The sequence below is a fragment of the Halomonas heilongjiangensis genome, assembly GCF_002879645.1.
Classification (GTDB): Bacteria; Pseudomonadota; Gammaproteobacteria; order Pseudomonadales; family Halomonadaceae; genus Halomonas; species Halomonas heilongjiangensis.
On sequence record NZ_PNRE01000105.1, the window covers coordinates 1 to 55,860 of the forward strand.

Sequence of the window (55,860 nt, forward strand, 5' to 3'; positions counted from 1 at the left end):
CTGCAGGAGAAACCCGGCCAGGCCGGCCGGCGGGAGAAGGCGGGCTGGTTCGCCCGTATCCGCTCGGGGCTCGGCAAGACCCGCGCCAACCTCTCCGACGGCCTCGCCGGGCTCTTCCTCGGCAAGAAGCAGATCGACGACGAGCTGATGGAGGACCTCGAGACCCAGCTGCTGATGGCGGACGTGGGCATCGAGGCCACCACCGAGATCATCGACCGCCTCACCGAGCGGGTCTCGCGCAAGGAGCTCAAGGATCCCGAAGCGCTCTTCCGGGCGCTCCAGGACGAACTCGCGACCCTGCTCGAGGCGGTCGCCAGGCCCCTCGAGCTGCCGCCGAAGGGGGAAGGGCCCTTCGTCATCCTGGTGGTGGGCGTCAACGGCGTGGGCAAGACCACCACCATCGGCAAGCTGACCCAGCGCTTCCAGCGCGAGGGTCGCAGCGTGATGCTGGCCGCCGGCGACACCTTCCGCGCCGCCGCCGTGGAGCAGCTCAAGGTCTGGGGCGAGCGCAATGACGTGCCGGTGATCGCCCAGCACACCGGTGCCGACAGCGCCTCGGTGATCTATGACGCCGTGGCCGCGGCCACGGCGCGGGGCGTCGACGTGCTGATCGCCGATACCGCCGGCCGCCTGCACAACAAGTCACACCTGATGGAGGAGCTGAAGAAGGTCCATCGGGTGATGGGCAAGCTCGATGCCGCGGCGCCCCACGAGGTAATGCTGGTGCTCGACGCCGGCACCGGCCAGAACGCGCTGTCCCAGGCCAGCACCTTCAACGAGGCGGTGCCGATCACCGGCGTGACCCTGACCAAGCTCGACGGCACCGCCAAGGGCGGCATCATCTTCGCCCTGGCCAAGCAGCTCGGTACGCCGATCCGTTTCATCGGGGTCGGCGAGTCGCTCGATGACCTGCGCCCCTTCGTGGCGAGCGAGTTCGTCGATGCCCTCTTCGACCGGGACGCCGCCTCCGAATGATCGCCTTCGAGCATGTCGGCAAGCGCTACGGGGGGCGCTTCGAGGCGCTCGCCAACATCGACTTTCGCGTACGCCGCGGCGAGATGGTCTTCCTCACCGGCCACTCCGGGGCCGGCAAGAGCTCGCTGCTGCGCCTGATCATGCGGCTCGAGCGGCCAACCCGGGGGCGGGTGCTGGTCGCCGGCCACGACATCGATCGGCTGCATCACACCCAGGTGCCCTTCTACCGGCGCCAGATCGGCGTGGTCTTCCAGGACCACCAGTTGCTCTTCGATCGTTCCATCTACCACAACGTGGCCCTGCCGCTGGAGATCCAGGGCGTGGAGCCTCGTGAGGGCGCGCGGCGCGTGCGCGCGGCGCTGGACAAGGTGGGGCTGCTGCACCGCGAGAAGGCCTTGCCCATCGAGCTCTCCGGCGGCGAGCAGCAGCGCGTCGGCATCGCCCGGGCGGTGGTCAACAAGCCGGCACTGCTGCTCGCCGACGAGCCCACCGGTAACCTCGATCCCCAGCTCTCGGCCGATATCATGGCGCTGTTCGAGGACTTCAACCGCATCGGCACCACGGTGATGATCGCCAGTCACGACCTGGCGCTGATCGCCCGCCTGCGCCACCGGGTGCTGCGCCTGCGCGACGGCCGCCTGGTCGCCGACGAGGAGGCCGCATGAATCGCCGGCCGGCAGAGCCACCCCCCCGGGGGGCCCGCAGCCGTCGCACGCGCTCAGCGAGCCGCCTGCGTGGCTGGGCGCGCCACCACCGTGCCATGTGCCTGGACAGCGCCCGTCGCCTGATCCGCCGCCCCGTCGGCAGCCTGTTGACCATGCTGGCCATCGCCATCGCCCTGGTGCTGCCCGCCGCGCTCTGGCTGACCCTGGACAGCGCCCGGCTGCTCGATGCCGAGCTGGAGGAGAGTGCGACCCTGACCGTCTATCTCGAGCCCCGGGTGGAGGACGCCCAGGCGGCGCGCATCGACGAGGCCCTGGCCGCCCACGAGGGCGTGACGCGCACCCGGCTGATCACCGCCGCCGAGGGCATGGCCGAGTTCCAGCAGGCGCTGGGGCTCGCCGATGCCCTGGGCCGGCTCGAGGAGAATCCCCTGCCGGCCAGTGTGGTGGTGACCCCCGTCGACCCGACCCCCGAGGCGGTGCGGGTACTGGCCGAACGGCTGGAGGCGGTTGCCGGTGTCGAGGAGGTGCGTCTCGACCTGGCCTGGATCGAGCGGCTGCGCCACCTGGCCGAGCTGGGGCGGCGCGTGGCCCTGGCGCTGGCGGTGCTGTTCGGCCTGGGGGTGCTGCTGGTGGTGGGCAATACCATTCGCCTCTCGGTGGAGAGCCGCCGCCAGGAGATCGAGGTGGTGACCCTGATCGGCGCCACCCATGCCTTCGTGCGTCGGCCCTTCATCTACAGCGGCGCCTGGTACGGCCTGGGGGGCGGGCTGCTCGCCTGGGGCTTGCTGACGCTTGGCAGCGGCTGGCTCGCCGCCCCGGTCTCGGCGCTCGCGGCCAGCTACGGCGCCAGCTTCAGCCTTCCCCGGCTGGGGGGCTCCGGCTCGGCAATGCTGCTCGTCTGTAGTACACTACTGGGCTGGTTGGGTGCCTGGATCGCGGTGAGCCGACATCTCGCGGAGGTGCGGCCGCGATAAAGGGCGGCGGTGCGGGCGCGAAGAGCGGAGGCTCGGCCGCAACGAGGCGCCGTCCCTCGTCCCGCGGAGGCGATACGGTTGCCGAGCCAGTCACCCAGTCGTATATTCGCTGGAGATCAGTCGAATCGGCGGAACATTCTCCGGCCTCTGCCATCAAAGGCAGCGATACCAGACATCATACTTGGGCCAAGACTCTGGCTTAGAGAAGGAGACAACCTGCACATGAGCACCAGTCTTCTGCCGGTGGGCCACCTCTCCCCGGGACATGACCTCAACGGCTATATCCAGGCGGTCAACGGCATTCCGATGCTGACCGCCGACGAGGAGCGTGAGCTGGCCTTCCGCCTGCACGACGAGGGCGACCTCGAGGCGGCGCGTCGCCTGGTGCTGTCGCACCTGCGCTTCGTGGTGCATATCGCCCGCAGCTATTCCGGCTACGGCCTGCCCCAGGCGGACCTGATCCAGGAGGGCAACGTCGGCCTGATGAAGGCGGTCAAGCGCTTCGACCCCAACCAGGGCGTACGGCTGGTCTCCTTCGCCGTGCACTGGATCAAGGCCGAGATTCACGAGTTCGTGCTGCGCAACTGGCGTATCGTCAAGATCGCCACCACCAAGGCCCAGCGCAAGCTGTTCTTCAACTTGCGCAGCGCCAAGAAGCGCCTGGCCTGGCTCAACAACGACGAGGTCGATGCCATCGCCCGCGATCTCGACGTCAAGCCCGAGGTGGTGCGCGAGATGGAGGGCCGCCTGTCGGCCCACGATGCCGGCTTCGATGCCTCGCCCGGCGACGACGATGAGTCCGCCTGGCAGGCCCCCGTGCACTTCCTCGACGATGCCGCCGCCGATCCGGCCACCCAGCTCGAGGACAGCGACTGGGAGGGCGATGCCACCCGTCGCCTGCGGCACGCCCTGGAGGAGCTCGACGAGCGCTCCCGGGACATCCTGCAGCGTCGCTGGCTCTCCGAGCACAAGGCCACGCTGCACGAGCTGGCCGACGTCTACGGCGTCTCCGCCGAGCGCATCCGCCAGCTCGAGAAGAACGCCATGAAGAAGATTCGCCTGCAGATCGGCGATACCCTGGCGGCCTGATCGCACGCCGCCACAAGGGTCCCCGCGAAGGAGCCCCGGCACTGCCGGGGCTCCTTGCGTTCGGGGATCAGGCGCCGGCCAGCTGGGGCGCCTCCCTGAGCAGTTGCGCCGAGAGCAGCGTCCACTGCTCGTCCCAGTGCTCGGTGGGGCGGCGGCGGAAGTCGCTGCGCACGTACTGGGAGATGCGCCCTTCGGCCTGGGCCAGCAGCAGGTTGGCCGTCGCCGAGACCGGCAGGGTGGGGCGCCGCCCCTCGCGCAGCTCGGCCTCGCGCAGGATCTGCTTGAGCTGGGTCTCGAGTCGCTCGAACAGCTGGTGGATGCGCAGCCGCAGGCGGGCGGTCTCGCCGGTCAGGGCGTCGCCGCCGAGCAGGCGGGAGAGCCCCGGGTTCTTCTCGGCGAAGCCCAGCAGCAGACCGAGGACCTGGCCGCAGCGCGGGACGGCGTGGGGCTCCTGGTCGAGGATGCGGCTGATGCGTTCGAACAGGGACGCCTCGATGAACTCGATGAGCCCCTCGAACATGCGCGCCTTGCTGGGGAAGTGGCGGTAGAGGGCGGCCTCCGAGACGCCGACCTGGCGGGCCAGGGCGGCCACGGTGATGCGCTTGCCGCTGTCTTCCTCCAGCATCAGCGCGAGCGCCTGGAGGATCTGCTCGCGGCGGCTGGGGGTGGGGGTTTCCTGCGTCATATCGGTCTTTTCTTTTATGTGGTCGCACCATCCTAATCCCGGGCCCGTCGCGGTGCAAAACCCGTGACGGGCCCCCGTTCCGGGATCAGGCGATGGTCTCCTCGCGCTCGGCATCGGTGATCAGGGTACCGACCCCGGCATTGGTGAAGATCTCCAGCAGGGTGGCGTGGGGCACCCGGCCGTCGATGATGTGGGCGCTGCGTACCCCGCCCTTCACCGCGTCCAGGGCGCAGCGGATCTTCGGCAGCATGCCGCCGTGGATGGTGCCGTCGGCGATCAGGGCGTCCACCTGGGCGGTGCTCAGGCCGGTGAGCACCTCGCCCTCGGCGTTCATCAGGCCGGCCACGTTGGTCAGCAGCATCAGCTTCTCGGCGCCGAGCGCCTCGGCCACCTTGCCGGCCACCAGGTCGGCGTTGATGTTGTAGCTGTGGCCCTCGGCATCGACGCCGATGGGCGCGATCACCGGGATGAAGTCGCGCTCGGCGAGCATCTCGATCAGGTCGGTGGAGATGTGTTCGACCTCGCCGACGTGGCCGATGTCGATGATCTCGGGCACGGTCATCTCCGGCGTCTGGTGCTCCACCTTGAGCTTCCGGGCACGGATCTGGGCGCCGTCCTTGCCGGTCAGGCCGATCGCCTTGCCGCCGCACTGGTTGATCAGGTTGACGATGCCCTTGTTGACCAGGCCGCCGAGCACCATCTCGACCACGTCCATGGTCTCGGCATCGGTGACGCGCATGCCGTTGACGAAGCGCGACTCGATATTGAGCTTCTTGAGCAGGTCGCCGATCTGCGGCCCGCCGCCGTGCACCACCACCGGATTGATGCCGACTTCCTTCATCAACACCATGTTGCGGGCGAAGGAGTCGATCAGGGTGTCCTCGGTCATGGCGTTGCCGCCGTACTTCACCACCACGGTCTTGCCGGAGAAGCGCTGGATGTAGGGCAGCGCCTCGGAGAGCACCTCCACCACCAGGCGCGGGTCACGGGTCTTGTCGGTCATGCGGGGTCCCTTCTCGTGTCTCGTGGAGTCGCGCCTCGCCGGCGCGTCCCCGTGGGTCGTGATGCTGCCTAGAGCGTTACCTCCAGCTCCGGGGCGACCTGGGCGAGGGCCTCGGCGAAGCGGGTGCGGATGCGGTCCAGCGCTGCCTCGCTCTTGCCCTCGAAGCGCAGCACCAGCACCGGCGTGGTGTTGGAGGCGCGGCACAGGCCCCAGCCGTCGGGGTAGTCGACGCGGATGCCGTCGAGGGTCGTCTTGACGCCCTCGTCGCCGAAGTCGCCCTCCCGGGCCAGGCGGGCCACCAGGTCGAACTTGGTCTCGTCGGTGACGGTGACGTTGATCTCCGGGGTGCTCAGGTCCTGGGGGAAGTGGTCGAAGAAGGTGTCGGCATCGCTGGCCTGCCGCGACAGGATCTCCAGCAGCCGGGCGGCGCCGTAGAGGCCGTCGTCGAAGCCGTACCAGCGCTCCTGGAAGAAGATGTGGCCGCTCATCTCGCCGGCCAGCAGGGCGCCGGTCTCCTTCATGCGGGCCTTGATCAGCGAGTGGCCGGTGCGCCACATCTCCGGGGTGCCGCCGGCCTCCTCGATCACCCGGGTCAGGTTGCCGGTGCACTTGACGTCGAAGATCACCCGGGCGCCGGCGTTGCGCGAGAGCATGTCCTCGGCGAAGGCCATCAGCAGGTGGTCGGGGTAGATCAGCTTGCCGCTCGGGGTGATCACGCCGAGGCGGTCGCCGTCGCCGTCGAAGGCCAGGCCGATGTCGGCGCCGGTCTCCCGCACGGTGCGGATCAGGTCCTGGAGGTTCTCGGGCTTGCCCGGGTCGGGATGGTGGTTGGGAAAGGTGCCGTCGATCTCGGCGAACAGCGGGATCGTCTCGGCGCCGAGCCTCTCGATCAACTGCGGACCCAGCTCGCCGGCCACGCCGTTGCCGCAGTCGACCACCGCCTTGAGCGGCCGCTCCAGCTTCACGTCGCCGAGGATGCGTTCCAGATAGGCGGCGCGCACGTCCTCCTGGCGCACGCTGCCGTCGCCCTCGCTCAGGTCGCCGGTCACGATCCGCTGGTAAAGAGCCGTGATGGCCTCGCCGGAGAGGGTCCCGCCGCCCAGCACGATCTTGAAGCCGTTGTAGTCCGGCGGGTTGTGGCTGCCGGTGACCATCACCCCCGAGGCGGTGCCCTCGAGCACGTGGGTGGCGAAGTAGAGGACCGGGGTGGGCACCATGCCGATGTCGATGACGTCGCGGCCGCTCGCGGTCAGGCCGCGGGTCAGGGCGGCCAGCAGGCGCGGCCCGGAGAGGCGCCCGTCGCGGGCGACGACCACGGTGGACTCGCCGCGGGCGGCGGCCTCGCTGCCGATCGCGCGGCCGATCAGCTCGACGCCTGCCTCGGTGAGGGTGTCATCGACGATGCCGCGAATGTCGTAGGCGCGGAAAATCGACGCGGGTACGGCCTGTCTGGTCTCTTGGGTCATCTGATCAATCCCTCGTTGGAGCCCGAACGGCTCAGTGTCTTCCCGAACTGCCGAAGCCGCCTTCGCCCCGGGCGCTGGCGGCGAAATCGTCGACGACCCGCAGTTCGGCCTGCACCACGGGAACAAGCACGTACTGTGCCAGTCGTTCGAAGGGCTCGAGCACGAAGGGGGCACTGCCGCGGTTCCACACCGAGACCATCAGCTCGCCCTGGTAGTCGGAGTCGATCAGCCCCACCAGGTTGCCGAGCACGATGCCGTGCTTGTGGCCGAGCCCCGAGCGGGGCAGGATCATGCCGGCCAGCCCCGGGTCGCCGATATGGATGGCGAGCCCGGTGCGCACCAGCTCGCACTGGCCCGGGGCCAGGGTCAGGGGCGTGTCGAGCAGGGCGCGCAGGTCCATGCCGGCGGAGCCCTCGGTGGCGTAATGGGGCAGGTAATCGCTCAGGCGCGGGTCGAGCAGCTTGACGGCCAGGCGAGGCTTGGCGGACGGGCGTTCGGCGGTGTCGGGCATCGGAAGTCCTTGCGGAATCGGGGGGTGTCAGGGGTGTCGAGGCGCCTGCAGGCAGGCCAGGGCGCGCTGGATCACGGCCATGGCGAGTTGTGACTTGGGCTGGGGGGCGAGGTCGTCACGGCCCAGGGTGTCGCCATCTCGCCACAGGATCAGGGCGGCATTGTCGTCGGCGCCGAAGCCGAGGCCCGCCCGGGAGACGTCGTTGGCGACGATCATGTCCAGTTTCTTGCGGGTCAGCTTGTCCCGGGCATAGGCCTCGAGGTCGCGGGTCTCGGCGGCGAAGCCGACCACCAGCGGGCGTGGCGCATTCGACGGGCGGCGGCTCGCCACCTCGGCGATGATGTCGGGGTTCTTGACCAGGGTGAGGGTCAGGCCGTCCTTGCCCTCGCGCTTCTTGATCTTGTGCTCGGCCGGCGCCTCGGCGCGATAGTCGGCCACGGCGGCACAGCCGATGAAGATGTCGCTGTCGGGGGCGAGCCGCTGGGCGGCATCGTGCATCTCGCGGGCCGTCTCCACATCGAGACGCTCGACCCCCTCGGGGGTGGGCAGGGTCACCGGGCCGCTGATCAGTCGTACCGTCGCGCCGAGGCGCGCCGCGGCGGCGGCCAGGGCGTAGCCCATCTTGCCCGAGCTGTGGTTGGAGAGGTAGCGCACCGGGTCGAGCGGCTCCCGGGTGGGGCCGGCGGTGATGGTGATGGTCAGGCCGTCGGCCTCGCCTGCGGTCGGTGCGGCATCGGGCGTCATGGCTGGCGCGGCTTCGGGCGCCATGGCCGGCGCGGCTTCGGGTGCCATGGACAGCAGCTCGTCGATGATCTCCTCGGGTTCCAGCATGCGCCCCGGGCCCACGTCGCCGCAGGCCTGGTCGCCGCTGGCCGGCCCCAGCAGGTGCCAGCCGTCTGCCTCGAGCCGGGCGGCATTGCGCCCCGTCGCCGGGTGGCGCCACATGGCCTGGTTCATGGCCGGGGCCATCACCTTCTCGGCCTCGCTGGCCAGGCAGAGGGTGGTCAGCAGGTCGTCCGCCATGCCAAGCGCCAGGCGTGCCATCAGGTCGGCGGTGGCCGGGGCGATGAGAATGAGCTCGGCCCAGCGGGCCAGCTCGATATGGCCCATGCCGGCCTCGGCCTCCGGGTCGAGCAGCGAGGTGCGCACCGGCTCGCCGGTCAGCGCCTGCAGGGTCAGCGGCGTGATGAAGGCCTGGGCGCCCTCGGTCATGACCACGCGCACCTCGCAGCCCGCCTGTTTCAGCAGGCGGGCGAGCTGGGCGCTCTTGTAGGCGGCGATGCCGGCGCTGATGCCGAGCAGGATGCGTCGGCCAGCGAGCTGGCGGCCGGTGATCCGGGGGCCTGACGGCGTTGACATGGACGAGATCCGGGCGGCTATCCAGTCGCCTACCTTACCACCGGCGCGGTGCCTTGCGTAGCCGCGGCGGCGTCGCCGAGCGGCTACACTGAACCGTGACGCAAGGGAGACAATGGCCTGCAGGGAGGCGAGAATGGCGATCCGTGACTGGCCGGAGGGCGAGCGCCCCCGGGAGAAACTGCTGGCGCTGGGGCCCGAGGCGCTGTCGGATGCCGAGTTGCTGGCGATCTTCCTCCGGGTCGGGGTGCGTGGGCGCTCGGCGGTGGACCTGGCCCGCGACCTGCTCGGCGCCTTCGGCGGGCTGCGGCCGCTGCTCGAGGCCGACCGCGAACGCTTCTGCGCCGAGCATGGCCTGGGCATGGCCAAGTTCGTGCAGCTGCAGGCGACCCTCGAGCTGTCGCGGCGGCACCTGGCCTGCCAGCTGGGCCGGGGCGACGCCCTGACCTCGCCGTCGCTGGTGCGGGCCTATCTCGCCGCGCAACTGCGCCACCTGGGCCACGAGGAGTTCGCCGCGCTCTTCCTCGACAGCCAGCACCGGGTGATCCGCTTCGAGTCGCTGTTTCGCGGCACCCTGGACAGCGCCTCGGTCTATCCCCGGGAGGTGGCCCGTCGGGCACTGGAGCTCGGCGCCGGCGCCATGATCTTCGCCCACAACCACCCGTCCGGTGTCGCCGAGCCCAGCGACGCCGACCGGCGCATCACCGAGCGGCTGCGCGAGGCGCTGGGGTTGTTCGAGATCCGCGTGCTGGACCATTTCGTCGTCGGCGACGGCGAGGTGGTGTCCTTCGCCGAGCGCGGCTGGATTTAACGCGCCTCCTCGCCGACCCTTGCCCCCGGAGAAGCCCGACAAGTTCACGAGAATTGCGCGAAGCGAGGCAAGGTTCTTGCTTGCGGGGGGGCATTCTGCTATAAAGTGCAGCCTTTGAATTCCCTTGGGTCAAATGAAACGGGGACGTCCCGGTTTGCCCGACAGGTTTTGAACACTCAGGTACTGACTACCTGGCCAAGCGGTTGGAGGCTCCCATGTCAAAAGTATGTCAGGTTACCGGCAAGCGCCCGGTGACTGGTAACAACGTTTCACACTCCCAGCGCAAGACCCGCCGTCGTTTCTTGCCGAACCTGCACAGCCACCGTTTCTGGGTGGAGTCCGAGAAGCGCTTCGTCAGGCTGCGCGTCTCCTCCAAGGGCATGCGCATCATCGACAAGAAGGGCATCGAGGCGGTGCTCAGCGACATCCGCAAGCGCGGCGAAGCCGTCTAAGCGATCCACCGAGGGAGCAAGCAGTCATGCGTGACAAGATCAAGCTGGTGTCCAGCGCCGGTACCGGCCACTACTACACCACCGACAAGAACAAGCGGAACACCCCGGACAAGCTCGAGTTCAAGAAGTACGATCCGGTGGTCCGCCAGCACGTGATGTACAAGGAAGCCAAGATCAAGTAAGCCTTGGTCGTCTTCCGCAGGTGTTCAAGCCTGTCCTTCTGAACCCGGCTGACTAAGCCGGGTTCAGGCGTTTGTGGAGGCCACCGGCGGCCGAGCGGAGCGAGAGACCCGATGCCCGAACTGCCCGAAGTCGAGACCACCCGCCGCGGTATCGCGCCCCATGTGGAAGGCCGCGAGATCACCGAGGTGATCGTGCGGCAGTCGCGCCTGCGCGTGCCGGTGCCGGCGGATCTCGTCGAGCGCCTGGTCGGGGCGCGCATCGGCGTGCTTTCCCGCCGCGCCAAGTACCTGCTGGTGCCGTTCTCGTCGCCCGGGCCGGACGGGATGGGGGCGACCCTGCTCTGGCACCTGGGCATGTCCGGCAGCCTGCGCATCGCCCGGCTCGGCGAGCTGCCGAAGAAGCACGACCATCTCGACCTGGTGCTCGACGACGGGGCCATCCTGCGTTACCACGACCCGCGCCGCTTCGGGTTCGTCGACTGGCTGGCCGGAACCGACGAGAGCGACCCGCGGCTGGCCCGCCTGGGGCCGGAGCCGCTCTCCGACGCCTTCGACGGCGAGCGGCTGTTCGCCCGCTCCCGTGGGCGGCGGCTGGCGGTGAAGCCCTTCCTGATGGACAACGCCGTGGTGGTGGGGGTCGGCAACATCTACGCCGCCGAGGCGCTGTTCCTGGCCGGCATCGACCCGCGCCGGGCCGCCGGCCGCATCTCCCGGGAGCGCTACGATGCACTTGCCGCGGCCGTGCGCGAGGTGCTGGCCGCCGCCATCACCCAGGGCGGCACCACCCTGCGCGACTTCGTCGGCGGCACCGGCGAGCCCGGCTACTTTGCCCAGCGCCTCAACGTCTATGGCCGCGACGGCCAGCCCTGTCGTCGCTGCGGCGCTGAGCTGCGCCTGGTGACCCTCGGCCAGCGGGCCAGCGTGTTCTGTGGCAGCTGCCAGACCTGATAGCACCGCGCGGTGAGATCACCGCCACTTCCTCTTCTCCATCTCTTCTCCACGAGACAAGTCCATGACCCTCACCCGAACCCTGCGCCTCAAGAAGCACGCCGACCGCCGCCTGAAGGCCGGTCACCTCTGGCTCTATTCCAACGAGATCGACACCGAGGCCACGCCGCTCAAGGATATCGAGGCCGGCGAGCAGGCGGTGGTGGAGGCCGCGAACGGCAAGGCCCTGGGCGTGGCCTATGTCAATCCGCATTCGCTGATCTGTGCGCGGATGGTCTCCCGTGACCCGAAGCAGGGGCTCGATCGCTCGTTGCTGGTGCACCGCCTCAATCAGGCGCTGTCGCTGCGTGAGCGGCTCTTCGCCAGGCCCTACTATCGCCTGGTGCACGGCGAGGGCGACCTGCTGCCGGGGCTGGTGATCGACCGCTACGACGAGGTCCTCGTCGTCCAGTTCAACACCGCGGGCATGCAGGCGGTGGCCGCCGAGTTGCTCGATGCGCTGGACAAGGTGCTGTCGCCGCGGGTGGTGGTGCTGCGCAACGATACCAGCGGTCGCCGCCAGGAGGGCCTCGAGCTCGGCGTCGAGGTGGTCAAGGGCGAACTGCCCGAACGGGTACTGCTGGAGGAGAATGGCGTGCGCTTCGCCGCCCCCGTGCTCGACGGCCAGAAGACCGGCTGGTTCTATGACCACCGGGTCAACCGCGCCTGGCTCAACGGCCTGGTGGCCGGCAAGCGAGTGCTCGACCTGTTCAGCTACGTGGGGGGGTGGGGGGTGCAGGCCGCCGCCAATGGTGCCTCCGAGGTGCTCTGCGTCGATGCCTCCGGTCCCGCCCTGGAGCGGGTGGCCGAGAATGCCGCGCTCAACGGCCTGCACGAGCAGGTGGCGGTGGGCGAGGGCGATGCCTTCGAGGTACTGGCGGCGCTCAAGGCCGAGGGCGAGGAGTTCGATGTGGTGATCCTCGACCCGCCCGCCTTCATCAGGAAGCGCAAGGACATTCCCAACGGCGAGCGTGCCTACGCCAAGCTCAACCGCGAGGCGATGCGCCTGCTCGGCCGCGACGGCCTGCTGCTGTCGGCCTCGTGCTCGATGCACCTGGCGCCGGAGCGACTGATCGACGTGGTGCGCGGTGCGGTGCGCCATCAGGACCGCCAGGGCCAGATCCTCTTCCAGGGGCACCAGGGGCCGGATCACCCGGTGCATCCGGCGATTCCGGAAACCTCGTACCTCAAGGCCCTGGGTGTCCGGGTATTCAGGGACTGAGCGCCATGCCCGCCGGGTATATCCGTGTCTTCGCCCACTCCAATGCGCTGCTGGTCAGCCATCTGCACAATGTGCTGGCCGCGGCGGGGATCCCCGCCGAGCTTCGCAACATGACCCTGGGCGGCGGCGCCGGAGAGCTGCCGCTGGGGGAGTGCGAGCCCGAGGTCTGGATCGCCCCCCATAACCGCGAGCGCGCCGAGGCGCTGATCCGCGAGTCCCTGGAAGGGGGCAGCGAGCGGCCCGACTGGGTCTGTTCAGGCTGCGGTGAAACCCTGGAGGGGGCCTTCGATACCTGCTGGAACTGTGGCACCCGCCGCTCGGGTTGAGCGCCTGCCTGCCTCGTCCGCCACCGGGCGAGGTGCGGCCATAGGGTTTTCTGTTGGCCAGTCTCGCGGCGAGATGATTTTTGGTTGAATGGCATCGAATCATGGGTTTTTTTTGAACTTGTGCGTGGACTCTTCGTGGATGCTCTGCCTGTGCTGTAATGAAGAGGAAATTACCCAACAAGAGCATGCAGGAGGCTTCCATGAAGATCGCCGTCCCGAAGGAGATCAAGAACCACGAGTATCGCGTCGCCCTGACACCCACCGGCGCCCGGGAGCTGGTCGCTCGCGGGCATCAGGTCACCGTGCAGGGCGGGGCCGGTGAGGGCGCGGGCTTCCCGGACAGCGACTACGAGGCGGCCGGGGCGCGGCTGGAGGCGGACGTGTCGGCGGTGTGGTCCGACGCCGAGCTGATCCTCAAGGTCAAGGAGCCCCAGGCCGAGGAGGTAGCGCGCCTGACGGCTGGCCAGACCCTGTTCACCTACCTGCACCTGGCGGCGGAGGAGACGTTGACCCGCGGCCTGATGGCGAGCGGTGCCACCTGCATCGCCTACGAGACCGTCACCGACCGCCAGGGTGGCCTGCCGCTGCTGGCGCCGATGAGCACCGTGGCGGGCCGCATGGCGGTGCAGGCCGGCGCCCACAGCCTGGAGAAGGCCCAGGGTGGTGCCGGCGTGCTGCTGCCCGGCGTGCCCGGCGTGGCACCCGGCAAGGTCGCGGTGATCGGCGGCGGCGTGGTGGGCGAGAACGCCGCCCGCATGGCGCTGGGGCTGGGCGCCGAGGTCACGGTGCTCGACAAGTCGATCCCGCGGCTCGAGACCCTGGACGATCGCTACCAGGGGCGCATGAAGACGGTCTTCTCCACCGCCGATGCCATCGACGAGGCGGTGCGTGAGTCCGACCTGATCATCGGGGCCGTGCTGATTCCCGGGGCCGCCGCGCCGAAGCTGATCACCCGCGCCATGCTCGCCGACATGAAGCCGGGCAGCGTGCTGGTCGACGTGGCCATCGACCAGGGCGGCTGCTTCGAGACCAGCCGCGCCACCACCCACGCCGAGCCGACCTATGTCGTCGACGGCATCGTCCACTACTGCGTGGCGAACATGCCCGGGGCGGTGGCTCGCACCTCGACCCAGGCGCTGACCAACGCCACCCTGCCCTTCGTCATGGCGCTGGCCGACAAGGGCTGGCAGCAGGCGCTGGCCGACGACCCGCACTTCGCGGCCGGGCTCAACGTCCACGACGGCCGGATCACCTACGCCGCGGTGGCCGAGGCCTTCGGCCTGGAGAGCGTCGATCCCGCTACCCTCGTGAAGTAACGGTTTTGCCTGGCAGGGGCGCTTGGCTCCGGCGACCTGTCCCCGGGCCTGCAGCCCAACGTGCCGCCCCGGTCGCCTTGACCGGGGCGGCACGGTAAGATGGACGGCATTTGCCACCGACCAGTGACACAGCCCGACTCCATGACCAAGACACGCGTTCTCACCGGCATCACCACCACCGGCACCCCGCACCTGGGCAACTACGTGGGGGCCATCAAGCCCGCCATCGCGGCGAGCCAGGACCCCAGCGTCCAGTCCTACTACTTCCTCGCCGACCTGCATGCCCTGATCAAGTGCCAGGATCCCGGGCGGGTGCAGGAGTCGCGCCTGGAGATCGCCGCCACCTGGCTGGCACTGGGGCTCGATACCGACAACGCCATCTTCTATCGCCAGTCGGACGTGCCGGAGATCACCGAGCTGACCTGGATGCTCTCCTGCGTCTGCGCCAAGGGGTTGATGAACCGAGCCCACGCCTACAAGGCGGCGGTGGCCGAGAACGAGGCCGCCGGCAACCAGGACCCGGACAAGGGCATCACCATGGGGTTGTTCGGCTACCCGGTGCTGATGGCCGCCGACATCCTGATGTTCAACGCCCACAAGGTGCCGGTGGGCCGCGACCAGATCCAGCACATCGAGATGGCCCGGGACATCGCCGGGCGCTTCAACCACCTCTTCAAGGGCGACTACTTCAGCCTGCCCGAGGCGGTGGTGGATGACCGGGTGGCGGTGCTGGGCGGCCTCGACGGGCGCAAGATGTCCAAGAGCTACAACAACACCATCCCGCTGTTCGTCTCCGAGAAGAAGCTGCTGAAGCTGGTGCGCAAGATCAAGACCAACTCGCTGGAGCCCGGCGAGCCCAAGGAGCCCGAGGGTTGCACCCTGTTCCAGATCTACTCGGCCTTCGCCACGGTGGAGGAGAGCGCCGCCCTGCGCCGCGAGTACCAGAACGGCATCGGCTGGGGCGAGGCCAAGACCCGGGTCTTCGAGTATCTCAACGAGCAGCTGCGCGAACCCCGCGAGCGCTACCAGGCACTGATGGAGGACCCCGGCCACATCGAGCAGGTGCTGCTCAAGGGCGCCGAGCGGGCCCGTGCCGAGGCCGTTCCCTTCCTGGACCGCCTGCGCCAGGCGGTGGGGCTGGGCCGCTTCGTCTGAGGGCGCTCGCTTCCGCTTGATGCAACGGGCGCTTCTCAGCGCCCGTTGTCGTTTCGTGGCTTCTCCGCATATTTCCATTCGGAACTAATTTCTGCATTTAAATGCTTTTACGCACTTCGCCGAAATAGTTAGCATGCTTCATTTGTTGGAGCTTCGTCCCCGACGACAACGAGGGAGCACGCCATGAGAGGACTCGCCCTGACACCGCAGACGCGCCTTTCCGTCTCCGCCGTGGCCGCCGGCGCCCTGCTGCTGGGGGCGCTCGCCGTGGGCAGTGCCTTCGGCGGCCGCATCGGCCTGCTGATGGTGGTCGGCGGGCTGCTCGGCATGGTGCTCTACCATGCCGCCTTCGGCTTCACCGCCGCCTGGCGCGTCTTCATCACCGAGCGCCGCGGCCGCGGGCTGCGCGCCCAGATGGTGATGCTGGCCATCGCCGTGCTGCTGTTCTTCCCGGCGCTCGGTGCCGGCAGCCTGTTCGGCACTTCGGTCCATGGCTATGTGGCACCGATCGGCGTCTCGGTGCTGGTCGGCGCCTTCCTGTTCGGCCTCGGCATGCAGCTGGGCGGTGGCTGTGCCTCCGGTACCCTCTTCACCGCCGGCGGTGGCAACGCCCGCATGCTGATCACCCTGCTGTTCTTCGTCGTCGGCTCGCTGATCGGTACCGCCCACTTCGCCTGGTGGCAGAGCCTGCCCGCCTTCCGCCCGACCTCGCTGGTCACCGAACTCGGCGTCGGCGGTGGCATCGCGGTCAGCCTGGTGCTGTTCGCGGCGATCGCCGGCTTCACCGTGGTGATGGAGAAGCGTCGCCATGGCCGACTCGAGCAGGCGCCGGCCATCGATGTCGGCAACCGGCGCTGGCTCACCGGCCCCTGGCCGCTGCTCGCCGGCGCCGTGGCGCTGGCGCTGCTCAACTTCACCACCCTGGCCCTGGCCGGCCGCCCCTGGGGGGTGACCTCGGCCTTCGCCCTGTGGGGCGCCAAGGGCTTCGAGTTCCTGGGCGGCGACGTCTCCGCCTGGGGCTACTGGCAGGCGCCGGGCAACGCCGCGGCCCTTCGGGCCAGCGTCTGGGGCGACATCACCACGGTGATGAACGTCGGCATCATGGTGGGGGCCCTGGTGGCCGCCTCGCTCGCCGGCCGCTTCGCGCCCAATTTCCGCATCCCGGCGAGGTCCGTGCTCGCCGCGGTCATCGGCGGCATCCTGCTCGGCTACGGCGCGCGGCTGGCCTTCGGCTGCAATATCGGCGCCTACTTCGGTGGCATCGCCTCGGGCAGCCTGCATGGCTGGCTGTGGCTGGTGGCGGCGTTTGCCGGCAACATGCTGGGGGTGAAGCTGCGCCCCTTCTTCTTCGCGGGGGAGGCGGGACGACAGCCGGCGGCCAAGAGCTGCTGACGGTACCTTTCCTCAGGCTGAACGCGCCCCGACCCGGCCAGGTCGGGGCGCTGTCGTTTTCGGCGTGGTAGAGTTGTCGCCAAGGCGCCGGCGAGAGCGCCAATGGCCCGTTCCAGTCAACGCACCGAGGCGAGAGATGACCACCGAATCCAAGCGTCCCCTCTATATTCCCTATGCCGGCCCCCCGTTGCTCGAGATGCCGCTGCTCAACAAGGGCAGTGCCTTCACCCGCGAGGAGCGCATCGAGTTCAACCTGATCGGTCTGCTGCCGCAGAACGTGGAGTCCATCGAGGAGCAGGCGGAACGGGCCTACCGACAGTATCGCCAGTGCCAGAACGACCTGGATCGCCATATCTATCTGCGCGCCATCCAGGACGACAACGAGACCCTCTATTTCCGCCTGGTCTCCGAGCACCTCGAGGAGATGCTGCCGATCATCTATACGCCCACGGTGGGCAAGGCCTGCGAGGAGTTCTCCAACATCTATCGCAACCACCGCGGGCTCTTCGTCGCCTACCCGGACCGCGACCGCATGGACGACATCCTGCGCTGCGCCACCAAGGACCAGGTCAAGGTCATCGTGGTCACCGACGGCGAGCGCATCCTCGGCCTCGGCGACCAGGGCATCGGCGGCATGGGCATTCCCATCGGCAAGCTCTCGCTCTATACCGCCTGCGGCGGCATCAGCCCGGCCTATACGCTGCCGATCATGCTCGACGTGGGCACCAACAACCGGGCGCTGCTCGACGACCCCATGTACATGGGCTGGCGCCACCCGCGCATTGACCAGGCCGAATACGACGCCTTCATGGAGGAGTTCATCGCCGCGGTGAAGCGCCGCTGGCCCAAGGCGCTGCTGCAGTTCGAGGACTTCGCCCAGGCCAACGCCCTGCCGCTGCTCGAGCGCTATCGCGACCAGCTCTGCTGCTTCAACGACGACGTCCAGGGCACGGCGTCGGTCTGTGTGGGCACCCTGATGGCGGCCTGCCAGGCGCGCGACGAGGGGGTCGGGCAGCAGCGGGTGGTGTTCGTCGGTGGCGGCTCGGCGGGTTGCGGCATCGCCGAGCAGATCGTGGTGGCGATGCAGGCGGAGGGGCTGACCGAGCGGGAGGCGCGCAGTCGGGTCTTCATGGTCGACCGGGATGGCCTGGTGACCGCCGACATGGACGGGTTGTGGGACTTCCAGCGCCGCCTCGCCCAGGACCCGACCCTGCTCAACGACTGGCATGGGCGCGACCTGCTGGAAGTGGTCACCCAGGTGCGTCCCACGGTGCTGATCGGTGTCTGTGGCCAGCCGGGCATCTTCACCGAGGAGGTGGTGCGTGCCATGCATGCCGGCTGCTCCCGGCCGCTGATCATGCCGCTCTCCAACCCCACCTCCCGGGCCGAGGCGACGCCCGAGGACGTGCTCACCTGGACCGACGGCCAGGCGCTGGTGGCCACCGGCAGCCCCTTCGCCCCGGTGGTGCACGACGGCATCACCTACCCCATCGCCCAGTGCAACAACGCCTATATCTTCCCCGGCATCGGCCTGGGCGTGGTGGCCAGCGGCGCCAGGCGGGTCACCGATGCGATGCTGATGTCGGCCTCGCGGGCACTGGCGCGGGAGGCCCCGCTGGTCAAGGAAGGCGAGGGCGCGCTGCTGCCGCGGCTTTCCCAGATTCGTGAACTCTCCAAGGCGATCGCCTTCGATGTCGCCGCCCAGGCCCAGGGGGAGGGCGTGGCACCGAAGACCAACGGCACCAAGCTGCGTGACGCCATCGAGCGCAACAGCTGGGACCCGGAGTATCGCCGCTACCGGCGCCGGTCGTTCTGACGAACGCTCGGACAGGATCGAAAAGGCCCCGCCAAGCGGGGCCTTTGCATGAGTGGCAGGATACCGCTGTGCTCAGGCCGCACCGATCATGTTGCGCAGCACATAGTGCAGGATGCCGCCGTGGCGGTAGTACTCCAGCTCGTTGGCGGTGTCGATGCGGCAGAGCGCCTCGAGCGTCTTCTCGCCCTTGTCGGAGGCGATGGTCACCTTGACCCGGCCGCCCGGGGTGAGCTCGGAAAGCCCCTCGACGGAGACCCGCTCGTCGCCGGTCAGGCCCAGGGTCTTGCGGTTCTCGCCCTCGGGGAACTGCAGCGGCACCACGCCCATGCCGATCAGGTTGGAGCGGTGGATGCGCTCGTAGGACTCGGCGAGCACGGCGCGCACGCCGAGCAGCCGGGTGCCCTTGGCCGCCCAGTCGCGGGAGGAGCCGGTGCCGTACTCCTTGCCGGCGATCACGACGAGCGGCGTGCCCTCCTGCTGGTAGGTCATGGCCGCATCGTAGATCGCCATCTGCTCGCCGCTGGGCACATGACGGGTCTCGCCGCCGACCACGCCGTCGAGCATCTCGTTCTTGATCCGCACGTTGGCGAAGGTGCCGCGCATCATCACCTCGTGGTTGCCGCGGCGCGAGCCGTAGGAGTTGAAGTCGACCGGCTTGATGCCGCGCTCCTGCAGGTAGCGCCCGGCGGGGCTGTCGGGCTTGATCGAGCCGGCCGGGGAGATGTGGTCGGTGGTCACCGAGTCACCGAGCATGGCCAGTATCCGGGCCTCCCTGACGTCCTCGATGGCCTCGGGCGTCCTGCCCATGCCCTCGAAGAAGGGCGGATGCTGGATGTAGGTGGAGTCCGCCGACCATTCGTAGACCTGGCTCTCGGGGACCTCGAGCGCCTGCCAGGTCTCGTCGCCGTCGAAGACCTCGGCATACTCCTTGCGGAACATCTCGGTCTTGACCTTCTCCACGGCCTCGGCGATCTCCGCCTGGCTGGGCCAGATCTCCTTGAGGGTGACCGGCTGGCCGTGCTGGTCGACCCCCAGCGGGTCCCGGGTCAGATCGAGCCGGACATTGCCGGCCAGGGCGTAGGCCACCACCAGCGGCGGCGAGGCGAGCCAGTTGGTCTTGACCAGCGGGTGGATGCGGCCCTCGAAGTTGCGGTTGCCGGAGAGCACCGAGGCCACGGTGAGGTCGCCATCCTCGATGGCCTGCTCGAGGGCCTCGTGCAGCGGGCCGGAGTTGCCGATGCAGGTGGTGCAGCCATAGCCCACCAGCTGGAAGCCCAGCGCATCGAGGTCGTCGCTGACGCCGCCGGCCTCGAGGTACTTGGTGACCACCTTGGAGCCCGGGGCCAGGGAGGTCTTGACCCAGGGCTTGGTCTTGAGGCCCCTGGCCAGGGCGTTCCTGGCCAGCAGGCCGGCGGCCATCATCACGCTGGGGTTGGAGGTGTTGGTGCAGGAGGTGATGGCGGCGATGACCACGGCGCCGGGGTTGAGCCTGAAGGCCTCGCCATCGAGCGAGACGTCCCGGCTGTCGTGATGCTCGTAGCTGTCCTGCACGCCGACGGCGGTCTGGCCACCCTCGGACATCAGCTTGCCGTTCTCGGTGGCAGAGGAGGGCTGCTTGCCCTCGTCCCCCATCACCCTGGCGAAGGCCTGGGGCATGTCCTTCAGGGCGACCCGGTCCTGGGGCCGCTTGGGACCGGCCAGGCTCGCCTCCACCTCGTTCATGTCCAGGTGCAGGGTGTCGCTGAAGATCGGCTCATGGCCGGGCTCGCGCCACATGCCCTGGGCCTTGCAGTAGGCCTCGACCAGGTCGATCTGGGCCGCGTCGCGGCCGGTCAGGCGCAGGTAGGTCAGCGTCTCCTCGTCGACCGGGAAGAAGCCACAGGTGGCGCCGTACTCGGGTGCCATGTTGGCGATGGTGGCGCGGTCGGCCAGCGGCAGGTCGGCCAGGCCGTCGCCGTAGAACTCGACGAACTTGCCCACCACGCCCTTCGCGCGCAGCATCTCGGTCACCGTCAGCACCAGGTCGGTGGCGGTGATGCCCTCGCGCAGCTTGCCGGTGAGCTTGAAGCCGACGACCTCGGGGATCAGCATCGACACCGGCTGGCCGAGCATGGCGGCTTCCGCCTCGATCCCGCCCACGCCCCAGCCGAGCACGCCGAGGCCGTTGATCATGGTGGTGTGGGAGTCGGTGCCCACCAGGGTGTCGGGGTAGGCGAGGGTCTTGCCGTCCTCCTCCCGGCTCCAGACGGTCTTGCCCAGGTACTCCAGGTTGACCTGGTGGCAGATGCCGGTGCCCGGCGGCACCACGCGGAAGTTGTCGAAGGCCTGCTGGCCCCAGCGCAGGAACTCGTAGCGCTCGCGGTTGCGCTGCATCTCGATGGCGACGTTGTCGCGGAAGGCGGTGGCATTGCCGAACTTGTCGACCATCACCGAGTGGTCGATGACCAGGTCCACCGGGGATAGCGGGTTGATGCGGTCCGGGCTCTCGCCCAGTGTCTCCACCGCGGCGCGCATGGCGGCGAGATCCACCACCCCCGGCACGCCGGTGAAGTCCTGCATCAGCACCCGGGCCGGGCGATAGCCGATCTCGCGGTCGGAGCGGGCCTCCTGCTGCCAGTCGACCAGGGCCTGCATGTCGTCGCGGGAAACACTCGGCTCACCGGCGAAGCGCAGCTGGTTCTCGAGCAGGATCTTCAGCGTCATCGGCAGCCGGTCGATGTCACCGAGTGCCTCGGCGGCCTTCGGCAGGCTATGGTAGTGGTAGGTGGTGCCGCCTGCCTCGAGCGTCTGCAGGGTATCCGGAGTGGGCTCGGTGCTCATGCTGTCCTCCTGTCGCGGGGGAGTGAACAAACCTTCCTGGTATCCGTGGTTACATGGTCATGATAGGCGCCACTTTCAACCACTGCCCGTGCTCGAGGCCACACGGCCCGGTGCGCCCCGGCTTGAAAAGTGGCGGCCGGCCCCCATCAACCATCCGACGAGTGCACGGAGGAAGACCATGCACGAGGAGCAACTCGATCGCCACCCGGTGCGCTGTCCCTACTGCGACGCGCCCTTCGAGCTGCTGGTGGACCGGTCCGAGGGGAGCCAGGAAACCTGGGAGGACTGTCCCCGCTGCTGTGCCCCGATCCAGCTGCGCATCGAGGTGTCAGCGGACGGCGAGCTGGAGAGCGTGACCCTGGGGCGCGACGACGACGTGCTGTGACGGGCGGCTCGCGGCGGTTTCGGCTGCTACAATGGACCGCCGTCGCCGTCGCCGTCGCCGTGTCCGGCCGGCATGAATTGGGGCCGATGCCCTCGTGGGGGAGCGGGTGCTTCCTGCACGACCCATGAACGTTGAGTGAGGTTATCCATGAGCGAAGCGCGTCACGAACGCCTGATCATTCTCGGCTCCGGCCCGGCGGGTTACACCGCGGCCGTCTATGCGGCCCGGGCCAACCTCAAGCCGCTGCTGATCACCGGCATGCAGGCCGGTGGCCAGCTGACCACCACCACCGACGTGGACAACTGGCCGGGCGACGATATCGGCGTCCAGGGGCCGGAACTGATGGAGCGCATGAAGCGGCATGCCGAGCGCTTCGACACCGAGGTGCTCTTCGACCACATCCACGAGGTGGAGCTACGCGAACGCCCCTTCACCCTCAAGGGCGACAACGGCAGCTACACCTGTGACGCGCTGATCATCGCCACCGGGGCCAGCGCCCGCTACCTGGGCCTGCCCTCGGAGCAGCAGTTCATGGGCCAGGGCGTCTCGGCCTGCGCCACCTGCGACGGCTTCTTCTACCGCAACCAGGAGGTCGTGGTGGTGGGCGGTGGCAACACCGCCGTGGAGGAGGCGCTCTATCTCGCCAACATCGCCTCGAAGGTGACCCTGGTGCACCGCCGCGACAGCCTGCGTGCCGAGAAGATCCTCCAGGACAAGCTGTTCGAGAAGGCCGAGACCGGCAACGTGGTGCTGGAGTGGAACCAGACCCTCGACGAGGTACTGGGCGACAGTACCGGGGCGACCGGCGTGCGACTGAAGTCCACCGTCGACGGCAGCACCCGGGAGCTCGCCGCACCGGGGGTGTTCATCGCCATCGGCCATACCCCCAATACCGGCATCTTCGAGGGGCAACTGGAGATGGCCGGCGGCTACATCAAGGTGAAGTCGGGCCTCGAGGGCAACGCCACCGCCACCAGTGTGCCGGGCGTGTTCGCCGCCGGCGACGTCATGGACCATGTCTATCGACAGGCCGTGACCTCCGCCGGCAGCGGCTGCATGGCGGCCCTCGACGCCGAGCGCTACCTCGACGAGTCGGTGTGACGGGATAATCACCTCTTCATCTCTTCAAGGTCGGCCAGGGCCCGCTTGAGCGCCGTCTCGAGCGTCCCTTGCCGCTCCTTGATCGTCTTGCTGCGTGCCTCGATGGCTCGAGCGGCCTGCTCGGCCAGTTCCTGCAGATGGGGCGCCCCCCCCAGCGCGGCCTTGAACCTGGCGCTCTTGAGCAGCGTGAGCTGAGCCTTCGCGTCCTGTTGGTCGACCCTTACACGCTCGGCGAGGCGCCGGCCGTAGCCGTCGAGGTCGTCGACCAGGGTCACGGCGACCTGGGTGACGGGGTTTTCCAGCGTGCGATTGGTCCGAGTCTTGGCACGCAGCTTGGGCAAGTCGGGCACGTGCAGGATGGTGCCGTCGCGCAGATTGCCGATGTCGCGCAGCCGCGGGTTGGCCTTGAGGATCGCCGCTTCGACCGTTTCACGCTGGCGGGGCGTCAGCTTGACGTACAGCTTGTCGACGACCTCGGCGACGCTGCGTTCGCCGCGAAAGGTGGCGATGGGCATGGTTGGGTCTCCTTCAAACACCAAGAATGTTGCTCAGGCCGATCTCGGCCGGGACGGGCGCGCCGCCTTGCACGCGGATGTTGCCGGTGCTGGTGTTGCCCATGACGATGGCCTGCTCGACCTGGGGATGCAGATGCAGGGTGTCGAGGTCACCCGGGGCGATGAGCCGGTTGTGGCTGGCGTCGAGCGTGCGCGCGGCGAGGCGGCCGAGTAGCGGTTCCCGCTCCCCACCACCTTCGCCCACGACCTCGCAGTGGTTGTCGGCGAACAGGCAATGATCGACCGAAGCGCATTGGTTGAGCGGCACGGCAGTGAGGTGGCCGCGCAACTGGTTGCCGCGAATGGACACGTTCGAGCGTCGCAGGGGCAGGGCAATCGCCGCTGTGGCGGTGAGCAGATAGGCGGCGTCGGCGGCGACGAAGTAGCTGGCGGCGGCGAAGTGGGTGACCGCGCCGAGGGGTTCCGGCGCAATATTGATGGCGTGCCACTCGATGACGTTGGGCTGCTGGTCGTCGTCCTCGAGGCGCTCGATGCTGTTGTCGTCGACGGCCACTCGATCGAAGGGGGGGAGCAGGCGGGCCGCGCTGACGGGAGCGCTGATGCGATCGGGCCCGATGCCGTAGAAGCAATTGCCGGCCATGCGCAACTGGCCGACGGCGCCAGCGCGCAAGGCGTCGATGCCGGGGCTGGCGATGGCCTGCCGCGCGACGTTGGCGATCACGTTGTCGAGGACATCGCCGTGCTGTACGCGGATCAGCTGCACGCCGGCGAAGGCGGTGTCGGCGTCGTTCAGCGCCTGGCCGAGGTTGAGGCAGCGGTTGCCGGTGAAGCTCAGATGACCGCTGGTGGCGCCATCGCCCATGACCAGTGCCCCCAGCCCCATGCCGTCGATCAGGTTGCCGGCGATGATCGCCAGCTCGACGCGATGGCTGATGACGATGCCGTTACCCTGCAGGGCCAGCAGGCGGTTGCCGGTGATGCGCACATGATCCAGCGCCACCGGGTCGAGCCCTTCCTCAAGCACGATGCCGTCGCCGCTGCGGTTACCGGCGCCGGCGATCTCGTTGCGCTCGATGGTCAGCCCATCCACGCCGGCGCGGATGCCGTGTCCCGAGGTATAGATCACATTGTCCGCGATGGTCATCGGCGAGCCGGGCAGCACCGCACCGGTGGCGACGATGGCGGCCTGGTTGCCCACCAGCATGAGGTTACCCTCGATGCGCGTGTTGCCGTAGTGCAGGCTAGTGCCGTCGAGACTCACCCCACGCTGGCTGCAGAAGAAGAGGTTGCGCGCGATACGCAACTCCCCGGTGAGCACATGGCTGCGATCGCCACCCGCCACGTTGGCGATACCGCGTTCGGCCACGAGGGCGCAGTCGGCAATGCTCATGCCGAGCAGGTTGCCGCTCAGGCCGATGCCCACACTCGTACTGTCGCCCACCGCCAGACCCAGCACGTTGAGGTGCTCGAGGCGCAGGTCGACGACATTGCGCGCGGCGATGACACTGGTGACGCCCGAACCGCTGCTCGAGCCGATCAAGGTGAGATTTTCCAGCGCCACGCCGGTGCTGTCGGTGATCTCGACGAGGCCGCCGGGCTGGCTGCCGACCAGCAGCGTGCCCCAGCCCTGGCCGCGCAGCCGCAGTGAGCGGGCGCCATCGATGTTGAGCGGGGCGGCGATGGCGTAGCTGCCGATGCCAAGACAGACCGTGCCGCCGATGTCCTTGATGCTGTCGATGGCCTGTTGCAGCGTGGCGGTGCCGCCGTTGTGCCCTTCGGCGCTGACGCAAATGCTGCAGTCGCAGCCTTCGCCCTCGACGATCGGCGGCCACAGCACGCGGCAGTCGGTCTCGGTATCGGGGAAGGTGACGACGGCCAGGCGCGCATGGTGATGATGGATACCCAGCGGCGGGGCGTCATCGAGGAGCTCGATGGTGGCATCGACGCTGCGTGCAGCGAACACCCAGTGGTCGCCGCTCTTGAAGTCGCCGCCGGCCGGGGCGAGGTCGAAATCGACGAGGATGCCGTGTTCGAGGAACAGACGGGTGCCGGCAGCGGGGATGACGATGTCGCCCGCGCTGGCGGCGGCGTCGAGATCCTGCACCGAGGTGCCGTCCTCGCGTCGCACCTGGCCGGACTGGTCCCAGCGGCGTACGCGAGTGTTGCGCAAGGCGTCGGTGGCTTGCTGGGCATCGGTGGGAAACAGACCGGCGGACAGCGGCGACTCGAATTCCAGGGTACGGGCGGTTTCGTCCACGCCACCGGCCACGCGGATGCGGCGCAGTTCGCCGGGCAGGCCGTGTAGCTCGCGCCAGTCGTCGGTCACCTCTACCCAGTCGCCGTCATGGAAGCGCAGCAGGTCGTCGCGGCCGATGCTCTCGACCGTGACGCGATCGCGCGCCGGGTTGATATGGGTGACCCGCGAGGCCACCGTGGCGTTGTCGCGTGACCACTTGAAGGTGGCCATCCCCAGCGCGCCGCCGGTGTGCACTTCCACGCGGTAGAGCTGATTTTCCAGCCCGCGATAGCCGGCGGCCGGCGGCACCTGGCAGGGGTCGGGATCGAAGCCGGGGTCGCCGATGGCGGTGGTCAGCCGCGCCGCCGAGGGCGCCGTGGCTTCCTGCCAGCCAGGGATCTCCTCGACCGGCGTGGCGCAGGTGACGCTGCCCACCTCGGGCAGAACCTTGACCTGCCATACGGTCTGGCGCCGGCCGGTGGTGTCGATGCCGACGGCCTTTTCGATGAGGTCGGGCTCCTGCAGGGGGGTGACATCGCGCTGCCACACATCCAGATACACCAGGTGCGGGCCGCCGTCGGGCAGCGCGGGCGGCTCGGGATAATAGGGTTGGGCGCCGTAGTCGAGCGGTGTGGTGCCGGTCGACTCGGCGAGGCGCGGCTCCCAGGCCTCGGGCGCGCCGCCATGATTCTCCGCCAGCAGACCGTCGACATAGACCCGACCCGCGCCGATGGTGAGTCCGCCACCGCTGGCCTCGATGCGGAAGCCATCCGGCGTGATCCGCGGCACGATGCCACTCCCCGGGGCGCCGCCGAAGGTATCCAGCGTGCCGGCCTGCAGGCGGCGCGCGAGTTGGGCGATCCATTCGTTCCAGTCGGCGTCCAACTGGACGCGGCCCTGCTGCATGACGACCCCGAGAAAATCCTTGCGGGCGTCGAAGCGGATACGGCTCAGATCGAAGCTCATGATGCGTGCTCCTTCACGATTCGTAGAAGATCCCGGCGTGCAGACTCACCCGCAGGTACTCGGCGAGACGGATGCGCAGGTTGGTTTCGCGCTGCGCGCCATGGAGATGGTGGAACACGCCCATTTCGCTCTCGTCGTCGGCGCCGTGCCGGATCTCGACGGGCGTGGAGGTGGTGAGCTGGCCGTAGGCAGGCGTGCCGTAGTGCAGCGAGGTGAAGCGTGGTGCGATGCGCCACGCCGCCTGCGCCGAATCCGGCTGGCAGCGGTGGCGTGCCGGCACGATGGCGTCATGCGGCAGCCACGAGAAGCGTACGCAGCCGACCTGCTTGCGCGCCGCGCGCACCGGCGCGGCCCAGCTGTCACCACCGGCCAGCGTGGCGAGCAGGATGCTGTTGGAGATCAGTTCCACCTCCCGGGCGTGCACCTTGCCGACCACCGTGCAGGCGACCAGCGACAGAGCCGCCCCGGGGGCGGCGTCGTCCATGGCGGCGAAGGCCACGCCGTCGCTGGCCGTGGCGTCGATCAGGCTGTCGCTGGCCGTGAGGCTGGCACGCTCGTGGCTGCGAATGCCGCCGACGATGCAGCGCTCTAGTGTGGTCTCCAACCCGGCGAGGGCCAATTGCAGGCTGGGTAGCGTGGGCTGCACGGGAGTGCCGTCGGGGTGGAGCGCGATGCCCGGCACCAGCGTGCAGTGGCGCAGATCGAGCCGTGCCAGGGCGTTGCCGGCGACGTCGGGGACGCCCAGCGGGGCGCCGCTGATCAGCAGACCATTGAGCGTGCAGGCGGCGTGCTCGCCGCCGGTGATGGTCAGTTCACTCAGGTCGAGCGCCGGACGACGCCCATTGGCGGCCCGGATCTCCACACTGCCATCCGCCGCCACCTCGAGGGTCAATGCCCCGACATAGCGGCGGTTGTCGGTGATCTCGACCACGCCGTTGCCGGCGATGGCGGTGAGCGCCGCGGCGAGGGTGGGGTGGTCGTTCGGCACACGCACCACGCTGGCGCCGTCGGGTGGAGTAGGCAGGCTCCCGCCGCGTTCGTATTCGCCGCCACCGATGTCGGCACTGAAGCCTTCGTGCCAACTGAGACGCACATCGGCGGGATCGGGCGCGTCCAGAGGCAGGGCGATGCGACCGAGCACCGGGTCGATGGCATAGATGCCGTCGGGCGGCGGGGTGTGCGCCCAACTGCCGGCGTCGTCGGCGAGGTTGCAGATGTGCACCTGGTCGCGCTCGATCGGCGAGCCGTCCACCGTGAGGATGAGGCTCGGCTGGGGATTGTCGAGCGGGGCCCCGGCGCTGGCCCGTTCGCCATAATGGCGGGCCAGGTGGGCGTGCAGGCGGCGGCGTGACAGTGGCCAGGGCACGTTGTCCGGCTCCGCCAGATGGGTGATGTCGTCCTCCGCGACGGGGCGGTTGTACAGCGGCAGGTCGTGGTTGAGCGGGCTGGCCCGGTAGCGCCGCGCGCCATCGCGGAAGGTGGACGACTCGCGGTGCGGATAGGCCTGGATGCGCCACAGGTGCAGGCCGACATTGGGAATGTTGTGGCGCCCGCGGCCGGATTCGATGCGCCGCACATCCACCGTGCGGTTGGCCGTCTCGAAGGCGGTGCCGATCCATTCGAGCGGTTCGCCGTGGCGTAGATCGGGCGACTGCCGATTGTGCGGCCGGGGATGGTTCATGTATTGGGTGGTGCAGAGGCGCTGAAAGTATTCGACCGCCCGCGCGTCCCAGCCCGTGACATCGCGGGCGAGCTGCTCGAGCACCAGCACGGTGCCCTTGCGCCGGCGCAGCGCGATGGTGTGTGCCACCTCGGCACGCGGGCTGGCCACCCTGGCCACCCGGTGCAGGCTGCGGTAGCCGATCAGGTCGCCGATGTAGGGCACGACCCAGTCCGCGCAGGTTTCGATGAACAGGTCGTCATGCAGTTGGTCGAGGCTCTCCTCGGCCACACTGAGCTGCTCGGCGAGTACCGCGATGAACTCCTCCAGCGGGCCGCGCGGCAGGCCGCTGGCCTGCGCCAGTTCGGCATCGCGGATGCGATGGATCGCCGGCAGCAGCGCGAACAACGTCTGGGCATCGACGCTCACGGCAGCACCTCCAGTTCGAGGGAATCGTCCGCCAGCGTGAGCAGCTCGGCGGCCGGTGGCAGGCCGGTCAACGAGGCCACGGGCAGGCTGGCGAACAGGCGCGGCACCACGGCCGGCGCCTGGCCGAGCCGGTGCAGCCGGGTGACGTGCACCGCCACCACGCCCTTGACGGCCTGGGCCTCGGCGGCCACTTCATCTACCGTCACGGTCTGGCCGAAGTCGCGGCGCGCGAAGCCGAAGTGCGCGCGCAGCCGGGCCGCCATGGCGTCGAGCACGGTATCGGGCTCGAAGGCGTCGCCCACCTTGACCGCTAGTCGGCAGCGGAAGCGTGCATCGGCGTAATTGACCAGGCGCAGCGGCACCAGCGGGTCACCATAGCGGGTGAGCGCGTCGCTCAGGTGGTGAAAGGTGTCACTCGACTCGGGCACCACGGCACCATCCCCGCCGGCGATGGTGAGGAAGACCCCGCGTGCCGGGCCGGTCGGAATCCACAGCGCATGCGCCTTGTCGATGCCGGCGAAGGTGCGGGCGAAGTCGGCGTAGTCCTCGATCGACACCGCCCGCTCGAGCGTGAGCACGGTGAGCGGCGCGTTGTCGCGGGCACGGTCGCGGGGCTCGGCGTCCTCACCGCCGGTGGCCGGGGCCGGGTTGGTGGCCTCGCTGACTCCCAGCGGGCGCGAGAGCAGGGTGGTGAGCTTGCCGGCGTCCAGATTGCCCGCCGCGCCCAGGCCCTTGCGGTAGCGCACGCGCACGTTGCTCTCGCCGCTGGGCAGGCGCGTGCCTTCCCGCCCGTCGCCGAACCGCACGCTGGTGTGCCCGGCGTCGTCCTGCGACGTCTCGTAGCGGCGCGCGTCGGGCGCCGCCCGGTAAAGGGTGGGCACCTCGGTCCACAGTACATCGTCGATGCGCACTTCCAGCGTCGAGGCACGCCCGCTCGGCGTGTTGGCACCGACGAAGGTCAGCGGCGCCTGGTTCAGTACGAAGCGCTGGTCGGGTGTGCTGGCGTCGCCGCTGCCGAGGAGGGCCTCGACGGTCTCGCCATGGGTGGCGGGGGCGACATTGGCGTTGAGGCGCAGCGTGGCGCGCGCATAGACGTGTTGCAACGGCGCCTGGAGCTTGAGGTGGCTGTGGTCGCGGTCGTGGCTGATCGGGTCGTGTGCGGTGTCGATATAGGCGATTTCCGTCACGCTCGCATCATCCTTGGCGTTGGCGGCGAGCCGGATATCACTGCCCTTGGCGACCAGGGTGCCACGGCGCCCGTCGCGGTCCAGCAGATTGAGTCGCAGGGTCACGTGGGCGAGGCCGATCAGCGCGGCGAACGTCTCGGCAGCGAGCGCGACCGGCGTGGTGCCGATCAGGCGGGCGGCCGGGGCAAGCAGGAATAGTTCGTCCCCCGCGTCGAGCGCCGTGCTGCCGCCCTCGTCGAGGACGAGCGACAGCCCGGTGGCCTGGGCGGTCAGGGCGATACGCTGGCGTTGGCCGCTCAGGGCCAGCGGCTGGCCGGGCTGCAGGCCTTCCACGCGGCGACCCAGGGTGAGGGCATCGCCATGCACCGGGTGAGCCAGCGGCGTGTCGACCGTGGCCAGCCGTTCGCTGTGGGCCAGCACCAGGGTGCGGCGCAGCGGGTAGCGGCTGGCCGTGAGGTTCTCCGTGGTGTCGGGGGTGATGCGCGTGACCTTGGCGGAGATCCCGAAGGCGTTGCGGCTGCGATGCATGACCTTGCTCGCGCGATACAGCTCGGTGTAACCGGGCAACGCGGCGCTGCCCAGGCCGGGCTCGTTGGAGACCAGCGCGATCCAGCTACCGGCGGTGATCTCGGGGTTGTCGGTGTCGAGATCGATCGCATCCGGGTCGATCGCAAAGTTCTTCCACTGCCAGGGGGTGATGTCCGTGTCGATCCGCTGACGGATATTCGAGCCCCGGAGGCTCATCAGATTGGGATCGGGGGCATTGTGGCCGAACAGGGCGGTGTGCTGGCGGAAGGCGTATACCCGGACATCGGCGCTGGCCGGGCTCATGGCCGGGAAGACGCTGCCGAGCGGATGGTCCCAGCGCACGCGGGTGCGGCCGTTGGCGTTGTCGGGCTCGACGCCGGCCAGCACGCGCACATCCCAGCGCTCGCTGCCGGGGTCGCTCAGGCGGTCGGCGCCGACGATCAGGAGGGCATCGCCGGGCTGCAACCGGGTGACCACGCCGTCGAGCCACAGCGCCGTGTCGCCGAACTGGGGCCGCCAGGGCGTGACCGTCTGCACCGCTATCGCGTTCCAGTCGGCGCGCGCGGGCACCGCGGCGACGGTCTCGAAGGTCTGCGCCTCCTCGTCCTGACCGGGCACGCTCTGCACGCGGGTACCGGCCGGGATGGTGATGGACTCGACCGGCGCGCCCGGAGTGGCTTGCAGGGTGAAGGCGAGGTGTGTGCCCGCGGCCACGCCCGGTGCCGGTTGGTAGCCGATCAGCCGCGCCATCTCCAGCACCGACAGGCGCTCGGTAGCGGTGCGCAGGTAGTGCTCGTTGGCGATGCGCTCGGTGTAGAAGCCGAGCACCTCGAGGGAACTGGCCAGGGCGTCGCCGAGCGCGAGGGTCAGGTCGCTTTCCTCGCGGGAGGTGAGGGCCGCCAGCGCAGGGTAGTCGGCGCTCGACAGGCGCGCGCGTATCGACTCGAGGAAGTCGCCATGGCGGCCGATGCGGTAGGCGATAGCGCTGAGCCCCGGCGGGTTGTCGAGGCGCCGCGGCGTGGCGGCGTCGATGCCGGCGCAGCAGTGGCAATCGGGCGTCAGGGGTCGGACCGGGCTCATCACTTGCCTCCGTGCAGGTCGAGGCGCAGCACGCCGTGCTCGGGGAAATTCGGGTCGTTGTCCAGCCGCGCGATTTCCAGCCGGCCGAGCGGCAGGAAACCATCGGCCAGCGGCTTGGGATCTTCCTGGCCCTGGCGGTGGAAACGTGTGACCTGCACCGAGGCCACGCCGGGCACCCGACGCGCGGCGGCATACAGCGGACTGAGGAACACGGTCTGCGCGAAGCTGAAATTGTCCGGATGGAACAGGCCGCGGGTACCGTCGGCCCGTGTATGGCTGCCGAGCACGTCGAGCAGTCCGCGACGCACATCGCTGCGGAAATAGCCCGCGTCGACGCAGACCAGCAGGTCGATCTCCAGCGAGACATGCAGCGGGTCGTTGATGCGTAGGTCGTGGCCGGCCATGCGGTAGTGGTCCAGATGGGCGATCGCCGTGGCGGCGAAGTCGACATCGACGGGGTCGCCGCCTTCGCGGTCGACGGTGGCGAACAGCGTGTGCCAGCTACCCGTCCAGCGCAGGCCGGCGGCGGCGCGCTGGACGCCGTCGAGCCGTTCGGTGACCTCGGCGTAGTCGGCCGGGGTGACGGCGCGCTCCTGGGTGCGGAAGGCATGAGGCGCGCGGCGGCGCACCTCGGTGGCGCTCTCGCGGGCCACCCCGCCGCGGGCGGGCAACGGGTTGGTCACCCGTTCGATGCGACCCTCGAGGGTGACGGCATGGGCGATGCTGTCGGCCCCCACGTTCCCCTCCGGGCCGTTGCCGATGCGGTAGCGGGCCGTGAAGGCGGTGCCGGCATTGGGGCGGCGGCCGTGCCGGTCGTCGCCGAAGCGCAGGCGGGTACTGCCGTCGTCCTCGCTTTCGAGGACGAAGTGGCGGTCCGTCGCGCGGCTGGCGAGCAGGTCGCGGCGGGGGCGCCAGTGGTCGCTGCCGATGCCTGACGCGCTTTCCAGGGTGATCGCCGGGAGGGCATCGGCGGTGCGCCAGACGAAGGCGGCGCCGGCCGACGCCTCGGGGTCGAACCGCAGGCGTTCGCGGCGCTGCAGGCCATGTTCGAAGTGCGTCTTGAGCAGCGTGCCCTGATGGGTGACCGGTGCTTCGGCGAGCAGCGGGCGGAAGCGCGGCGGCAACGGTTCGGGTGCGGCGCGCGCGCAGGCATCGCCGGTGGCGGCGGGAAACTGCAGGCGCGCCTTGGGCACGCTGCCCAGCGATTCGTCTGCGATGCTGCGGCCGTGATCGACCAGGATGTTGTTGCCCAGCGCGATGCTCACGTCGTCGATAAATGCACCGCCGTGGGCCTCGTCGGTCTCGCTCGACAGGCACAGCGGGAACGGCAGGGCGTCGTCCCGGTGCCAGCGGATGTCGGTGATCTCGGTGCCGTCGAGCGGATCGACCAGCGCCTCGGCGCCGTCGAAGGCGCGTACGGCGGTGAGCCGCACGGCGTGGCGATGCGTCGGGTCGGCATCCTCGGCCAGGCCGGTGAGCGGCCCTATCGTCTCCTGGAAGATGAGTACGTCGCCGGGTGCCAAGTCGGGCCAGTGGCCGCGCAGGGTGGCGGCGGTGGCCCCGACCGGCAGGCAGCAGCGGGCATCGCCCCAGGTGTAGAAGGCGAAGTCGTTGTGCTCGAGGCGCAGCGTGGGCCGTGGCGAGGTCTCGTCTGGCAGCAGCGGCTCGAACACCAGCGGCGCGGCCCGCAGCGCGGTGCGCTCGTCGGGCGAGTCGGGCGCTACGCGCGGCGGTACGCCCGGCACGCGGGTGTGGCAGCGCAGGTCCTCGGGCAGCGCGAAGGGGCCGCCGCTGACCTCGACATGCAGCCAGGCGCGCGCATTGCAGCCTTCGTGCATGGCGTAGTCGACCAGCAAGGCGTGACGCCGCAGGCTGCTGCGCCGGCGCGCGGTGTGCAGGTAGGCTTCGGTGCCGATGGCGTCGAGCCGGTAGTGCTGCAGGTCACCGACATAGGCGATCAGCTCGGCCAGGGTCGTGGTCAGATCGGCGGGGCTGTGGTCGCGCCAGCCCGGCATCTGGCGGGTGAGCCGGTCGATGATCAGGCGGCGCAGGCTGGCATAGTCCCGGGCGAGATAGGAGAGGTCCGGCACCGGCTTGGGGGCTTCCGGGCAGTCGTGGCGCGGAGCACAGTCGAAGGGGCTCGGGCATTCGACCTTGAAGGCGAAGTCGATGGCCGACAGCCGCGGGTCGAAATCCGGCAGCGGCGCCGGGTCGCCGCTGCCCTGCTGCAGATGCAGGCGATAGGTGGAGTGGTCGCCTTCGCTGTCGGTGCGTACCAGCAGGATCTGGTCGGCATTGGGCAGGGCGGTGAAGAAGTCATGCTCGGCACCGGGGTCTAACGGAGGAGCGCTGGCGATGCCTACCCATTCGATGCCGACACGGCGGATGCGCTCGCCGCCGGCGATGCGCAGGTTCTCCGCCGTGATGCCGGCCGGCACCGGCTTGAGCAGCCGGACCATCAGCGTGCGCTGGCGCGGGCTGCCCGCAGGGGCATCGAGGTCGAGCACCTCGAGCCAGTCGATACCGTTGAGCGTGGGGTGGGCCTCCACGGCCATCCGGCGGTTTTCCTCGCAGCAGGTGTAGATCATGCGATGCCTCCCTGCGCGAAGGTCTCGCGCTGGCGGCTGTCGCTGCTGCGGATGCGATATTGCACGGTCACCGTCAGGCGCGCCTCGACGGCCTCGACGGCGACCGCCTCGATCTCGATCAGCTCACCCAGCCACTGCTGCAGTGCGCCCTGCACCAGGACCTGGGTGGTGGCCGCCAGTTCCGGGCTGTTGGGGGCGAACACCAGTTCGCGCAACCCGCTGCCGAAGTCCGGCCGCATGACGCGCTCGCCCGGGGCGGTGAACAGCACCTGTTCGATCAGCCCGCGGATCCACGCCGCGTGATTGTCCTCGCGGGTGCGACCGCGGCCGTCGAACTGGTAGGGGAAGTGGGCACGAAGGGTCATGGTCAGCTCCCGATGACACGGGTCTGGGCCGCCACGGGCAACAGCGGCGTGCCGTTGGGCGCGCACACCGCCTGGCTGTCCATCAGCACCAGCGGCTGGCCGTTCGACATCACCCGGGTGGCGGCCACCACCCACTGCCCCGTCACGCAGGGCGAAGGGCCGCCCGAGACATTGAACGGGCAGCCGGCGATCGCCCAGGGTGCGCTCATCACCGCCGTCGGCTGGCCACCCACCAGCACGCGCGGGTTGGGCGTGGTGGGGGTGGCGGTGCCGCCGTGGGCACACAGGACGCTTGCGCCGAGATGCAGGAGTGGGCCAGGCATGTCAGGTCACCGTGAGTGCGCCGTTGTTGATGGTCACGGTCGGGCCGACCAGCGTGAGCGCCGCGCCCTTGCCGTTCTGGATATAGATGCCGGTGTCGTTGACGATCAGGGTGGCGCCGGTGGCGCTCTTGAGCATGATCCCGCCGGTGGGGCCGGGCAGGTCGGAGATCGTCAGGCCGTTCTGCAGCGGCGTCTGGAAGGTGATGGCGGGGGTGCCCGGTGGCGAGGCCAGCGCCAGCGCCGGCACCTCGGCCGCGCTGCCCCAGAAGCCGCCGACCCAGACCGGGTAGTCCGGATTGCCCTGCTCGAACTCCACCCACACGCCCGAGCCGACCACCGGCAGCGCCACCATGCCGTTCTGCAGGCCAGCCAGCGGCACGCAGGGCATGGCCCAGCTGGTGGGCGTCAGCCCGGCCACGTCCGGCACCTGAATCTGCAGGCGGCCCTGCTGCAGCGGGTCGACGTTGTTGAGCACCAGGCCGCGATATTTTCCGTAGTAGTGTTCGGTCATGTCGGCACCGTCGGGGTGAGGGAAACGAGCCCGTTTCGGGTGAGGTTGAAGTTTTGCTTGAACTCGCCGCGCTTGAGGGTGCTGGTCACGCTCGAGACGTAGTACAGGCCGTCGTAGGCGACGCCCGCACCGCGCACCCCGACCAGTTTGCGCGCCTTGAGCAGGCGCCCGTAGCGCAGCACATCCAGGGTGCCGGTCCCGCTCACCGCGTCCTGCGATTTCTTCGCCTCGTTCAGGCCCGTGGAGAGGGCCTGCATGGGGTTCATCTTGGCGGTGTCCTTCAGCATTCGCAGGTTGGCGATGGGCGCCGGCAGGGCGCCGAGGGGGGGCTGCAGCGGATTCAGGTCCGGGATGGGAATCGGGATCGGCACCCGGGTAAGCGGGTTCTGGATCAGCACCACCGGCAGCACGCCCTTGGTCGGATCGAAGCTGAAGTTCAGCGACTCGACGTTGGTGTGGGCGTCCATGTCGATGTTGAGCGCGGGCTGCGGTGGACCGACCTTGATCTCGGGGCCGAAGTAGGCAATGTTCGTCAGCGGCGCCTCGCCCGGCTCGATGTAGAACACATGGCCCACCTGGTCGGCCAGTTGTCGCAGATAGGCCAGGTCCGTGCCCTGCTGCGCCGGGATGCGCTCGATCGGGATCGGCACGTCCGGGAACAGCGCCGGGATGGGCAGGGGGATGATGCCGAAGGCGGCGTATTTGGCGCAGATCAGCGCCACACGAGCCTCGATCGGCATGGCCGGATAGGGCAGGCCGCTGAAGTCGAGCAGGTCCATCACCTTGGTGAGGTCCTCGCCGGTCACCGTAATGCTGCCCGGCTGGCCCTGCTGCCCGGCCTGCACCTCCACATTGGTCACCACGCCGTCGAACAGCGGCTGCGGCCGGCCGTTCAGGGTGACGATCAGCACCACGCGCAGCGGCGGCGTGCCCACGCTGGTGTTCTGGCCGACGGCGATCAGGAAGAGAGTATTCAGCTGCGACCTGCTGCTTACCTTGAAGCGCAGCTGAAAGCCGCTGGCCGCACCGGCGCTGCTGGTCACGGTGGCCTGCTCGAAGGCGTCGATCAGCAGCGCCGGCACGGGCACCGGCACGATCGGCCCCATCAGCAGGCTCAGGTGGATGGCGCTAGACATCCGTCCCTCCCGGCACGCCTTCGGGCAGCGTGATGCGCAGGCGCCGGCCAAGGGTCTCGATCAGCTCATCCGCGCGCATCACCCCGTTGCCGTCGCACAGGCGCCAGTATTGCTGCGGATCGCCGAGATAGGTCGCGGCGAGGTTGTCCGGCCGGTCGCCCTCGGCCACGCGGTGGGTGTGCAGGGTGGCGAAATTCTCCGGTGGCGGGATGAAGCGCCGGCGCACATAGCTGACCAGCTCGCCGTCGGGCCGCGTCCATTGCGCGGTGTCCAGCCCGTGATAGCGGCTGTCCGGCGCGAAGGCCGGCGCGGTGAGGGCGTTGGCCTGCATGAAGGCCTTGAGCGGATCGGTCATGGGATGCCTCCGAGTCCCAGGGCCTCGAAGCCGACCGTGGCGGCCTTCGCGGCGAGTCGTTCGCGCGATTGCAGGTAGGCCATGAACAGGTTGCCGCCGCGGTGATCGAAGCCCAGGTCGTCGATCGACAGCACGCGCAGGCCTAGATTGACCTTGGCGCGGATCGGGTTCAGCGCCGGATCGAAGGCCTCCTCGGTGATCGAGAAGTCGGTCACGCGCACCGGCACGATGCGATTGGCTCCCCATACGAACAGCACCAGCGCCGATTCCATGGGGGCGATCTCCAGCGTGCCCGCGGCGGCCAGCGCCTGGTTGGCCAGCAGGTCCGCCGCCGCGGGATTGATCAGCGATTCGAGCACCGCCAGCTGCGCCGCGATGCCGGACTCGACCACGGTCTTGTGCTGGCCCGGGAACTCTAGCTGATCGACCGCATCGATCTCCGCCTCGAGCTTGAGCGTCTCCACGGCGGGGCCCTTGAGCCGCAGGGCCTCGGCGCGCTCCGCGCCTTCGCCGAGGTGCTGGACCTGCAACGTGCGGGTGAGGGTGTCCGGGTTGTACTGCAGCGCGATCACACGCTGCACCTGCGCCGAGGCCGGGTCGAGCAGCACCAGGCCGCCTTTGACGACGCGCGGGGAGTTGGGGAAGCCGGTCATAGCAGCAAGTCCTCCGATCTGACATCACACAGTGCCCAAGCCCGTTCCATGCCGATGGCGTATTCAGTCAATGAGCGCATCATGCCGGCTCCTCGGATTCCGGCGTTTCATCCGCGACGCTGGTGAACCACGTGCCGGGTTGCTCGATGATCAACGCTCCCTGTCTGTCGCCCTGGCTGCTGGTGCCGGTCGGCGCCTTGGTTTCGACGATCGCGCAGGGTTTGCTGCTGGTGGTCATGTCCTTGGTGCAGATCGAGCCCTTCTGCCAATCCTCGTTGAACTCGGGGCTTGCCCAACTCGCGACCAGGTTGCCCTTGTTGGCCCAGTATTGCTGCCAGATCTGGGGCAGCGTCCTAGCGCCGGCCTTCTGTCCCGCGGACAGGCCCAGCAGGCAGTCCTTGACTGGCTTCCCGTCTTGCGATCTGAGGCCGTTTATCTGCTTCAGCAAGGCCTTGTCGAAGGCCTTTTGCCTGCCCTGCGGGATCTGGGACGGCTCGGTTACCTCCATGCCATCGAACACCAGCGGTGTGACGCGGGTCACGAAAGTCCAGCAGTTGCTTCCCTTGGTCGACTGCGCGCCCACGGTCTGGCGAAAAGACTCCATCGCTCCGGCCGCGGACCCGACTTTGCAGCCACGGAAATCGACGGTATCGACAGTGACGGCCCCTTTGAGCGCCTTACCCAAGTCGGCGATCGGCACCCAGGAAATCGTGCCTATGCTCGAGATGAACTGGATCTTACCCGCGCTGGTGGAATGCGATACCACATACAGGGTGCCTATGGGCACGCCAAGCGCCTTGAGCTTCTTGGCGGCATCCTCGACGCTGGTAACGCGCAGCACGGTCTTCGCGTAGGTGCGCCCTTCGTCGAGATCCTGGTCGCTATCGGTCAGAACGATCGAGACGTCGGTCTTGGCCTTCGGTGCCTCGGGCTCTTTCTCTTTGTCGTCGTCGCGCTGGATCATCGGCTGCCCGCCGCGCTGCTGCACGACATGCGTGAGTTCATGCGCGAGCAGCCGGCGTCCGGCGTGGCTGTCCGGCGCGTATTTGCCGTGATCGAAGGCGAGATGCTGACCGACGGCATAGGCATGGGCGTTGACATCGCGCGCCGATTGGGCCGCTGCGGCATCGCGATGCACACGCACCTTGCCGAAGTCGTGGCCGAAGCGCGGTTCGAAGAAGGCGCGGGCCGAGCGCGAAAGTGGCTCTCCGACGGTCTGCAGGGTGCGATGAACGCTGGGCGGCGCTTCTGCCTGACGTCCGGTTTGAGCACCGCCGCTGCGACGGGTCAGGGTGGGCATCGATCCAGTGGCTTTTACATCGGCATACCCCATTCCCATCACCTGCGCCGCGGCGCGGTCGGCTTCGTGCTCGAGCGGATCGTTGCTGGCGCCGATCGTGAGTTTGGCCTGCAGCCCGAGGGCCTTGCCTTGCCGGCACTCCTCGCACTCGCCGGTGAGGCCCGAGGCGGCATTGCCGCAGACGCATTGGCGCTGGAGGAGCGCATGCTGACCGGCTTCGCTGGTGGGCATCGTGGTGGTGCACGTCCTATTCATGGGGTGACTCCATAGCCTGTGCGGGATATCTCATTGGTGCACCTCACGGCGGTGCGGGGTATTGGCCACTGAAGTCGCCTTTCCGCCGGCAGGCGTTCGCTGGGTCGGTCGCGGGGATACTCTGCCAGGTGGAGCCGTCCCAGTACTCCACCGTGCTGCCCTGGTAATAGCCCGGCAGCGGGCTGGTGTGCCCCTTATGGCGTGATTCGATGACCGACTTCCAGATCGAGATAATCGTGGCCACATCTACCGGTTCGTCGATCAGCAGGGGGCGATTGAGGGCATTGATGCGCTGTGTCAGATCACTTCTGACCGCGGCCCCTTCAATTGGCGCCGACTTGCGGTAGCCCAGGATCACCGCATTCGGGAAGAGGCCGCTGAATACCTCGATGGCCTCTTTGCACAGGGTCGCGCAACTGGTGCTGATCATCAGTTTCACGTTGGAGAACCCGCCGACCTTCTCGACGTAGCGAAGGTCGAACCCGCGTGACTCGTCGCCATTCGCGAACAGGCCCGGAGCGCGGTATTGGGCATACTGATGGCCACGGAAGTAGACGATGTCGGTTCGCCCCAGATCGCCCAATTCTTTAGCCGCCGAGGCTTTCGCCCGGGAGCGATGCTTCCTGCCTTCGCGGGAGAGTTCGAAGGTGCTCGCTGACAGCGATTCGCTCGTACCGAGCTTGCCCAGATGCGACTTGATGTCAGGCGCATAGCCGGGATAGAAGCCGACGTATCCGCCAAATGCCGTTCCGGCCGAGTTCCACGCCTCGGTCGCCTTGTCGGACGGGATCGCCTGCGAAAGGTCGTCCAGTATCTGCGTCTGCTGCTCGGGCGTGGCGCAGCGCCTGAACCGCTTCAGGCTGCGCACCAGGGGCAGCAGATCGTCGGTATCAACGAAATGCTTGGCTTGTGCTTCCACTTCCTTGCGCGTCGCGTCGAGATCGAACGTTGCGCAGAGTGGGTCGTCAGCTGCTGCATCGTCCGGGGTGCGCTGTAGTGTGGGCGCCTGCTGCACCACATGGGCCAGTTCATGGGCGATCAGCTCGCGCCCGGCGTGGCTTTCTGGGGCGTATTGGCCGTGATCGAAGGCGATGTGCTGACCGACGGCATAGGCATGGGCCTTGACGTCGCGCGCCGATTGGGCCGCCATGGCATCGTGATGCACACGCACGTTGCCGAAATCGTGGCCGAAACGTGGCTCGAAGAAGGCGCGGGCCGAGCGCGAAAGGGGCTCACCGGGAGTCTGCAGGGTGTGATGAACGCTGGACGGCACCTCTGTCTGGTGCCCGGTTGGCGCACCGCTGCTGCGACGGGTCAGGGCGGGCGGCGCCGTCCGGGCGCGCCTCATATCCGCGTGCCCCATACGTATCACCTGCGCCGCGGCGCGGTCGGCCTCGTGCTCGAGCGGATCGTCGCTGGCGCCGATCGCGAGCCTGGCCTGCAGGCCGAACGCCTTGCCTTGCCGGCACTCCTCGCACTCGCCGGTGAGGTCCGAGGCGGCGTTGCCGCAGGCGCACTTACGCTGAAGAATGCCTGTCGTGGTGTCGGCTGTATTGGCCGTGGGGCGAAGCAGGGCTTGATGCGTCATGACTGCGTCCCCCCGACGATGCCGCCGGCGATGGCCCGGCCCAGGGCTCGACCGCCGGTGGCGGGCGCCTGTTGGATGGCGCCGGCCTTGAGCCGGGACCGGTCACCGCCCTCGATCAGTGCGCTGGCGGCGCCCGGCTCGGCCAGCAGGCGCTGCAGCTCGGCCTGCACGCCGGCGGCGACGGCGGCCGCATCGCTACGGTCGATGCCGCGCAGCACCAGCTTGTCGATATGAATCACCAGGCGCGTCATGACCACCCCCGGGTTTCGGCGTCCGAGGGCGCCTTCTCGCGTTTGGCGGCCTCGAGATGGGCGGCGCGCCGCAGGTAGGCCATGGTTACCGGCGTGCCGGCTTCGGCGGCGAGGAAGGCGGCGCTGAGCGCGATATTACGGATATTGCCACCGGCCACATTGAGGCGGGCCAGCTTGGCAGGGTCGAGTTCGCCCAGCGGCGTGCCGGCGGGGAAGATGCCGCGCCAGATCGCCTCGCGTTGTGCCGCATCCGGGAACGGGAAGTGCACCACGAAGCGCAGGCGGCGCTGGAAGGCGCTGTCGAGGGCGGCCTTGTGATTGGTGGTGAGGATGGCCAGGCCGCGGTAGGCCTCCATGCGCTGGAGCAGGTAGCTCACCTCGATGTTGGCGTAGCGGTCGTGACTGTCCTTGACCTCGCTGCGCTTGCCGAACAGCGCATCGGCCTCGTCGAACAGCAGGATGGCGCCGATGTCCTCGGCGGCGTCGAACACCCTGCGCAGGTTCTTTTCCGTCTCGCCGATATACTTGCTGACCACGGCGGACAGGTCGATGCGATAGAGCGCCAGGCCAAGCGTATTGGCCAGCACCTCGGCGGCAAGCGTCTTGCCGGTGCCGCTCTCGCCGGTGAATAGCGTGCTGATGCCGAGCCCGCGGGCGCTCTTGGCGGCGAAGCCCCAATCGTGATGCACGGTGATGCGATAGCGCGTATGCACGGCGATCTGTTCCAGGCTGCGGCGCTGGGCGTCGGGCAGCACGAGGTCGTCCCAGGTGGCGCGCACATCGATGGGCTGGGCCAGTTCGCTCAGCCCGCCGCCATCGCCACGGCACAGCCGATGCAGGGTGGCGCGGTCGCCGGCGATATCTTCGCCGTCGAGCTGCGCGGCGGCGTGGGCGATGCGACGCGCCGTGAGTCGGTACTGGCTGGCGAGGCCGTCGAGTGCGTCGCTCAGCGGTCCCGCTTTTTCACCCAGCGCGGTGTGCCAGAGCCGGCGCTGCTCCGGGGCATCGGCCTTGTCGACCGCGAAGCGCAGGCGGTCGCCGTCCAGCCGTGGCGCATCGTGGCCGGCGACGATAACCAGGCCGTCCACCTGCTCGGCGAAGCGCACCAGCCCGGTGTCGGCATCGGCGTCGTCTTGGCGGATCAGCAGCCCGCTACCGAGCAGGGCAGCTTCGCGCTGCCATAGCGCGGCCAGTGAGGCCTGTTCATGCGCCGCACTGGGGATGTCGGCGGCGCGCAATTGAAACAGCGAGACCCCAAGCGCCTCGGCCAGGGTGGCGGCGACATCGCGTTGGCCGCCAGCATCGTCGCCCGTGAGCATCACCACCGGCAGCCGACCCCGATGCGCCTGTAGTCGCGCCGCGGCGTCGGTGGCGATGCCGCGATGGGCCGCGACCATCAGGCCGGCCGGCGGCACGACCCTGAACATCGGGAGCAGGCGATGATCGAGATAGTTCAGCCCGCCGATGAAATGCAGCACGCGTTCGTCGAGTAACAGGCGGCCGGCGGTGAGGCCGGCCCGGTCGTCGACCTCGATCAGCCGCCAGCGGCGCAGTGCTTCGACGGGGGCGATGGCGCTCCAGTGTGCTTCGGGAAGGGCGGCGAGGGCGAGGCCGAAGGTGGCCCAGGGGCATTGCGGCCGGCCCAGGGCTTCGCCGCACAGGGCGGCGAGCCGGGCGTCCATCTCCACCCCGGCGGCGAGCAGCAGCACATCGCGCTCGAACGCGCTCAGCTCGAACAGCCGAGCGAGGGTGTCGATGGCCGCGGGCGCCGGCAGGCGCCGGCGCAGGGTCTCGACCTGCGTCTGTGCCGGTGCCACTTCACCGGTGCCGAGCAGCGCACGCAGCCGCGCGAACTCGGCCACCAGCAGTTGCTGATTGGCAACGGTCCAGTCGAGATCGAAGGGCGCGTTCATGTGATCGTGACCCGGTGATCGAAGAAGGTCGGCGGCGTGGTGCTGCGATCCACCACCGGGCTGTCGATGCCATCGATGCGCAGGCGCGCGAGTGGGGCGCCGGCGGCGGCATTTTCCACGATGAACTCGAGCGTGGCGGTGGGGGCCACGAAGCTCTCGGGCATGATCTCGTGCTGTCCCAGCAGCAGCGATGCCGTCTGGCCGGGGCGCAGCGTGGGCGTGAAGTCGATCGTGATATGGGCATCGCCACTGCCGTCACGCGCCACCGCCTGTGGCAGGTTGGTAATGTTGGGCGCGACGATGCAGGCGAGGCGATTGGTCTGGCGGGCCTCGACCTCGCCCGGACGCACCAGCCGAGCGGTCACGTCGTAGATCCCGACCGGGAAATCGTCCGCCCGCGCGGCGGGAATGACGAAGTCCATCTGCTCGGCCGAACTCGGGCCGCTGGCGGGCAGCAGCTCATCGACGCTCGCGTGCTCGTTGTGCAGGGCCACCTCCCGCGAGCCGCCATCGAGATAGTGCCCCTCGAGGGTGACCGTCTCGCCCAGCCGCACCACGGGCTGGTTGTCGGCAGGGACGACGGCCTCGATCGTCGGCAGTGGCGGAATCAGGCTCGGGGTCACCACCACGCCGCGCTCGCGGCCCGACAGCGGATCGACCTCACCACGCGTGAGGACCGGCAGGGTGGGACGCGTGGCTCGGCTCGCCGCGATCAGCACCACCGACACCTGATAGGCCGCGGTGGGGCGGTAGTTGGACTGGGTGGCGGTCCACAGCTTGGACATCTCCTCCGGATTGAGAAACTGCGGGGTGATGCGCAGTTGCTCCACCTGGTCGGCCAGGCCGCAGTCGGCCAGCGCACGCAGTGCCGGCGGCAGATCCAACCCCACGTCGGGCGAGGGGGTGAGGGCGGTGCGGATCATGGCGCGCGTGATCACCGGGAATTCGTGCATCAGCTGCATGGCGTAGCCGAGCAGGATCTCCGCGTGCAGGTCGCCGCCGCTGTAGGCGGAGATCAGGTAATGCAGGTCGAGGGCCAGCGGTGGGTTGGTGAGCCGCTGGCGACCGGCGGCGTCGTGGGCGGGCAGGTCTTCGTTGCGCCAGCCGGTGTTGGGGGTGACCCGGTAGAGGAACAGGTTGAGCTGGCTCGATTCCGTGCCGTCGACGGGAACGACACGATCGGGCGGCAGCACGCTGACCGTGACGGTGCTGCCGAGTACGCCGCTGACGTTGTGGTTGACCAGCCCGTCGTTGAGCCGGTCGCGCAGCACGGCGGTGACGCCAGCGATGGCCAGGGCATTGCTCATGGTCGGCTCCCCCGGCGCCTGGCCAGATATTCATCCAGTGACATGGGTGGCTGCCCGCGCTTCGAGGGTCGCTTGGTCGGGGCTGGTTCCTGCACCGTCGTCACCTCGATGCGGCCGATATGCACGTGCACCTCGGCCGGGCTGTCGGCGACGACGGGGGGCATGGCCATGGCGGTCGACCGCGGGGGGAGCTGCGATGTGACGAGCGGCAGCAGCAGGGCCTCGGGCGGTGGGGATGGCGCTTGCCACTCGGGCTCGGGTGGGTACGGTGTATCGAATGCCGATGTGGCCATCACACTCGGTGCCCTCGCGGTCGGCGTATTCGCCGCCTCGACTCGGCTCGCGACGCTGACCGGCTCGATGCGTGCGATCCATGAATCGGGCGTCTCATTCGGCCCTTTTGTTGTGGTGTGCACCGCGCCGGGCGCCTCTTTCGGCTGGATCGGCGATGCCTGGCGGGGTGCCGGCGTCGCGGCATCGGTCGGTGCCGGATCGTTTATGTCACTTCTGTCGACTGGCGGTACTTCCCCGATCAGCGGCGCCGGCAGGGTATCGAGCGACGTTGCCCCCGGTGCCGTCGTGCCGACGATGGTCGATGCCTCGACCGTGGCGTTGGTCGGGGGCGGCGTACCCGGCTCGCTCAGCGCGTGCCGTGCCGGCGCTGCGGCCATTGTCGTTGCGCTCGACACTTCCTCGGGCAACAGTTCGGGGGCGGCATGGTAGGGCAGGCGCGCCGGGGCGTGGACCCTGGGCAAGGCATGGCCGGTGGCCTGCCGGGCGAGGCGTCGCAACAGGCCACTCATGGCTGCACCCTCGCCAGATAGGCGGCGCGGCGGGTCTCGCTCAGTGCGAGAATGACGGGCTCGGTCCAGCCATAGGCCTGCGCCAGGGCATGGATGTCATCGAGCAGGCGCCGGGCCTGGCTGTCGATCTCTTCCCACAGGTAGCCGGCGATATCGAAGCTCGCGTCGTCGTCGTGACCGCAGGCTGGACAGCGCATGGCGAGCGACAGGTCGGCCCAGGGGTCGGCCGCGTCCATGGCGACGTCGACGGCTTCGAGCAGTTCGGCAAGGGCCGGCTCGTCCCGCGGCAGCGCGTCGGCCGCCACGGCGCACTCGAGCAGCAGCCGCCGGGCGGCCGCCTGCTCGTCATCGCATTCCGTCAGGCGGGCGAGGTGCCGACTGGTGGGGCGCTGGAAGCGGTGCCCCCGGACCTCGAGCGTATCCGAACCGTCGGTGGGGGGTGAGGGCCATTGGCTCGCGTCGATCTCGAACTCCATCCGCTCGCCGCATGCCGGGCAGTCGAGCCATGCCTCCAGCCGGGTGCCGAAGCACGCCTGGCGCCATCGCAGCAGGGCGGCATTGCGGTCGCCGAGCGGGGCATCGGCCAACTGTCCCGACGGCAGGTCCGGGTCGGCCAGCGCGTAGAGCAGCAGCGCGCGGTCGATGGGATGGCGCCGCAGGCCGTGCTCCCAGACGGAGAGGACACGCTGCGCAGTCAGGGCGACCATGGTCGTCAGGCCGGCTCGGTGAAGCTTGGTTCGGACGGTTCGGTGACGTCGACGTCGCGCTCCCACCCCTCGTTCTCGAGCTTGAGGGTCTGGATGGCGACGGCGTTAGCGTTGGCGTCGAGATCGGGCAGCGCCTGGTATTCCGACACCCAGCAGCGGTAGACCTTGTAGGCAAGCGCGAGCTGGCCGGCCTCGTTGTACACTTCGATGATGATGTCCTTGCGGAAATCCTGCAGCGAAACCTCCGCCCCCAGCCCAGCGCCGAAGTTCCACACCTTGTTGGCCCATTGCTCGAATTCGACGTCATGGGTGACGCCGCGCTCCAGGGTGATGGCCTCGTACTTGGTGCGGCCGGGCGACTTGCGCGAGGTCGACGGGTCGCCGCCTTCGCGATGCTCGACCAGCTCGGTGCTACGCTTGAGCGCGCCGACCTTGCTGACGCCCGCCACATAGCGGCCATCCCACTTCACGCGGAATTTGAAGTTCTTGTACGGATCGAAGCGCTGTGCGTTGACGCTGAACTGTGCCATGGGAGTGTCTCCTTACACCTCGAGTTGACCGGCCATTTGCTGGAGCTTGATGACCACGAACTCGGCCGGCTTGAGCGGCGCGAAGCCGACCAGAATGTTCACGATGCCGCGGTCGATATCGTTCTGGGTGGTGGTCTCGCGGTCGCACTTGACGAAGTAGGCGTCGCGCGGGCTCGCGCCCTGGAAGGCGCCCTGGCGGAACAGGTTCTGCATGAAGGCGCCGATATTGAGGCGGATCTGCGCCCAGAGCGGCTCGTCGTTAGGCTCGAACACCACCCACTGGGTGCCGCGGAACAGGCTCTCTTCGAGGAACAGCGCCAGCCGGCGCACCGGGATGTATTTCCATTCCGAGGCCAGCAGGTCGGCCCCGGCGAGGGTACGCGAGCCCCATACCAGATGCCCGGCGACGGGGAAGCTGCGCAGGCAATTGAGGCCGACCGGGTTGAGCACACCGTTCTGCCGGTCGGTCATGGTGTAGGTGAAGCCCTGGATGCCGGAGAACGACGCCGCCAGCCCGGCCGGGGCCTTCCACACCCCGCGCTGGCCATCGGTGCGGGCGATGATGCCGGCCACTGCGCCGCAGGGGGCGAAGTCGGCGAGCCGGTTCTCGTGGAGCGGGTCGGGCATGCGCAGGCGCGGGAAGTACGCCATGGCGTTGATCGCCGTATCGTTGCCGATGGTGGCGCGCAGGCCATTGACGCCGGTTTCGGCATCGGCGATCGCGGTGTCGGGATTGGCGGTCCATGCCGCCGGAGCGTCGACGATCAGCACCGCGCGACGCTCCTGGCAGTAGCTGGCCGCCGCCGCCCAGGTGGCATCGGCGACATCGACGGCGGGGGCTAGCGGCGGGATACACAGCAGGTTGAACAGGTCGGCCGCCTCGAGGGCGAAGAGGCCGGTGCGGGCATCGCGATCGCCGGTGATCTGGCCATCGGTGATCTCGCTGCCGTCGCTACCCAACGTGGCCGGGGCTATCACCCCACCGTCGGCGTCGGTCACCGCCACGGTGGCGTCGCTGGGGCTCTCGTCATCAGGGGCTGAGCTACGCACACTGACCAGCGACGACTGCTCGTTGAGGATGGTATCGACGAAGCGTGGGCTCAACGGGTCGACCGAGACGTTGCGGAACTGCTCGGAGCCGGCCACCGTGGTCCCGCCCGGGCGGTCCAGCGCCTCGATAAGCAGGTTGAACAGCAGGTCGTCGTCGGTGTCGCGCGTCTCGTGATCGACCGTCGCGCGCAGCGCATTCCCCCACAGACCGGGACTGGCCGCCTCCAGCACCAGGTTGCCCGAGCTAGTGGGCAGTGTGAGGGTGGCCGTACTGTCGGCGATGTTGCCATTGAACACCCGCACGATCAGCGCATCGCTGCCGCCGTGCTGAAAGAACTGGTTGACGGCATGACTCATCGTGCTGGGTTGCCACAGCCCACCGAACAGGCGCGAGTACTCGGCGAAACTCTGCACCCGTACCGAGGCATTGACCGGGCCGCGCGGCGCGCGCCCGACGAAGGCCGTGATAGAGGTGGCAACCCCGGTGATGGTTCGAACGCCGCTAGGGATTTCTTCAATATAAACGCCGGGATACGTCAAGGAAGCTGGCATGACGCGGTTCCTCTTTCAGGAAGTTGACCGGCGCTGTACACACGACTACCCCCGCGCCGTAGTTCGAAAACACGGTGCTGCGCTTACAGTGGGATGCATGACTCAAGCTAGTAAGCGAGGGATGAGAATTCCAGCAATTATTTACCGAAAGAATATTTATGTGTTGGTTTGTCTGGTTTAAGAGACATGTGGTTAATTTTAGTAAATACGAACTTGTTATAAAGAAATCGTGTGAGTGTAATAAGACAAGAGCAGGAGGCCGCAACCCGTCAGGCTACGGCCGGGAGTAGTGATCCCCACACGCTAGTAGTGTGGCGGCACCTCGTCCCCTGGCCGCGGCGTCTCCGCATCGGCGTCCTGCAGCGCCCGCTGCTGGTCGCGCAGCTTCTCCTGGATCAGCGTATTGATCCGCTCGAGCTGCGAGAGGCGCCTCTCCTGCACGGCCACCGCCTCGTCGAGGGTGTCGAGCCAGTGCTCCTGGTAGGCGACCCGGCTCTCCAGGGCGTCCAGGCGCTGCATCAGGTCGGCGGGCGCAGGCTGTTCGCCCATGGTAGAATTCTCGCGCTGTGTGTCGCCGTTCATCGTGGCACCTTCATGATGGTTCATTCCTTCCTTTCACCCCTACAAGAGAGTCTCTCAGTTCCATGAATCGAAAGGTCGTGCTTCGTTGTAGTTTCATCAGTCTCCTGCTGGCCGCGCCGGCCCCCCTGCTGATCGCACTGTTCGTGCACCTCACCGGTGGCGTGCTGTCACGGGAACTGTCCGCCAGTCTCGAGGTGGGCGGTGTGGCAGTGGTCTATTTCGCCGCCGCTGCCGCCGTCTTCCTGTTGCTGCTGGTGGCCACCCTGGCGGTCAATGCCCTCACCCCGCAGCTGGTCAACCTGGCCGAGGTCGAGGACGACGACCGCGAGGTCGGCGAGGTCAAGTGGTTCAACGTCAACAAGGGCTACGGCTTCATCACCCGTGACGACGGCGAGGATGTCTTCGTGCACTTCCGGGCCATTCGCGGCCGTGGCCATCGTACCCTGGCCGAGGGCCAGAAGGTGCGGTATCACGTGATCGAGAACGAGCGGGGGTTGCAGGCCGACGACGTCACCGTCATTACCTAGGCAAGGTGGCCCTGCCTCTAGTGACATCGCCCCGCACCTGCGGGGCGATGTCGTTTCGGGGGCTACTGGCCGGAGTCGGGCCAGTCGATCTCCCGCTCGCTGCCGTCGGGCAGTACCTGCAGGAAGCGGTCCGGGTCGTCGCCGGGCTGCCAGCCGCCCAGCGAGCAGCGCACCTCGCAGCCGAGCCGGGTCGCCGCGGCGCGGGCGCAGGCCTGGTCGCTCTCCCAGGGGGTGTCGGGGCTGTCGAGCCACAGACTCGCGAAACCGTCGGCGGCCTTTTCCACCAGCAGCACCGGGACCTCCCGGCCCCCGAGCCGGCCCCGGGTGCGCCACTTGTGCTTGCCGGCGGGGGTCAGGGGCTCGGCATCCAGCGCCTCGCCCAGCCAGGCGCTCAGGGCATCCAGCGGGGCCGTCGACAGGTAGATCTCGATATCCGGATAGCGTTGCATGGGCGGCCTCAGGGCTGGGCGGTGCCGTTGACGAAGAGCCTGGCGAGGATGGCCTCGTAGACCCGGCTGAGATCCTCGAGATCCGCGGCGCGCACGCGCTCGTTGACCTTGTGGATGGTGGCGTTGAGTGGGCCGAGCTCGACCACCTGGCTCCCCAGGGTGGCGATGAAGCGGCCATCCGAGGTGCCCCCCGAGGTCGACAACTCGGGACGATAGCCCATCACCTCTTCCACCCCGGCCACGGCGGCGTCGACCAGTTCGCCCTCGGCGGTGAGGAAGGGCTCCCCGTTGAGGGTCCAGTCGAGATGGTACTCGAGGCCGTGGGCGTCGAGCAGCGCCTCGGTGCGGGCTCGCAGCTGCTCGTGGGTCACCTCGGTGGAGAAGCGGAAGTTGAAGACCACCTCGACGTCGCCGGGGATCACGTTGGTGGCGCCGGTGCCGGCACGGACGTTGGAGATCTGGAAGCTGGTGGCCGGGAAGAAGGCGTTGCCCGCGTCCCAGTGCTCGCGGGCCAGGGCGTCGAGTGCCGGCAGCGCCTGGTGGATGGGGTTGCGCGCCAGGTGGGGGTAGGCCACATGGCCCTGCACGCCCTTGATGTGCAGCACCCCGCCGAGCGAGCCGCGCCGGCCGTTCTTGATCGCGTCGCCCAGCCGCGTGGTGGAGGAGGGCTCGCCGACGATGCAGTAGTCGAGCCGTTCGTGGGCCTCGCGCAGGTGCTCGACCACGGCCCGGGTGCCGTCCACCGCCGGGCCCTCCTCGTCGGAGGTGATCAAGAAGCCGAGCTTGCCGTGGTGATCCGGGTGGGCGGTGACGAAGCGCTCCACCGCGGTGAGCATGGCCGCCAGGCTGCCCTTCATGTCGGCGGCGCCCCGGCCACAGAGCATTCCCTCATCGTCGATACAGGGCTCGAAGGGCGGATGATCCCAATGCAGGTGGGGGCCGCTGGGTACCACGTCGGTGTGCCCGGCGAAGGCCAGCATCGGCCCGTGGTGGCCGCGGGTCGCCCAGAAGTTCTCCACGTCACCGAAGGGCAGGCGCTCGACGTGGAAGCCGAGCCGCTCGAGCCGCTCGATCATCAGCGCCTGGCAGCCCAGGTCGTCGGGGGTGACCGAGGGGCGCCGGATCAGCTCGAAGGCGAGCGCGAGGGTCGGGGAGAGGGCCTCAGTCGTTGGCATGCAGTGCCTCGTTGAGCGCGATGGCACTCTTGTTGGTCAGGCATTCGATGCGGCCGTTGCGCGAGTTACGGCGCAGCAGCAGGTCGTCCTGGCCGGCGAGCTCGCGGGCGGCCACGGTCTTGACCTCCTGGCCCTGGTCGTCGAGCAGGGCTACCTTGGCGCCGGCGGTGATGTAGAGGCCCGCCTCCACGGTGCAGCGGTCGCCGAGCGGGATGCCGATGCCGGCGTTGGCCCCGATCAGGCAGCCCTCGCCGACCTTGATGACGATGTTGCCGCCGCCGGAGAGGGTGCCCATGGTGGAGCAGCCGCCCCCCAGGTCGGAGCCCTTGCCGACCATCACGCCGGCGGAGATGCGGCCCTCGATCATGCCCGGGCCCTCGGTGCCGGCGTTGAAGTTGACGAAGCCCTCGTGCATCACGGTGGTGCCCTCGCCGAGGTGGGCGCCCAGGCGTACCCGGGCGGTGTCGGCGATGCGCACGCCGCTCGGCACCACGTAGTCGGTCATCTTGGGGAACTTGTCGACGCAGTCCACCGAGATCGAACGGCCCTCGAGGCGCGCACGCAGGCGGCGGGCCGGCAGCTCCTCGATGTCGATGGGGCCCTCGCTGGTCCAGGCGACGTTGCGCAGCAGGCCGAACATGCCGGTGAGGTCCAGGCCGTGGGGCTTGACCAGACGGTGGGAGAGCAGGTGCAGCTTGAGGTAGGCCTCCGGCACGCTCTGGGGCGGGGTATCCTCGGCCAGGAACATGGCCACCAGCGGCCGCTGGCTCGCCGCCAGGGATTCGGCAAGCTCGGCCTGTTCGGGCTGGCCGGCGCTCCTGAGGGCCGCGGCCAGGTCGTCGCACTGCTCGGGGAGGAAGCTGACGGCGGCATTGCCGGCCGGGGCATCCAGCACCTTGCCGACGGCCTCGACCAGGCCGGTGTCGGGGTGGAGCAGCGGCGCCGGGTAGTAGATCTCCAGCCAGTCGCCCTGGGTGTTCTGGGTGCCGATTCCGAGTGCAAAGCTCAGCATGGGAGTGTCCTCGTCAAGGTGGGAAAGCTCGTCAAATGGGGGAAAGGTCGTCGTAGTCGCCGTCGCGGTAGCCGACGCGGATCTCGTCGCCGGTGTCGAGCAGCGGGCGCTTGAGCAGCGTCGGGTGCGCCATCATCAGCTCGCGGGCCTTGTTGGCGTCGATGCCGGCCTTGTCGGCCTCGTCCAGGTGGCGCCAGGTGGTGCTGCGCTTGTTGAGCAGCGTCATCACCGGCACCCTTTCGAGGAGGTGCTCGAGCAGGGCCGCGGAGAGGCCGTCCTCGCGCAGGTCGTGGAGCCGGTAGGGAATGCCCTTGGCGTCCAGCGCCTGGCGAGCGCGGCGGCAGGTGTCGCAGGTGTTGATCACGTAAAGGATCGGCATCAGGCGCTCCTCTCGATGAAACGGCGGATGCGTCGGGCGGCCTCGACGGTGGCCTCCCGCTCGGCTACCAGCGCCAGGCGTAGTCGCCCGGCGCCGGGATTGCGGCCGCTGCTGCCGACGCGGCCCATATACGAACCGGGCAGTACGCTGACATGTTCCTCGGCGTAGAGCGCCCGGGTGAAGGTCTCGTCGTCGCCGCCCGGCACCGCCGGCCAGAGGTAGAAGCTCGCCTCGGGGGTGGGGAAGTCCAGCACCGGGGCCAGGAGCTCGGTCACGGCGGCGAACTTCTCGCGATAGGCCTCACGGTTGGTGCGCACATGGGCCTCGTCGTTCCAGGCGGTGATCGAGGCGTGCTGCAGTGGCAGCGACATGGCGCAGCCGTGGTAGGTGCGGTAGCGCCTGAAGGGGGCGATCAGCTCGGCACTGCCTGCCACGAAGCCGGAGCGCAGCCCCGGCAGGTTGGAGCGCTTGGACAGCGAGTGGAACACCAGGCAGCGACGGTAGTCGTGGCGGCCCAGCCGGGCACAGGCCTCGAGCAGGCCAGGCGGCGGCGCGGCCTCGTCGAGGTAGAGCTCCGAGTAGCACTCGTCGGAGGCGATCAGGAAGTCGTGCTCATCGGCCAGCGCGATCAGGCGCTCGAAGTCGGCCAGCGGGGTCACCGCCCCGGTGGGGTTGCCCGGCGAGCAGAGGAACACCAGTTGGACGTCGCGCCAGGTCTCGGCGGGCACGCTGTCGAAGTCGGGGCGAAAGCCGGTCTCGGCGCGGCAGTCCAGGTAGAGCGGCTCGCCGCCGGCGAGCAGCGTCGCCCCCTCGTAGATCTGGTAGAAGGGGTTGGGCACCACCACCCGGGCCGGCCGGGTACGGTCGAGCGCCGCCTGGACGAAGGCGAAGATCGCCTCCCGGGTGCCGTTGACCGGCAGCACCTGGGTCTCCGGGTCGAGGCCCGCGAGGCCGAAGCGCCGGGTCGTCCAGCCGGCGATGGTGCCGCGCAGCTCGGCCATGCCGGCGGTGGCCGGGTAGCGGGCCATCTCGTGGCGGTGGGCGACCAGCGTCTCCAGGGCCGCGGCGAAGGGGGCGTGCCGCGGTTCGCCGATGGTCAGTGGGATATGGGTCAGCCCCTCGGGAGGGGTCACGCCGGCCTTGAGGGCGGCTAGCCTCTCGAAGGGGTAGGGCTTGAGGGCGTCGAGATCCGGGTTCATGGTGTCCAGGTGCGCCGCTCCGGCCGTGGCCTCGGGCGTCGTTGTCGTGATAGGAAGGGGCTTGATTATAGGGAAGGCGCCGGATGGCCTCAAACGGGCTCAGCCCGAAACGTCCAGCACCTCGATCAGCCGCGCGCGCAGGCGGGCCTGGCGCTCCGGATCGGTGAGCGGGGCGCCGGCCTTGTCGGTGATGAAGAAGACGTCCTCGACCCGTTCGCCCAGGGTGGCGATCTTGGCCGCCGAGAGCGCGATGTCCTGCTCCATGAAGATGCGCCCGACCCGCGCCAGTAGGCCGGGACGGTCGGGGGCGGTGAGCTCGAGCATGGTGCGTTCGTTGGCCGGGTCCTGCTCGATGAGCACCTCGGTGGGCACCCGGAAGTGCTTGAGCTGGCGCGGGGTATGGCGGGTGACGATCTGCGGGTAGTCCTCGGGGTCGTCGAGCTCCTCCACCAGGTAACGACGGATCTCCTCGATGCGCCCGGGGTCGCGGATCGCCTGCCCCTCGTCGTCGAGCACGATGAAGGTGTTCAGCGTCCAGTCGTTGCTCGAGGTGGCGATGCGGGCGTCGTGGATGGAGAGGTCCAACTGGTCCAGGGCCGCCGAAGTGGCGGCGAAGAGGTCGTTCACCGAGCGGGTGTGGATGAACACCTTGGTGCCGCCCTCGGCCATGTCCTCGGTGGGCGCGTTGATCAGGATCAACGGCAGGTCCGAGCCGCCGTGGGCCAGGATCCCCTGGGTCTGCCAGACGATCTCGCTGGGGGCGTACTGCAGGAAGTAGTCCTCGCCGAGCGACTCCCACAGCCGGTCGACCCGGGACATGTCGGTCCCCACCACGGCGAGCAGCGAGCGCGCCTCGCTGCGCGTCTCCTGCACCCAGTCGTCGCGCTCCAGCGGGTTCTCCAGGCCGCGACGCAGGGCGCGCTTGGTCTCGGCATGCAGCTGACGCAGCAGGGTGGCTCGCCAGCCGTTCCACAGGGTCGGGTTGGTGGCGTTGATATCGGCCACGGTGAGCAAGTAGAGGTAGTCGAGCCGGGTCTCGTCGCCGACGATGCGGGCGAAGTCGGCGATCACCTCGGGGTCGGTGGTGTCGCGCTTCTGGGCGACCATCGACATGGTCAGGTGGTGCTCCACCAGCCAGCTCACCAGGCGGGTGTCGCGGGGCGAGAGCCCGTGGCGCTCGGCGAAGGCCTCGACGTCCCGGGCGCCGATCTGCGAGTGATCGCCTCCTCGGCCCTTGCCGATGTCGTGGTAGAGCCCGGCGATCCACAGCAGCTCCAGCTTGGGCAACTGGTGGATCAGCGCCGCCGCCACCGGGAACTCCTCGCGGGCCTCGGGCTTGCGGAAGCCGTGGATGAACTTGAGCAGGCGCAGGGTGTGGGCGTCGACGGTATAGACGTGGAAGAGGTCGTGCTGCATCAGTCCCACGGCCCGGCCGAACTCCGGCAGGTACTTGCCGAGCACGCCGTAGCGGTTCATGCGCCGCAGCTGGCGGGCGACGTTGCCGCCGGAGCGCAGCAGCGCCATGAACAGGCTCTGGTGGCGCACGTCGTCGCGGTAGAGATCGTCGATCAGGTGGCGGTGGTCGCGGATCAGGCGGATGGTGACGGCCCGCACCCCCTCGATCTCCGGATGCTCGGCCATCAGCAGGAACAGTTCCAGCAGCGCCGACGGGCGATGGCGAAAGACGCTGCGCGAGCGCGCCTGGATGTAGCCGCCCTTGATCTCGAAGCGCTCGTTGAGCGGCACCGTGGCGAGTTCCTCGCCGGCGCGCAGGATCGCCTCGTCGAAGTGCTGCAGCAGCATGTCGTTGAGCCCGGCGAGCGCCGTGACGTGGCGGTAGTAGCGCTTCATGAACTGCTCGACGGCGAGGCGCTCGGGGGTGTCGCGGAAACCGAAGAGTTCGGCGATGGTGCGCTGGTGGTCGAACAGCAGGCGGTCCTCGGCGCGGCCGGTGAGCATGTGCAGGGCGTAGCGCACCTGCCACAGGAAGGCCTGCCCCTGGCTGAGGATGTGCAGCTCGGCGTCGTTCATGAAGCCGTTGGCCACCAGGTCCTCGTAGCGTTCGCTGCCGAAGTGACGCTTGGCCACCCAGCCGATCATCTGGATGTCGCGCAGCCCGCCGGGGGAGCTCTTGATGTTGGGCTCGAGGTGGTACTCGGAGTTGTTGTAGCGGTAATGCCGGGTGATCTGCTCCTGCCACTTGGCCTCGAAGAAGTGGTCGGCGGGCCACAGCCGCTCGGTGGTCAGGCGTGCCTGCATCGCCTCCCGCAGCCGCTCGGGGCCGGCCAGGGTGCGCGACTCCAGCAGGTTGGTGATCACCGTGACATCGGCCTCGGCCTCGCGCTCGCAGTCGGCCAGCGAGCGCACGCTGTGGCCGATCTCCAGGCCGATGTCCCACAGGAAGGTGATGAAGTCGGAGAGGGGCTCGCGGTACGGCCCGTCATCGTTCTCCTCGAGCAGCAGCAGCAGGTCGACGTCGGAGCTGGGGTGCAGCTCGCCGCGGCCGTAGCCGCCCACGGCGAGCAGCGCCACGCCATCGTCGGGCCACGCATGCCGCTCCCAGGCCACCGTGAGCAGCCGGTCGAGGCACCAGGCCCGGCCGTGGATCAGGTCGCGGATGTCGGCGCCGGCGTGGAAGCGCGCGTCGAGCCGCGCCTGGATGCCGCGCAGCGCCGCCTTGAAGGGGGCGACGGGCGAGCGGCTACCCGCCAGCTCGTCGCGGAAGCGGGCGACATCGAACAGCGTCTCGTCGGGCTCGAAGCGGTAGTGGTGCAGCAGCATGGCGCTCAGCGCTCGAGGAAGGCGAGGTCTTCCTCGCCGCGGGCGGTGAGCACCTCGACACCGCTCTCGGTGACCAGCAGGGTGTGTTCCCACTGGGCGGAGAGGCTCTTGTCGCGGGTCACCGCGGTCCAGCCGTCGCGCAGCACCTTGGTCTTGTGGGAGCCGATGTTGATCATCGGTTCGATGGTGAAACACATCCCGGTGGCCAGCGCGATATCGGCCTCGGGGGCGTAGCCGTCGTAGTGCAGCACCTGGGGCTCCTCGTGGAAGGTGGCGCCG

51 protein-coding genes (1 of these 51 only partly in view) are annotated in these 55,860 nt (G+C 68.9%); 17 read left to right on the forward strand and 34 right to left on the reverse strand.

All coding sequences use genetic code 11. From position 1 onward, the window contains the following. The 4 genes from ftsY to rpoH all read left to right on the forward strand — a co-directional run. A partial coding sequence (gene ftsY, locus C1H66_RS22070; protein ID WP_102630020.1) for a signal recognition particle-docking protein FtsY occupies positions 1 to 975 on the forward strand: 975 nt, incomplete at its 5' end. Next, entirely contained in the window at positions 972 to 1,640 is a 669-nt protein-coding gene (gene ftsE, locus C1H66_RS22075; RefSeq protein WP_102630021.1) for a cell division ATP-binding protein FtsE, read from the forward strand. The genes ftsY and ftsE, both read left to right, overlap by 4 nt. Continuing rightward, positions 1,637 to 2,614 (forward strand): permease-like cell division protein FtsX, encoded by a 978-nt coding sequence (gene ftsX, locus C1H66_RS22080; RefSeq protein WP_102630022.1) that lies wholly within the window; start codon positions 1,637 to 1,639, stop codon positions 2,612 to 2,614. The genes ftsE and ftsX overlap by 4 nt, the downstream gene beginning before the upstream one ends. 222 nt (positions 2,615 to 2,836) lie before the next feature. Continuing rightward, entirely contained in the window at positions 2,837 to 3,703 is an 867-nt protein-coding gene (gene rpoH / locus C1H66_RS22085; RefSeq protein WP_102630023.1) for an RNA polymerase sigma factor RpoH, read from the forward strand. A gap of 67 nt (positions 3,704 to 3,770) precedes the next feature. On the opposite strand, the gene slmA is transcribed toward rpoH, so the two are convergent. The 5 genes from slmA to coaBC all read right to left on the reverse strand — a co-directional run bounded on the left by slmA (position 3,771) and on the right by coaBC (position 8,727). Further along, on the reverse strand, positions 3,771 to 4,388 hold the full coding sequence (gene slmA, locus C1H66_RS22090; RefSeq protein WP_102630024.1) for a nucleoid occlusion factor SlmA: 618 nt from the start codon (positions 4,386 to 4,388) through the stop codon (positions 3,771 to 3,773). A gap of 85 nt (positions 4,389 to 4,473) precedes the next feature. Beyond that, complete coding sequence (gene argB, locus C1H66_RS22095) at positions 4,474 to 5,391, reverse strand: acetylglutamate kinase (RefSeq protein ID WP_102630025.1); 918 nt, start codon at positions 5,389 to 5,391, stop codon at positions 4,474 to 4,476. 68 nt (positions 5,392 to 5,459) lie between these two features. Continuing rightward, positions 5,460 to 6,857 carry a phosphomannomutase/phosphoglucomutase gene (locus C1H66_RS22100; RefSeq protein ID WP_102630026.1) on the reverse strand — a complete coding sequence of 466 codons (1,398 nt, stop codon included), beginning with the start codon at positions 6,855 to 6,857 and terminating at the stop codon, positions 5,460 to 5,462. 31 nt (positions 6,858 to 6,888) lie between these two features. Then, positions 6,889 to 7,368, reverse strand: a complete 480-nt coding sequence (gene dut / locus C1H66_RS22105) for a dUTP diphosphatase (RefSeq protein ID WP_102630027.1) — start codon at positions 7,366 to 7,368, stop codon at positions 6,889 to 6,891. A 27-nt stretch (positions 7,369 to 7,395) separates the two neighbouring features. Beyond that, the gene (gene coaBC / locus C1H66_RS22110; RefSeq protein WP_102630028.1) at positions 7,396 to 8,727 is read right to left on the reverse strand and encodes a bifunctional phosphopantothenoylcysteine decarboxylase/phosphopantothenate--cysteine ligase CoaBC; all 1,332 of its coding nucleotides are present in this window, start codon (positions 8,725 to 8,727) and stop codon (positions 7,396 to 7,398) included. 133 nt (positions 8,728 to 8,860) lie between these two features. Here coaBC and radC point away from each other — a divergent pair, with 133 nt between their 5' ends. From radC to C1H66_RS22160, 10 genes are all read left to right on the forward strand, one after another. Next, entirely contained in the window at positions 8,861 to 9,535 is a 675-nt protein-coding gene (radC, locus tag C1H66_RS22115) for a RadC family protein (protein WP_102630029.1), read from the forward strand. 215 nt (positions 9,536 to 9,750) lie between these two features. Then, positions 9,751 to 9,987: a 50S ribosomal protein L28 gene (rpmB, locus tag C1H66_RS22120; RefSeq protein ID WP_102630030.1), complete on the forward strand. Its 237-nt coding sequence runs from the start codon at positions 9,751 to 9,753 to the stop codon at positions 9,985 to 9,987. 26 nt (positions 9,988 to 10,013) lie between these two features. Beyond that, a complete protein-coding gene (gene rpmG, locus C1H66_RS22125) occupies positions 10,014 to 10,169 on the forward strand; it encodes a 50S ribosomal protein L33 (RefSeq protein ID WP_102630031.1) in 156 nt (51 codons plus the stop codon). Positions 10,170 to 10,280: 111 nt separating this feature from the next. Then, on the forward strand, positions 10,281 to 11,117 hold the full coding sequence (mutM, locus tag C1H66_RS22130; RefSeq protein WP_102630032.1) for a bifunctional DNA-formamidopyrimidine glycosylase/DNA-(apurinic or apyrimidinic site) lyase: 837 nt from the start codon (positions 10,281 to 10,283) through the stop codon (positions 11,115 to 11,117). A 64-nt stretch (positions 11,118 to 11,181) separates the two neighbouring features. Then, positions 11,182 to 12,378, forward strand: coding sequence for a class I SAM-dependent rRNA methyltransferase (locus C1H66_RS22135; protein ID WP_102630033.1), 1,197 nt, complete (start codon positions 11,182 to 11,184; stop codon positions 12,376 to 12,378). Positions 12,379 to 12,383: 5 nt separating this feature from the next. Continuing rightward, complete coding sequence (locus C1H66_RS22140) at positions 12,384 to 12,704, forward strand: putative signal transducing protein (protein ID WP_102630034.1); 321 nt, start codon at positions 12,384 to 12,386, stop codon at positions 12,702 to 12,704. 200 nt (positions 12,705 to 12,904) lie between these two features. Beyond that, positions 12,905 to 14,020, forward strand: coding sequence for an alanine dehydrogenase (gene ald, locus C1H66_RS22145; RefSeq protein ID WP_102630035.1), 1,116 nt, complete (start codon positions 12,905 to 12,907; stop codon positions 14,018 to 14,020). A gap of 141 nt (positions 14,021 to 14,161) precedes the next feature. Next, positions 14,162 to 15,175, forward strand: a complete 1,014-nt coding sequence (locus tag C1H66_RS22150) for a tryptophan--tRNA ligase (RefSeq protein WP_102630036.1) — start codon at positions 14,162 to 14,164, stop codon at positions 15,173 to 15,175. A 183-nt stretch (positions 15,176 to 15,358) separates the two neighbouring features. After that, positions 15,359 to 16,567 (forward strand): YeeE/YedE family protein, encoded by a 1,209-nt coding sequence (locus tag C1H66_RS22155; protein WP_102630037.1) that lies wholly within the window; start codon positions 15,359 to 15,361, stop codon positions 16,565 to 16,567. A gap of 136 nt (positions 16,568 to 16,703) precedes the next feature. Further along, a complete protein-coding gene (locus tag C1H66_RS22160) occupies positions 16,704 to 18,383 on the forward strand; it encodes an NAD-dependent malic enzyme (protein WP_102630038.1) in 1,680 nt (559 codons plus the stop codon). 72 nt (positions 18,384 to 18,455) lie between these two features. On the opposite strand, the gene acnA is transcribed toward C1H66_RS22160, so the two are convergent. Beyond that, positions 18,456 to 21,203 carry an aconitate hydratase AcnA gene (gene acnA / locus C1H66_RS22165; protein WP_102630039.1) on the reverse strand — a complete coding sequence of 916 codons (2,748 nt, stop codon included), beginning with the start codon at positions 21,201 to 21,203 and terminating at the stop codon, positions 18,456 to 18,458. Between the two features lie 178 nt (positions 21,204 to 21,381). On the opposite strand from acnA, the gene C1H66_RS22170 reads away from it, so the two are divergent. Together C1H66_RS22170 and trxB are read left to right on the forward strand one after the other, a co-directional pair. After that, complete coding sequence (locus C1H66_RS22170; RefSeq protein ID WP_102630040.1) at positions 21,382 to 21,588, forward strand: zinc ribbon domain-containing protein; 207 nt, start codon at positions 21,382 to 21,384, stop codon at positions 21,586 to 21,588. A 147-nt stretch (positions 21,589 to 21,735) separates the two neighbouring features. Next, positions 21,736 to 22,689, forward strand: coding sequence for a thioredoxin-disulfide reductase (gene trxB, locus C1H66_RS22175; protein WP_102630041.1), 954 nt, complete (start codon positions 21,736 to 21,738; stop codon positions 22,687 to 22,689). Positions 22,690 to 22,697: 8 nt separating this feature from the next. Here the strand turns inward: trxB and C1H66_RS22180 are convergent, their stop codons facing one another. The 21 genes from C1H66_RS22180 to C1H66_RS22280 all read right to left on the reverse strand — a co-directional run bounded on the left by C1H66_RS22180 (position 22,698) and on the right by C1H66_RS22280 (position 48,059). After that, entirely contained in the window at positions 22,698 to 23,204 is a 507-nt protein-coding gene (locus C1H66_RS22180) for a tail protein X (RefSeq protein WP_102630042.1), read from the reverse strand. A gap of 13 nt (positions 23,205 to 23,217) precedes the next feature. Further along, positions 23,218 to 26,406, reverse strand: a complete 3,189-nt coding sequence (locus C1H66_RS22185; protein ID WP_102630043.1) for a DUF6519 domain-containing protein — start codon at positions 26,404 to 26,406, stop codon at positions 23,218 to 23,220. Between the two features lie 13 nt (positions 26,407 to 26,419). Continuing rightward, the gene (locus tag C1H66_RS22190; protein ID WP_102630044.1) at positions 26,420 to 28,495 is read right to left on the reverse strand and encodes a hypothetical protein; all 2,076 of its coding nucleotides are present in this window, start codon (positions 28,493 to 28,495) and stop codon (positions 26,420 to 26,422) included. After that, complete coding sequence (locus C1H66_RS22195) at positions 28,492 to 31,290, reverse strand: putative baseplate assembly protein (protein ID WP_102630045.1); 2,799 nt, start codon at positions 31,288 to 31,290, stop codon at positions 28,492 to 28,494. Before C1H66_RS22195 ends, C1H66_RS22190 begins: the two co-directional genes overlap by 4 nt. Continuing rightward, complete coding sequence (locus C1H66_RS22200; protein ID WP_102630046.1) at positions 31,290 to 33,878, reverse strand: putative baseplate assembly protein; 2,589 nt, start codon at positions 33,876 to 33,878, stop codon at positions 31,290 to 31,292. The genes C1H66_RS22195 and C1H66_RS22200 overlap by 1 nt, the downstream gene beginning before the upstream one ends. Continuing rightward, positions 33,875 to 34,243, reverse strand: coding sequence for a GPW/gp25 family protein (locus tag C1H66_RS22205; protein ID WP_102630047.1), 369 nt, complete (start codon positions 34,241 to 34,243; stop codon positions 33,875 to 33,877). The genes C1H66_RS22200 and C1H66_RS22205 overlap by 4 nt, the downstream gene beginning before the upstream one ends. A gap of 2 nt (positions 34,244 to 34,245) precedes the next feature. Beyond that, a complete protein-coding gene (locus C1H66_RS22210; RefSeq protein ID WP_102630048.1) occupies positions 34,246 to 34,566 on the reverse strand; it encodes a PAAR domain-containing protein in 321 nt (106 codons plus the stop codon). A gap of 1 nt (position 34,567) precedes the next feature. Next, complete coding sequence (locus tag C1H66_RS22215) at positions 34,568 to 35,077, reverse strand: phage baseplate assembly protein V (RefSeq protein ID WP_102630049.1); 510 nt, start codon at positions 35,075 to 35,077, stop codon at positions 34,568 to 34,570. Continuing rightward, on the reverse strand, positions 35,074 to 36,213 hold the full coding sequence (locus C1H66_RS22220; RefSeq protein WP_102630050.1) for a hypothetical protein: 1,140 nt from the start codon (positions 36,211 to 36,213) through the stop codon (positions 35,074 to 35,076). The genes C1H66_RS22215 and C1H66_RS22220 overlap by 4 nt, the downstream gene beginning before the upstream one ends. Then, on the reverse strand, positions 36,206 to 36,568 hold the full coding sequence (locus C1H66_RS22225; protein ID WP_102630051.1) for a hypothetical protein: 363 nt from the start codon (positions 36,566 to 36,568) through the stop codon (positions 36,206 to 36,208). The genes C1H66_RS22220 and C1H66_RS22225 overlap by 8 nt, the downstream gene beginning before the upstream one ends. Continuing rightward, entirely contained in the window at positions 36,565 to 37,221 is a 657-nt protein-coding gene (locus C1H66_RS22230; protein ID WP_102630052.1) for a hypothetical protein, read from the reverse strand. Before C1H66_RS22230 ends, C1H66_RS22225 begins: the two co-directional genes overlap by 4 nt. Before the next feature lie 79 nt (positions 37,222 to 37,300). Continuing rightward, entirely contained in the window at positions 37,301 to 38,752 is a 1,452-nt protein-coding gene (locus C1H66_RS22235; RefSeq protein ID WP_205738732.1) for an eCIS core domain-containing protein, read from the reverse strand. 67 nt (positions 38,753 to 38,819) lie between these two features. Continuing rightward, the gene (locus C1H66_RS22240; protein ID WP_205738733.1) at positions 38,820 to 40,364 is read right to left on the reverse strand and encodes an eCIS core domain-containing protein; all 1,545 of its coding nucleotides are present in this window, start codon (positions 40,362 to 40,364) and stop codon (positions 38,820 to 38,822) included. Further along, entirely contained in the window at positions 40,361 to 40,615 is a 255-nt protein-coding gene (locus tag C1H66_RS22245; protein ID WP_102630053.1) for a hypothetical protein, read from the reverse strand. The genes C1H66_RS22240 and C1H66_RS22245 overlap by 4 nt, the downstream gene beginning before the upstream one ends. Next, positions 40,612 to 42,528: an ATP-binding protein gene (locus tag C1H66_RS22250; RefSeq protein ID WP_102630054.1), complete on the reverse strand. Its 1,917-nt coding sequence runs from the start codon at positions 42,526 to 42,528 to the stop codon at positions 40,612 to 40,614. The genes C1H66_RS22245 and C1H66_RS22250 overlap by 4 nt, the downstream gene beginning before the upstream one ends. Continuing rightward, positions 42,525 to 43,835, reverse strand: coding sequence for a Pvc16 family protein (locus tag C1H66_RS22255; RefSeq protein WP_102630055.1), 1,311 nt, complete (start codon positions 43,833 to 43,835; stop codon positions 42,525 to 42,527). Before C1H66_RS22255 ends, C1H66_RS22250 begins: the two co-directional genes overlap by 4 nt. Then, positions 43,832 to 44,638: a hypothetical protein gene (locus C1H66_RS22720; RefSeq protein WP_146010767.1), complete on the reverse strand. Its 807-nt coding sequence runs from the start codon at positions 44,636 to 44,638 to the stop codon at positions 43,832 to 43,834. The genes C1H66_RS22255 and C1H66_RS22720 overlap by 4 nt, the downstream gene beginning before the upstream one ends. Further along, positions 44,635 to 45,345 carry a hypothetical protein gene (locus C1H66_RS22265; RefSeq protein WP_102630057.1) on the reverse strand — a complete coding sequence of 237 codons (711 nt, stop codon included), beginning with the start codon at positions 45,343 to 45,345 and terminating at the stop codon, positions 44,635 to 44,637. Before C1H66_RS22265 ends, C1H66_RS22720 begins: the two co-directional genes overlap by 4 nt. 5 nt (positions 45,346 to 45,350) lie before the next feature. Continuing rightward, on the reverse strand, positions 45,351 to 45,875 hold the full coding sequence (locus tag C1H66_RS22270; RefSeq protein WP_102630058.1) for a phage tail protein: 525 nt from the start codon (positions 45,873 to 45,875) through the stop codon (positions 45,351 to 45,353). 12 nt (positions 45,876 to 45,887) lie between these two features. Further along, positions 45,888 to 47,477, reverse strand: coding sequence for a phage tail sheath family protein (locus tag C1H66_RS22275; protein ID WP_102630059.1), 1,590 nt, complete (start codon positions 47,475 to 47,477; stop codon positions 45,888 to 45,890). 303 nt (positions 47,478 to 47,780) lie between these two features. Continuing rightward, positions 47,781 to 48,059 (reverse strand): SlyX family protein, encoded by a 279-nt coding sequence (locus C1H66_RS22280; RefSeq protein WP_240618431.1) that lies wholly within the window; start codon positions 48,057 to 48,059, stop codon positions 47,781 to 47,783. A gap of 62 nt (positions 48,060 to 48,121) precedes the next feature. Between C1H66_RS22280 and C1H66_RS23455 the strand changes: the two genes are divergently transcribed. Further along, the gene (locus tag C1H66_RS23455) at positions 48,122 to 48,586 is read left to right on the forward strand and encodes a cold-shock protein (protein WP_102630060.1); all 465 of its coding nucleotides are present in this window, start codon (positions 48,122 to 48,124) and stop codon (positions 48,584 to 48,586) included. A 62-nt stretch (positions 48,587 to 48,648) separates the two neighbouring features. Here the strand turns inward: C1H66_RS23455 and C1H66_RS22290 are convergent, their stop codons facing one another. From C1H66_RS22290 to map, 7 genes are all read right to left on the reverse strand, one after another. Further along, complete coding sequence (locus C1H66_RS22290) at positions 48,649 to 49,035, reverse strand: hypothetical protein (RefSeq protein WP_102630061.1); 387 nt, start codon at positions 49,033 to 49,035, stop codon at positions 48,649 to 48,651. An 8-nt stretch (positions 49,036 to 49,043) separates the two neighbouring features. Continuing rightward, positions 49,044 to 50,210, reverse strand: a complete 1,167-nt coding sequence (gene dapE, locus C1H66_RS22295; RefSeq protein ID WP_102630062.1) for a succinyl-diaminopimelate desuccinylase — start codon at positions 50,208 to 50,210, stop codon at positions 49,044 to 49,046. After that, positions 50,197 to 51,222, reverse strand: coding sequence for a 2,3,4,5-tetrahydropyridine-2,6-dicarboxylate N-succinyltransferase (gene dapD / locus C1H66_RS22300; protein WP_102630063.1), 1,026 nt, complete (start codon positions 51,220 to 51,222; stop codon positions 50,197 to 50,199). The genes dapE and dapD overlap by 14 nt, the downstream gene beginning before the upstream one ends. Positions 51,223 to 51,253: 31 nt before the next feature. Continuing rightward, positions 51,254 to 51,601, reverse strand: a complete 348-nt coding sequence (locus tag C1H66_RS22305) for a Spx/MgsR family RNA polymerase-binding regulatory protein (protein WP_102630064.1) — start codon at positions 51,599 to 51,601, stop codon at positions 51,254 to 51,256. Then, positions 51,601 to 52,800: a succinyldiaminopimelate transaminase gene (dapC, locus tag C1H66_RS22310; protein WP_102630065.1), complete on the reverse strand. Its 1,200-nt coding sequence runs from the start codon at positions 52,798 to 52,800 to the stop codon at positions 51,601 to 51,603. The genes C1H66_RS22305 and dapC overlap by 1 nt, the downstream gene beginning before the upstream one ends. A 99-nt stretch (positions 52,801 to 52,899) precedes the next feature. Next, positions 52,900 to 55,581: a [protein-PII] uridylyltransferase gene (locus tag C1H66_RS22315; RefSeq protein ID WP_102630066.1), complete on the reverse strand. Its 2,682-nt coding sequence runs from the start codon at positions 55,579 to 55,581 to the stop codon at positions 52,900 to 52,902. A 5-nt stretch (positions 55,582 to 55,586) separates the two neighbouring features. Further along, positions 55,587 to 55,860: the 3' end of a type I methionyl aminopeptidase gene (gene map, locus C1H66_RS22320; protein ID WP_102630085.1), read on the reverse strand. The gene runs 518 nt beyond the window's last position; the window shows 274 of its 792 coding nt (coding positions 519–792); its start codon lies beyond the right edge, outside the window — the gene reads right to left on this strand; the stop codon is at positions 55,587 to 55,589.

Excerpts from the sequence above, each read along its gene's own strand:
- dapD (WP_102630063.1), bottom strand. The coding sequence starts at position 51,222 with ATGCTGAGCTTTGCACTCGGAATCGGCACCCAGAACACCCAGGGCGAC.
- C1H66_RS22185 (WP_102630043.1), bottom strand. The coding sequence starts at position 26,406 with ATGAGCTTCGATCTGAGCCGTATCCGCTTCGACGCCCGCAAGGATTTT.
- C1H66_RS22250 (WP_102630054.1), bottom strand. The coding sequence starts at position 42,528 with ATGAACGCGCCCTTCGATCTCGACTGGACCGTTGCCAATCAGCAACTG.
- C1H66_RS22170 (WP_102630040.1), top strand. The coding sequence starts at position 21,382 with ATGCACGAGGAGCAACTCGATCGCCACCCGGTGCGCTGTCCCTACTGC.
- dapE (WP_102630062.1), bottom strand. The coding sequence starts at position 50,210 with ATGCCAACGACTGAGGCCCTCTCCCCGACCCTCGCGCTCGCCTTCGAG.
- mutM (WP_102630032.1), top strand. The coding sequence starts at position 10,281 with ATGCCCGAACTGCCCGAAGTCGAGACCACCCGCCGCGGTATCGCGCCC.
- C1H66_RS22280 (WP_240618431.1), bottom strand. The coding sequence starts at position 48,059 with ATGAACGGCGACACACAGCGCGAGAATTCTACCATGGGCGAACAGCCT.
- acnA (WP_102630039.1), bottom strand. The coding sequence starts at position 21,203 with ATGAGCACCGAGCCCACTCCGGATACCCTGCAGACGCTCGAGGCAGGC.
- C1H66_RS22240 (WP_205738733.1), bottom strand. The coding sequence starts at position 40,364 with ATGACGCATCAAGCCCTGCTTCGCCCCACGGCCAATACAGCCGACACC.
- C1H66_RS22245 (WP_102630053.1), bottom strand. The coding sequence starts at position 40,615 with ATGACGCGCCTGGTGATTCATATCGACAAGCTGGTGCTGCGCGGCATC.
- ald (WP_102630035.1), top strand. The coding sequence starts at position 12,905 with ATGAAGATCGCCGTCCCGAAGGAGATCAAGAACCACGAGTATCGCGTC.
- dut (WP_102630027.1), bottom strand. The coding sequence starts at position 7,368 with ATGCCCGACACCGCCGAACGCCCGTCCGCCAAGCCTCGCCTGGCCGTC.
- C1H66_RS22195 (WP_102630045.1), bottom strand. The coding sequence starts at position 31,290 with ATGAGCCCGGTCCGACCCCTGACGCCCGATTGCCACTGCTGCGCCGGC.
- argB (WP_102630025.1), bottom strand. The coding sequence starts at position 5,391 with ATGACCGACAAGACCCGTGACCCGCGCCTGGTGGTGGAGGTGCTCTCC.
- C1H66_RS22230 (WP_102630052.1), bottom strand. The coding sequence starts at position 37,221 with ATGACCGGCTTCCCCAACTCCCCGCGCGTCGTCAAAGGCGGCCTGGTG.
- C1H66_RS22160 (WP_102630038.1), top strand. The coding sequence starts at position 16,704 with ATGACCACCGAATCCAAGCGTCCCCTCTATATTCCCTATGCCGGCCCC.
- C1H66_RS22265 (WP_102630057.1), bottom strand. The coding sequence starts at position 45,345 with ATGGTCGCCCTGACTGCGCAGCGTGTCCTCTCCGTCTGGGAGCACGGC.
- C1H66_RS22205 (WP_102630047.1), bottom strand. The coding sequence starts at position 34,243 with ATGACCCTTCGTGCCCACTTCCCCTACCAGTTCGACGGCCGCGGTCGC.
- C1H66_RS22235 (WP_205738732.1), bottom strand. The coding sequence starts at position 38,752 with ATGCCCACCAGCGAAGCCGGTCAGCATGCGCTCCTCCAGCGCCAATGC.
- C1H66_RS22180 (WP_102630042.1), bottom strand. The coding sequence starts at position 23,204 with ATGCCCATCGCCACCTTTCGCGGCGAACGCAGCGTCGCCGAGGTCGTC.
- C1H66_RS22305 (WP_102630064.1), bottom strand. The coding sequence starts at position 51,601 with ATGCCGATCCTTTACGTGATCAACACCTGCGACACCTGCCGCCGCGCT.
- ftsE (WP_102630021.1), top strand. The coding sequence starts at position 972 with ATGATCGCCTTCGAGCATGTCGGCAAGCGCTACGGGGGGCGCTTCGAG.
- C1H66_RS22210 (WP_102630048.1), bottom strand. The coding sequence starts at position 34,566 with ATGCCTGGCCCACTCCTGCATCTCGGCGCAAGCGTCCTGTGTGCCCAC.
- C1H66_RS22135 (WP_102630033.1), top strand. The coding sequence starts at position 11,182 with ATGACCCTCACCCGAACCCTGCGCCTCAAGAAGCACGCCGACCGCCGC.
- C1H66_RS22150 (WP_102630036.1), top strand. The coding sequence starts at position 14,162 with ATGACCAAGACACGCGTTCTCACCGGCATCACCACCACCGGCACCCCG.
- C1H66_RS23455 (WP_102630060.1), top strand. The coding sequence starts at position 48,122 with ATGAATCGAAAGGTCGTGCTTCGTTGTAGTTTCATCAGTCTCCTGCTG.
- C1H66_RS22220 (WP_102630050.1), bottom strand. The coding sequence starts at position 36,213 with ATGTCTAGCGCCATCCACCTGAGCCTGCTGATGGGGCCGATCGTGCCG.
- rpmG (WP_102630031.1), top strand. The coding sequence starts at position 10,014 with ATGCGTGACAAGATCAAGCTGGTGTCCAGCGCCGGTACCGGCCACTAC.
- C1H66_RS22255 (WP_102630055.1), bottom strand. The coding sequence starts at position 43,835 with ATGAGCAATGCCCTGGCCATCGCTGGCGTCACCGCCGTGCTGCGCGAC.
- C1H66_RS22315 (WP_102630066.1), bottom strand. The coding sequence starts at position 55,581 with ATGCTGCTGCACCACTACCGCTTCGAGCCCGACGAGACGCTGTTCGAT.
- C1H66_RS22100 (WP_102630026.1), bottom strand. The coding sequence starts at position 6,857 with ATGACCCAAGAGACCAGACAGGCCGTACCCGCGTCGATTTTCCGCGCC.
- C1H66_RS22270 (WP_102630058.1), bottom strand. The coding sequence starts at position 45,875 with ATGGCACAGTTCAGCGTCAACGCACAGCGCTTCGATCCGTACAAGAAC.
- rpmB (WP_102630030.1), top strand. The coding sequence starts at position 9,751 with ATGTCAAAAGTATGTCAGGTTACCGGCAAGCGCCCGGTGACTGGTAAC.
- rpoH (WP_102630023.1), top strand. The coding sequence starts at position 2,837 with ATGAGCACCAGTCTTCTGCCGGTGGGCCACCTCTCCCCGGGACATGAC.
- dapC (WP_102630065.1), bottom strand. The coding sequence starts at position 52,800 with ATGAACCCGGATCTCGACGCCCTCAAGCCCTACCCCTTCGAGAGGCTA.
- radC (WP_102630029.1), top strand. The coding sequence starts at position 8,861 with ATGGCGATCCGTGACTGGCCGGAGGGCGAGCGCCCCCGGGAGAAACTG.
- slmA (WP_102630024.1), bottom strand. The coding sequence starts at position 4,388 with ATGACGCAGGAAACCCCCACCCCCAGCCGCCGCGAGCAGATCCTCCAG.
- C1H66_RS22290 (WP_102630061.1), bottom strand. The coding sequence starts at position 49,035 with ATGCAACGCTATCCGGATATCGAGATCTACCTGTCGACGGCCCCGCTG.
- C1H66_RS22140 (WP_102630034.1), top strand. The coding sequence starts at position 12,384 with ATGCCCGCCGGGTATATCCGTGTCTTCGCCCACTCCAATGCGCTGCTG.
- C1H66_RS22720 (WP_146010767.1), bottom strand. The coding sequence starts at position 44,638 with ATGAGTGGCCTGTTGCGACGCCTCGCCCGGCAGGCCACCGGCCATGCC.
- C1H66_RS22225 (WP_102630051.1), bottom strand. The coding sequence starts at position 36,568 with ATGACCGATCCGCTCAAGGCCTTCATGCAGGCCAACGCCCTCACCGCG.
- ftsX (WP_102630022.1), top strand. The coding sequence starts at position 1,637 with ATGAATCGCCGGCCGGCAGAGCCACCCCCCCGGGGGGCCCGCAGCCGT.
- C1H66_RS22200 (WP_102630046.1), bottom strand. The coding sequence starts at position 33,878 with ATGATCTACACCTGCTGCGAGGAAAACCGCCGGATGGCCGTGGAGGCC.
- trxB (WP_102630041.1), top strand. The coding sequence starts at position 21,736 with ATGAGCGAAGCGCGTCACGAACGCCTGATCATTCTCGGCTCCGGCCCG.
- C1H66_RS22155 (WP_102630037.1), top strand. The coding sequence starts at position 15,359 with ATGAGAGGACTCGCCCTGACACCGCAGACGCGCCTTTCCGTCTCCGCC.
- C1H66_RS22275 (WP_102630059.1), bottom strand. The coding sequence starts at position 47,477 with ATGCCAGCTTCCTTGACGTATCCCGGCGTTTATATTGAAGAAATCCCT.
- C1H66_RS22215 (WP_102630049.1), bottom strand. The coding sequence starts at position 35,077 with ATGACCGAACACTACTACGGAAAATATCGCGGCCTGGTGCTCAACAAC.
- coaBC (WP_102630028.1), bottom strand. The coding sequence starts at position 8,727 with ATGTCAACGCCGTCAGGCCCCCGGATCACCGGCCGCCAGCTCGCTGGC.